Origin of the sequence: Demequina maris, from assembly GCF_000971155.1 — a bacterium.
In the GTDB taxonomy this organism is placed as follows: domain Bacteria; phylum Actinomycetota; class Actinomycetes; order Actinomycetales; family Demequinaceae; genus Demequina; species Demequina maris.
In genome coordinates, this window is the sequence record NZ_BBLX01000002.1 from 57,176 (window position 1) to 113,414 (window position 56,239).

The 56,239-nt window shown below is 72.1% G+C and carries 56 protein-coding genes and 2 tRNA genes (2 of these 58 cut by a window edge); 47 read left to right on the forward strand and 11 right to left on the reverse strand.

The features are described 5' to 3' along the window. From nadC to AOM02_RS02510, 6 genes are all read left to right on the forward strand, one after another. Window positions 1-629: the 3' portion of a carboxylating nicotinate-nucleotide diphosphorylase gene (gene nadC / locus AOM02_RS02485; protein WP_062296318.1), read on the forward strand. It extends 295 nt beyond the left edge of the window; only the last 629 of its 924 coding nucleotides appear in the window; its start codon lies off the left edge, out of view; the stop codon is at window positions 627-629. Window positions 630-825: 196 nt separating this feature from the next. Then, entirely contained in the window at window positions 826-2,289 is a 1,464-nt protein-coding gene (gene lysS / locus AOM02_RS02490; RefSeq protein ID WP_082104858.1) for a lysine--tRNA ligase, read from the forward strand. 10 nt (window positions 2,290-2,299) lie between these two features. After that, entirely contained in the window at window positions 2,300-2,548 is a 249-nt protein-coding gene (locus AOM02_RS02495; RefSeq protein ID WP_062296323.1) for a hypothetical protein, read from the forward strand. 150 nt (window positions 2,549-2,698) lie between these two features. Next, window positions 2,699-3,022 (forward strand): histone-like nucleoid-structuring protein Lsr2, encoded by a 324-nt coding sequence (locus tag AOM02_RS02500; protein WP_062296325.1) that lies wholly within the window; start codon window positions 2,699-2,701, stop codon window positions 3,020-3,022. Continuing rightward, entirely contained in the window at window positions 3,019-4,086 is a 1,068-nt protein-coding gene (locus tag AOM02_RS02505) for a lactonase family protein (RefSeq protein WP_062296326.1), read from the forward strand. Before AOM02_RS02500 ends, AOM02_RS02505 begins: the two co-directional genes overlap by 4 nt. Before the next feature lie 159 nt (window positions 4,087-4,245). After that, complete coding sequence (locus tag AOM02_RS02510) at window positions 4,246-4,992, forward strand: phosphoglyceromutase (protein ID WP_062296328.1); 747 nt, start codon at window positions 4,246-4,248, stop codon at window positions 4,990-4,992. Window positions 4,993-5,250: 258 nt separating this feature from the next. Here AOM02_RS02510 and phoU read toward each other — a convergent pair whose 3' ends face one another. After that, the gene (gene phoU / locus AOM02_RS02515; protein ID WP_062296330.1) at window positions 5,251-5,910 is read right to left on the reverse strand and encodes a phosphate signaling complex protein PhoU; all 660 of its coding nucleotides are present in this window, start codon (window positions 5,908-5,910) and stop codon (window positions 5,251-5,253) included. 139 nt (window positions 5,911-6,049) lie between these two features. On the opposite strand from phoU, the gene AOM02_RS02520 reads away from it, so the two are divergent. The 6 genes from AOM02_RS02520 (at window position 6,050) to pstB (ending at window position 12,161) form a co-directional block, all read left to right on the forward strand. Next, a complete protein-coding gene (locus AOM02_RS02520; protein ID WP_062296332.1) occupies window positions 6,050-7,162 on the forward strand; it encodes a sensor histidine kinase in 1,113 nt (370 codons plus the stop codon). Then, window positions 7,159-7,854, forward strand: a complete 696-nt coding sequence (locus AOM02_RS02525) for a winged helix-turn-helix domain-containing protein (protein WP_062296334.1) — start codon at window positions 7,159-7,161, stop codon at window positions 7,852-7,854. The genes AOM02_RS02520 and AOM02_RS02525 overlap by 4 nt, the downstream gene beginning before the upstream one ends. A 322-nt stretch (window positions 7,855-8,176) precedes the next feature. Next, entirely contained in the window at window positions 8,177-9,307 is a 1,131-nt protein-coding gene (pstS, locus tag AOM02_RS02530; protein ID WP_062296336.1) for a phosphate ABC transporter substrate-binding protein PstS, read from the forward strand. A 96-nt stretch (window positions 9,308-9,403) separates the two neighbouring features. Next, window positions 9,404-10,402, forward strand: a complete 999-nt coding sequence (gene pstC, locus AOM02_RS02535) for a phosphate ABC transporter permease subunit PstC (RefSeq protein WP_062296338.1) — start codon at window positions 9,404-9,406, stop codon at window positions 10,400-10,402. Further along, window positions 10,402-11,364, forward strand: coding sequence for a phosphate ABC transporter permease PstA (gene pstA, locus AOM02_RS02540; protein ID WP_062296343.1), 963 nt, complete (start codon window positions 10,402-10,404; stop codon window positions 11,362-11,364). The genes pstC and pstA overlap by 1 nt, the downstream gene beginning before the upstream one ends. A gap of 17 nt (window positions 11,365-11,381) precedes the next feature. After that, a complete protein-coding gene (pstB, locus tag AOM02_RS02545; RefSeq protein ID WP_062296345.1) occupies window positions 11,382-12,161 on the forward strand; it encodes a phosphate ABC transporter ATP-binding protein PstB in 780 nt (259 codons plus the stop codon). Window positions 12,162-12,302: 141 nt separating this feature from the next. Here pstB and AOM02_RS02550 read toward each other — a convergent pair whose 3' ends face one another. Then, window positions 12,303-12,764 (reverse strand): hypothetical protein, encoded by a 462-nt coding sequence (locus AOM02_RS02550; protein WP_062296347.1) that lies wholly within the window; start codon window positions 12,762-12,764, stop codon window positions 12,303-12,305. Between the two features lie 243 nt (window positions 12,765-13,007). On the opposite strand from AOM02_RS02550, the gene AOM02_RS02555 reads away from it, so the two are divergent. The 5 genes from AOM02_RS02555 to rlmB all read left to right on the forward strand — a co-directional run bounded on the left by AOM02_RS02555 (window position 13,008) and on the right by rlmB (window position 17,267). After that, window positions 13,008-13,490: a CarD family transcriptional regulator gene (locus tag AOM02_RS02555; protein WP_062296348.1), complete on the forward strand. Its 483-nt coding sequence runs from the start codon at window positions 13,008-13,010 to the stop codon at window positions 13,488-13,490. Next, window positions 13,487-14,170 (forward strand): IspD/TarI family cytidylyltransferase, encoded by a 684-nt coding sequence (locus AOM02_RS02560; RefSeq protein ID WP_062296349.1) that lies wholly within the window; start codon window positions 13,487-13,489, stop codon window positions 14,168-14,170. Before AOM02_RS02555 ends, AOM02_RS02560 begins: the two co-directional genes overlap by 4 nt. Next, window positions 14,167-14,643 carry a 2-C-methyl-D-erythritol 2,4-cyclodiphosphate synthase gene (gene ispF / locus AOM02_RS02565; protein WP_062296350.1) on the forward strand — a complete coding sequence of 159 codons (477 nt, stop codon included), beginning with the start codon at window positions 14,167-14,169 and terminating at the stop codon, window positions 14,641-14,643. The genes AOM02_RS02560 and ispF overlap by 4 nt, the downstream gene beginning before the upstream one ends. Window positions 14,644-14,719: 76 nt before the next feature. Further along, window positions 14,720-16,144, forward strand: coding sequence for a cysteine--tRNA ligase (gene cysS / locus AOM02_RS02570; protein ID WP_062296351.1), 1,425 nt, complete (start codon window positions 14,720-14,722; stop codon window positions 16,142-16,144). Between the two features lie 160 nt (window positions 16,145-16,304). After that, window positions 16,305-17,267: a 23S rRNA (guanosine(2251)-2'-O)-methyltransferase RlmB gene (rlmB, locus tag AOM02_RS02575; protein ID WP_062296352.1), complete on the forward strand. Its 963-nt coding sequence runs from the start codon at window positions 16,305-16,307 to the stop codon at window positions 17,265-17,267. Window positions 17,268-17,385: 118 nt separating this feature from the next. On the opposite strand, the gene AOM02_RS02580 is transcribed toward rlmB, so the two are convergent. Together AOM02_RS02580 and AOM02_RS02585 are read right to left on the reverse strand one after the other, a co-directional pair. After that, the gene (locus AOM02_RS02580) at window positions 17,386-18,873 is read right to left on the reverse strand and encodes a DUF4032 domain-containing protein (RefSeq protein WP_369344142.1); all 1,488 of its coding nucleotides are present in this window, start codon (window positions 18,871-18,873) and stop codon (window positions 17,386-17,388) included. A gap of 231 nt (window positions 18,874-19,104) precedes the next feature. Beyond that, window positions 19,105-20,268, reverse strand: coding sequence for an ABC transporter ATP-binding protein (locus AOM02_RS02585; RefSeq protein WP_062296353.1), 1,164 nt, complete (start codon window positions 20,266-20,268; stop codon window positions 19,105-19,107). A gap of 209 nt (window positions 20,269-20,477) precedes the next feature. Between AOM02_RS02585 and AOM02_RS02590 the strand changes: the two genes are divergently transcribed. The 4 genes from AOM02_RS02590 (at window position 20,478) to AOM02_RS02605 (ending at window position 23,735) form a co-directional block, all read left to right on the forward strand. Next, on the forward strand, window positions 20,478-22,073 hold the full coding sequence (locus AOM02_RS02590; protein ID WP_062296355.1) for a serine/threonine-protein kinase: 1,596 nt from the start codon (window positions 20,478-20,480) through the stop codon (window positions 22,071-22,073). Between the two features lie 114 nt (window positions 22,074-22,187). Continuing rightward, complete coding sequence (locus AOM02_RS02595) at window positions 22,188-22,697, forward strand: MauE/DoxX family redox-associated membrane protein (protein ID WP_062296357.1); 510 nt, start codon at window positions 22,188-22,190, stop codon at window positions 22,695-22,697. A 51-nt stretch (window positions 22,698-22,748) separates the two neighbouring features. Next, the gene (locus tag AOM02_RS02600; protein WP_062296359.1) at window positions 22,749-23,558 is read left to right on the forward strand and encodes a DsbA family protein; all 810 of its coding nucleotides are present in this window, start codon (window positions 22,749-22,751) and stop codon (window positions 23,556-23,558) included. Window positions 23,559-23,659: 101 nt separating this feature from the next. Further along, window positions 23,660-23,735: transfer RNA gene (locus tag AOM02_RS02605), tRNA-Thr, on the forward strand. 27 nt (window positions 23,736-23,762) lie between these two features. On the opposite strand, the gene AOM02_RS02610 is transcribed toward AOM02_RS02605, so the two are convergent. Then, entirely contained in the window at window positions 23,763-24,449 is a 687-nt protein-coding gene (locus AOM02_RS02610) for a uracil-DNA glycosylase (RefSeq protein WP_062296361.1), read from the reverse strand. Window positions 24,450-24,582: 133 nt separating this feature from the next. Here AOM02_RS02610 and AOM02_RS02615 point away from each other — a divergent pair, with 133 nt between their 5' ends. The 3 genes from AOM02_RS02615 (at window position 24,583) to groL (ending at window position 27,339) form a co-directional block, all read left to right on the forward strand. Then, window positions 24,583-24,861 (forward strand): DUF3263 domain-containing protein, encoded by a 279-nt coding sequence (locus tag AOM02_RS02615; RefSeq protein WP_062296363.1) that lies wholly within the window; start codon window positions 24,583-24,585, stop codon window positions 24,859-24,861. A 23-nt stretch (window positions 24,862-24,884) separates the two neighbouring features. After that, the gene (locus tag AOM02_RS02620) at window positions 24,885-25,490 is read left to right on the forward strand and encodes a LytR C-terminal domain-containing protein (RefSeq protein ID WP_156156052.1); all 606 of its coding nucleotides are present in this window, start codon (window positions 24,885-24,887) and stop codon (window positions 25,488-25,490) included. Between the two features lie 220 nt (window positions 25,491-25,710). Then, window positions 25,711-27,339, forward strand: coding sequence for a chaperonin GroEL (gene groL / locus AOM02_RS02625; RefSeq protein ID WP_062296367.1), 1,629 nt, complete (start codon window positions 25,711-25,713; stop codon window positions 27,337-27,339). A gap of 233 nt (window positions 27,340-27,572) precedes the next feature. Here groL and AOM02_RS02630 read toward each other — a convergent pair whose 3' ends face one another. From AOM02_RS02630 to AOM02_RS02640, 3 genes are all read right to left on the reverse strand, one after another. After that, window positions 27,573-27,842, reverse strand: a complete 270-nt coding sequence (locus AOM02_RS02630; RefSeq protein ID WP_062296369.1) for a DUF4031 domain-containing protein — start codon at window positions 27,840-27,842, stop codon at window positions 27,573-27,575. A gap of 16 nt (window positions 27,843-27,858) precedes the next feature. Further along, entirely contained in the window at window positions 27,859-28,146 is a 288-nt protein-coding gene (locus tag AOM02_RS02635) for a WXG100 family type VII secretion target (protein WP_062296371.1), read from the reverse strand. Between the two features lie 82 nt (window positions 28,147-28,228). Then, complete coding sequence (locus tag AOM02_RS02640) at window positions 28,229-28,939, reverse strand: HD domain-containing protein (RefSeq protein WP_082100394.1); 711 nt, start codon at window positions 28,937-28,939, stop codon at window positions 28,229-28,231. 249 nt (window positions 28,940-29,188) lie between these two features. Here AOM02_RS02640 and AOM02_RS02645 point away from each other — a divergent pair, with 249 nt between their 5' ends. From AOM02_RS02645 to AOM02_RS02655, 3 genes are read left to right on the forward strand one after another with little or no spacing between them, the layout of a single operon-like run. After that, window positions 29,189-29,569, forward strand: coding sequence for a cold-shock protein (locus AOM02_RS02645; protein ID WP_062296375.1), 381 nt, complete (start codon window positions 29,189-29,191; stop codon window positions 29,567-29,569). Further along, window positions 29,569-30,594 carry a DUF3027 domain-containing protein gene (locus AOM02_RS02650; RefSeq protein ID WP_062296377.1) on the forward strand — a complete coding sequence of 342 codons (1,026 nt, stop codon included), beginning with the start codon at window positions 29,569-29,571 and terminating at the stop codon, window positions 30,592-30,594. The genes AOM02_RS02645 and AOM02_RS02650 overlap by 1 nt, the downstream gene beginning before the upstream one ends. A gap of 28 nt (window positions 30,595-30,622) precedes the next feature. Continuing rightward, window positions 30,623-31,795 carry an MFS transporter gene (locus tag AOM02_RS02655; RefSeq protein WP_062296379.1) on the forward strand — a complete coding sequence of 391 codons (1,173 nt, stop codon included), beginning with the start codon at window positions 30,623-30,625 and terminating at the stop codon, window positions 31,793-31,795. On the opposite strand, the gene AOM02_RS02660 is transcribed toward AOM02_RS02655, so the two are convergent. Together AOM02_RS02660 and serC are read right to left on the reverse strand one after the other, a co-directional pair. Then, entirely contained in the window at window positions 31,792-32,589 is a 798-nt protein-coding gene (locus AOM02_RS02660) for a CAP domain-containing protein (protein ID WP_062296381.1), read from the reverse strand. The genes AOM02_RS02655 and AOM02_RS02660 overlap by 4 nt on opposite strands. Then, a complete protein-coding gene (gene serC, locus AOM02_RS02665; protein ID WP_062296383.1) occupies window positions 32,586-33,710 on the reverse strand; it encodes a phosphoserine transaminase in 1,125 nt (374 codons plus the stop codon). Before serC ends, AOM02_RS02660 begins: the two co-directional genes overlap by 4 nt. A gap of 40 nt (window positions 33,711-33,750) precedes the next feature. Between serC and manA the strand changes: the two genes are divergently transcribed. The 9 genes from manA to AOM02_RS02710 all read left to right on the forward strand — a co-directional run bounded on the left by manA (window position 33,751) and on the right by AOM02_RS02710 (window position 44,099). Then, complete coding sequence (gene manA, locus AOM02_RS02670) at window positions 33,751-34,956, forward strand: mannose-6-phosphate isomerase, class I (RefSeq protein WP_228373755.1); 1,206 nt, start codon at window positions 33,751-33,753, stop codon at window positions 34,954-34,956. 21 nt (window positions 34,957-34,977) lie between these two features. Further along, on the forward strand, window positions 34,978-36,312 hold the full coding sequence (locus tag AOM02_RS02675) for a UDP-glucose dehydrogenase family protein (protein ID WP_062296387.1): 1,335 nt from the start codon (window positions 34,978-34,980) through the stop codon (window positions 36,310-36,312). A 12-nt stretch (window positions 36,313-36,324) separates the two neighbouring features. Beyond that, window positions 36,325-37,005, forward strand: coding sequence for a metal-dependent transcriptional regulator (locus AOM02_RS02680; RefSeq protein WP_062296388.1), 681 nt, complete (start codon window positions 36,325-36,327; stop codon window positions 37,003-37,005). 171 nt (window positions 37,006-37,176) lie between these two features. Next, on the forward strand, window positions 37,177-37,881 hold the full coding sequence (locus AOM02_RS14710) for a C40 family peptidase (RefSeq protein WP_082099584.1): 705 nt from the start codon (window positions 37,177-37,179) through the stop codon (window positions 37,879-37,881). 124 nt (window positions 37,882-38,005) lie between these two features. Further along, window positions 38,006-38,992, forward strand: a complete 987-nt coding sequence (locus tag AOM02_RS02690) for an aldo/keto reductase (RefSeq protein ID WP_062296392.1) — start codon at window positions 38,006-38,008, stop codon at window positions 38,990-38,992. A gap of 151 nt (window positions 38,993-39,143) precedes the next feature. After that, window positions 39,144-39,219, forward strand: a tRNA-Arg gene (locus AOM02_RS02695). Window positions 39,220-39,280: 61 nt separating this feature from the next. Next, complete coding sequence (locus AOM02_RS02700) at window positions 39,281-41,584, forward strand: heavy metal translocating P-type ATPase (RefSeq protein WP_062296394.1); 2,304 nt, start codon at window positions 39,281-39,283, stop codon at window positions 41,582-41,584. A gap of 3 nt (window positions 41,585-41,587) precedes the next feature. Next, window positions 41,588-42,754 (forward strand): lycopene cyclase family protein, encoded by a 1,167-nt coding sequence (locus AOM02_RS02705; RefSeq protein WP_062296396.1) that lies wholly within the window; start codon window positions 41,588-41,590, stop codon window positions 42,752-42,754. Window positions 42,755-42,797: 43 nt separating this feature from the next. After that, a complete protein-coding gene (locus tag AOM02_RS02710; RefSeq protein ID WP_062296398.1) occupies window positions 42,798-44,099 on the forward strand; it encodes an ROK family transcriptional regulator in 1,302 nt (433 codons plus the stop codon). Between the two features lie 135 nt (window positions 44,100-44,234). Here AOM02_RS02710 and AOM02_RS02715 read toward each other — a convergent pair whose 3' ends face one another. Continuing rightward, complete coding sequence (locus tag AOM02_RS02715; protein WP_156156053.1) at window positions 44,235-44,759, reverse strand: hypothetical protein; 525 nt, start codon at window positions 44,757-44,759, stop codon at window positions 44,235-44,237. A gap of 307 nt (window positions 44,760-45,066) precedes the next feature. On the opposite strand from AOM02_RS02715, the gene AOM02_RS02720 reads away from it, so the two are divergent. The 11 genes from AOM02_RS02720 to AOM02_RS02770 all read left to right on the forward strand — a co-directional run. Then, window positions 45,067-45,693, forward strand: coding sequence for a GntR family transcriptional regulator (locus AOM02_RS02720; RefSeq protein ID WP_062296403.1), 627 nt, complete (start codon window positions 45,067-45,069; stop codon window positions 45,691-45,693). 147 nt (window positions 45,694-45,840) lie between these two features. Further along, window positions 45,841-46,857, forward strand: a complete 1,017-nt coding sequence (locus AOM02_RS02725; protein WP_062296405.1) for an ABC transporter substrate-binding protein — start codon at window positions 45,841-45,843, stop codon at window positions 46,855-46,857. A 114-nt stretch (window positions 46,858-46,971) separates the two neighbouring features. Beyond that, window positions 46,972-47,811, forward strand: coding sequence for an ABC transporter permease (locus tag AOM02_RS02730; RefSeq protein ID WP_082099585.1), 840 nt, complete (start codon window positions 46,972-46,974; stop codon window positions 47,809-47,811). Continuing rightward, the gene (locus AOM02_RS02735; RefSeq protein ID WP_062296407.1) at window positions 47,808-48,587 is read left to right on the forward strand and encodes an ABC transporter permease; all 780 of its coding nucleotides are present in this window, start codon (window positions 47,808-47,810) and stop codon (window positions 48,585-48,587) included. Before AOM02_RS02730 ends, AOM02_RS02735 begins: the two co-directional genes overlap by 4 nt. Before the next feature lie 2 nt (window positions 48,588-48,589). Beyond that, complete coding sequence (locus AOM02_RS02740) at window positions 48,590-49,483, forward strand: ABC transporter ATP-binding protein (RefSeq protein WP_062296409.1); 894 nt, start codon at window positions 48,590-48,592, stop codon at window positions 49,481-49,483. A 1-nt stretch (window position 49,484) separates the two neighbouring features. After that, window positions 49,485-50,180 carry a 4-carboxy-4-hydroxy-2-oxoadipate aldolase/oxaloacetate decarboxylase gene (locus tag AOM02_RS02745; RefSeq protein ID WP_062296411.1) on the forward strand — a complete coding sequence of 232 codons (696 nt, stop codon included), beginning with the start codon at window positions 49,485-49,487 and terminating at the stop codon, window positions 50,178-50,180. Beyond that, on the forward strand, window positions 50,177-51,259 hold the full coding sequence (locus AOM02_RS02750; protein ID WP_062296413.1) for a PrpF domain-containing protein: 1,083 nt from the start codon (window positions 50,177-50,179) through the stop codon (window positions 51,257-51,259). The genes AOM02_RS02745 and AOM02_RS02750 overlap by 4 nt, the downstream gene beginning before the upstream one ends. Continuing rightward, window positions 51,256-52,149, forward strand: coding sequence for an NAD(P)-dependent oxidoreductase (locus AOM02_RS02755; RefSeq protein ID WP_062296415.1), 894 nt, complete (start codon window positions 51,256-51,258; stop codon window positions 52,147-52,149). The genes AOM02_RS02750 and AOM02_RS02755 overlap by 4 nt, the downstream gene beginning before the upstream one ends. Further along, window positions 52,146-53,159 (forward strand): amidohydrolase family protein, encoded by a 1,014-nt coding sequence (locus AOM02_RS02760; protein ID WP_062296417.1) that lies wholly within the window; start codon window positions 52,146-52,148, stop codon window positions 53,157-53,159. The genes AOM02_RS02755 and AOM02_RS02760 overlap by 4 nt, the downstream gene beginning before the upstream one ends. Window positions 53,160-53,377: 218 nt before the next feature. After that, entirely contained in the window at window positions 53,378-55,300 is a 1,923-nt protein-coding gene (locus AOM02_RS02765) for an oxidoreductase (protein WP_228373756.1), read from the forward strand. 82 nt (window positions 55,301-55,382) lie between these two features. After that, a protein-coding gene (locus AOM02_RS02770) for an MFS transporter (RefSeq protein WP_062296422.1) crosses the window boundary here: on the forward strand, window positions 55,383-56,239 show its 5' portion. It continues 439 nt past the right edge of the window; the window shows 857 of its 1,296 coding nt (coding positions 1-857); it begins with the start codon at window positions 55,383-55,385; its stop codon lies off the right edge, out of view.

Consider the following 56,239-nt stretch of genomic DNA (forward strand, 5'->3'; position numbering starts at 1 on the left):
TCGCGCCCGGCACCGTGATCGCCCGGCTCGAGGGCCCCGGCCACGTGGTCCTCATCGCCGAGCGCACCCTGCTCAACCTCATGTCCCGCGCCTCGGGCGTCGCGACCCACACGCGCCGCTGGGCCGACGCGCTCGCGGGCACCCCCGCCAAGGTCCTCGACACCCGCAAGACCACGCCCGGCCTGCGCGAGCTGGAGAAGTACGCGGTCCGCATGGGCGGCGGCGTCAACAAGCGCATGGGCCTCTTCGACTGCGCGATGGTCAAGGACAACCACGTCGTCGCGGCCGGCTCGGTCGCCGCCGCGATCGCCCGCATCCACGAGCGCTTCCCGGACGTTCCCGTCCAGGTCGAGGTCGAGGACGCCGCCCAGGCCGCCGAGGCAATCGCCGCCGGCGCCCGCTTCCTCATGCTCGACAACATGCCCCCGGGGACGATGCGCGACCTGGTCGACAGCATCCGCGCCGGCGAGCAGGGGGAGACGGGCACGGGCAAGGTGTGGCTCGAGGCCACCGGCGGCCTCACCCTCGCGAACGTGCGCGACGTGGCGGAGACGGGCGTCGACTTCATGTCGGTCGGCGCGCTCACGCACTCGAGCCCGATCGTCGACCTGGGCCTCGACCTGTCCTAACCGGCCGCCCGTCGAGTTCGCTCCGCACGGAACTGGAACCGACACGCCGCGCGTAACCCGCGCATCGTCCCTTCTGGTCGGCGTGTCGGAACCGAAACCGTGCGGAGCGAAGCGGTAAGGCACTCCACGTAGAATCTTCCCCGTGACTGAGCAGACCGCGCCCGCCCCCGAGACCACGGACGATGTCCCCGAGCAGATGCGCGTGCGCCGCGAGAAGCGCGACCGCCTCATCGCCGAGGGCGGCGAGGCGTACCCGGCCACGGTCGACCGGACCCACGAGATCGCGGACGTGAAGTCGCAGTACGACGGCCTCGAGGACGGCGAGGAGACCCAGGACGTGGTCGGCGTCGCCGGCCGCGTGGTCTTCATCCGCAACACCGGCAAGCTCTGCTTCGCGGCGATCCAGGACGGCGCCGGCGAGCGCCTCCAGATCATGCTGTCGCTCGCCGAGGTGGGCGAGGAGTCGCTCGCCGCCTTCAAGAGCACCGTCGACCTGGGCGACCACCTGTTCGCCAAGGGCCGCGCCATCAAGTCGCGCCGCGGCGAGGTCTCGGTCTTCGCCTCCGAGTGGGCCGTCGCCGCCAAGGCGCTCCGCCCGCTGCCGGTCCTGCACAAGGACCTCGCCGAGGACACCCGCGTCCGTCAGCGCTACGTCGACCTCATCGCCCGCCCGCTCGCGCGCGAGACCGTCCGCAACCGCGCCAAGCTCAACCGCAGCCTCCGCGAGAGCCTCGACAGCCGCGGCTACATCGAGGTCGAGACCCCGATGCTCCAGACGCAGCCAGGCGGCGCCGCCGCGCGCCCGTTCGTCACGCACATGAACGCGTACGACATCGACCTCTACATGCGCATCGCGCCCGAGCTCTTCCTCAAGCGCGCGGCCGTCGGCGGCATCGAGAAGGTCTTCGAGATCAACCGCAACTTCCGCAACGAGGGCGCGGACAGCTCGCACAGCCCCGAGTTCTCGATGCTCGAGGCCTACGAGGCGTACGGCACCTACGACACCATGGCCGAGCTCACCAAGAGCCTCGTCCAGGGCGCCGCCGACGACATCTTCGGCACCCAGGTCGTGACCCTCGCGGACGGCTCGGACTACGACCTGTCCGGCGACTGGACCGAGATCACCATGTACGGCTCGCTCTCCGACGCGCTCGGTGAGGAGATCACCCCCGAGACGCCGCTCGCGCACCTCGAGGCGCTGTGCGACCGCTTCGACCTCTCGGTCGACCCCAAGCGCGTCAACCACGGCAAGCTCGTCGAGGAGCTGTGGGAGCACCACGTCGGAGACTCGCTCTACATGCCCACCTTCGTCCGCGACTTCCCGGTCGAGACGAGCCCGCTCACGCGCGACCACCGCACCAAGGCCGGCATCGTCGAGAAGTGGGACCTCTACATCCGCGGCTTCGAGCTCGCGACCGCGTACTCCGAGCTCGTCGACCCCGTGATCCAGCGCGAGCGCTTCGAGCAGCAGGCCCGCATGGCCGCGCTGGGCGACGACGAGGCCATGCAGCTCGACGAGGACTTCCTCACCGCGATGGAGTACGCGATGCCCCCGAGCGGCGGCATGGGCATGGGCATCGACCGCCTCCTGATGGCGCTCACCGGCCTCGGCATCCGCGAGACCATCCTGTTCCCGCTCGTCAAGCCCACCGAGGACTGAGGCGACCGGGATGGAGACCTGGCAGGCCGTCGCGATCGGCATCATCCCCTCGATCGGGGTGGGCCTGATCTTCTGGTTCGCGATGCGCGCGGTCATTCGCGCCGACCGAAATGAACGTGCCGCTCTCGCTAAGGAGGACGCTGAGGCGGCCGCGCGCGAGGCGGAAAAGGGCGCGGAGAATCCGCAGGCAGGCGCTACCAGCGGCGATGCGCCGGACGATGCGCCGGCCGGGTCCGAGGAGCGCCGCCAGGAGGCGTAGGCCACGGCGATTATCGGCGCTACACCAAACTCGAACGCCGATTTCCGCCGCTTTTCCGCGCACACGTATTCCAGAATTGCCGCGAGGCGAATTGACGCGCCGTTCTCTGCAATGCGAATATCGCCGTACCTCCCGGTGAAAGGAAATGCTGTGGCGCAGAAGGTTCAGGTCGTCCTCGTGGACGACATCGACGGTTCCACCGCCTCGGAGACCGTCTCGTTCTCCCTCGACGGCTCGTCCTACGAGGTCGACCTCAACGAGGAGAACGCCTCCGCGCTGCGCGACGCGCTCGCGCCGTGGATCTCCGCGGGACGCCGCACGGCGTCGCGCAAGGCGAGCGCCCGCAAGTCCGCCCGTGCCGCCGGCGGCGACGCCGCGGCCATCCGCGCCTGGGCGAAGGCCAACGGCGTCGAGGTCCCGGAGCGCGGCCGCATCCCGGCCAAGGTCCGTGAGGCCTACGACGCCGCACAGTGACGCTCCTCTGGGGCACCTACCCGGCGGCGGGGCTCGGCACCCCGGCGGGGCTGGGCGAGGGGATCTGGCGGTCGACGCGACCCGATGAGCCCACCGCGGAGCAGGTTCTCGACCTGCCCGCGCCCTCGTTCCTCCTCGCGCACCCGCGCCTCCCGCTCGTCTACGTGGCCTGCGAGCTGCCCGCGAGCGAGGTCGTCGTGCTCGACGTGGCCCGACCGGCCGCGCCGCGCATCGTCGCGCGCCTCGCGACCGGCGGCGCCGACGCGTGCCACCTCCTGCTCGCCCCCGACGCGCGCACCCTCTACGTCAGCCACTACTCGAGCGGTGACCTCGCGGTCGTCCCGCTCGGCGAGGACGGCCTCCCGGCGGACGATGCGCCGGCCCAGCTGCTCGGGCACGCGGGCTCGGGCCCGAACGCCGAGCGCCAGGAGGGCCCGCACGCGCACTCCTCGCTGATCGCGCCCGGCGGTCGGCACGTGCTCGTGGCCGACCTCGGCACCGACGAGCTCCGCCGCTACCGCATCGTCGGCGGCGGGCTGCTCGAGGCAGACGGCATCGCCGCGACCCTCCCGCCCGGCGCCGGCCCGCGCCACGTCGCCGTGCGCGGACACCTTCTCTATGTCACGTGCGAGCTTGACCACCGGCTCCGCACGCTCCGCTGGGACGACGCATCGTCCACCGCGACCGTGATCGCCGAGACGCCCTCGACCCTCGCGCCGCCCCGCAGCGCCGAGCCGCAGGACGCGCATGTCGCGCTGGTCCCCGGCCACACGGGCGACGTGCTGCTCGCCTCGGTGCGCGGCCCTGACGTGATCGCCCTCTTCGACGTCGCCCCCGAGGGCGAGCTCACGTACCGCGGCGCGTTCGACGCCGGGCTATGGCCGCGGTACTTCGCCGCGATCGGCGACCGGCTGCTCGTGGGGGAGGAGCGCGGCCACCGCGTGCGTTCCTTCGCGCTCGCGGACGTGATCGGCATGCCGCCCGAGAGCGGCCTCGGCGACATCGCGGAGCTGCCGTACGCGGCCGGCGAGGTCGTGAGCCCGGCCTGCGTCGTCCAGGTCTGAGCGTCCCGCCGCGCGCAGCAACCGGCGTATTCGCTCCACCTTGCCTCGGCGCACCAGGGCCTTTGCGATGGCGGGCCGGTTCGATACGCCGGTTGCGGCGGGGTGACCGCCGGGACCAAAGCCCAGCGCGCCCCCGCCCCTCCCCATTAGGCTGACCGCATGACCTACACACTGATCCTGCTCCGCCACGGCGAGAGCGACTGGAACGAGAAGAACCTGTTCACGGGCTGGGTCGACGTCCCGCTGAACGACAAGGGCTGGGGCGAGGCCGTGCGCGGCGGCGAGCTCCTCAAGGAGGAGGGCATCCTCCCCGATGTGGTCCACACCTCGCTGCTGCGTCGCGCGATCATGACCGCGAACCTCGCGCTCGACTCCGCGGACCGCCACTGGATCCCCGTGAAGCGTCACTGGCGCCTCAACGAGCGCCACTACGGCGACCTCCAGGGCAAGAACAAGGCCGAGACCCTCGAGCAGTTCGGCGAGGAGAGGTTCATGATCTGGCGCCGCTCGTACGACGTGCCGCCGCCGGCCATCTCGGACGACAACCCGTACACGCAGGAGGGCGACCCGCGCTACGCCGGCGAGCCGATCCCCAAGACGGAGTGCCTCAAGGACGTCCTCGAGCGCGCCCTCCCGTACTGGGAGGAGCAGGTGGTCCCCGACCTCAAGGCCGGCAAGACCACGCTGGTCGCGGCGCACGGCAACTCGCTGCGCGCGATCGTCAAGCACCTCGACGACATCGCGGACGACGAGATCGTGGGCGTGAACATCCCCACCGGCATCCCGCTCGTCTACCACCTCGACGAGGAGACCCTGAAGCCGACCAACCCGCGCGGCACCTACCTCGACCCGGAGGCCGCCGCGGCCGCCATCCAGGCCGTCGCCAACCAGGGCAAGAAGAAGTAGCGCGACCAGCGCGACGCCGGAGGCCCCCGACCGCGAGGTCGGGGGCCTCCGCGCATCCGGGCGGCGCCTGCGGCGGGACGATGCGCCGGCACCGGTGTCGGATCGATGCGGCAGCGGTCCTTCGTAGGGGTCGGATCCGGCACGCCTGACGGATCGATGCGCGTGCGATCCTTCGGACGGCCCGGCCCGCGCATCGTCCCCCGGAACGCCGAAGGCCCCGACCGCATGGTCGGGGCCTTCCGCTGTGTGAAGCCGGGTTCAGATCTTGGCGTCGCTGCCCGAGTGGTCGCCGGTGACCAGGTAGACGATGCGGCGGGAGATGCCCACGGCGTGGTCGCCGAAGCGCTCGAAGTAGCGCGCGAGCAGCGCGATGTCGAGCGTGTTCTGGGGCGAGCCCTCGAAGGTGCCGTCGATGAGGCTCTTGTAGGCCTGCTCGTGGAGCGCGTCGAGGGTGTCGTCGTCCTCGACGATCGCGGCGGCCACGTTGAGGTCGCGCGTCTCGAGCAGGCGGATGATCTCACCGGCGGCCTCGATGGAGGCGGAGCACATCTTCTCGATGATCTCGCGGTGCGAGGCGGGGATGGGCGACTCGGGGTACGAGCGGCGCACGTCCTTGGCGATGTGCGACGCGAGGTCGCCCATGCGCTCGAGCGAGGCCGAGATGCGCAGCGCGGAGATGATGGTGCGCAGGTCGAGGCCCACCGGCTGCTGCTGCGCGATGAGCAGCACGCAGCGCTCGTCGACCTGGGTCTCGAGGTCGTCGAGCTGCTCGTCCTCAGCGATCACGGACTGGGCGGCGTCGAGGTCGCCGGTGAGGATCGCCTCCGCGGCCTTCGTGATCGCGGTCTCGACGTGACGCGCCATCGCGACGAGGTCCTCGGCCAGGTCCGCCATCTCGGCGTTGAACAGGGTGCGCATGACTCTCCTTGCTTTCTCTGGGTCCCATCTTGGCATCGCACCTGGGCGGGACGTGCGATCGGCCCACGGAGCAGGGTGAACAATCGGTGGCCGTCGTGAACATTGGGTGAACTCCCAGGGGCATGGATACTGTGGCGCCATGACTCCGGAGGTGTGGATCGCCGCCGCGGTGGGGCTGGCGGTCGGAGCCGCCATCGCCGCGGCCGTGGGCTACTTCAGGCGCCGCGAGGTGCTGCAGGAGACCACCCTCGTCCCGCACCGCACGCGCCAGCTCATGAGCGTGCTCCAGGCGGGCGCGGTCGTGATCCGTCGCGACCGCCGCAGCGCCTTCAGCAACCAGACGGCCGCGGCGCTCGGCGTCGCGCGCCCGGACGGCGCGCTCAACTCCGAGCTCGCGGACCTCGCCGAGGAGGCCTGGCGGCGCGAGGCGCCCATCGAGTCGGAGATCGCGGTGCAGCGCGGCGTGCTGCACACCCCGCGCTTCGTGCACGCCCGCGTCACCCCGATCGACGAGGACCTGTGCCTCGCGCTCGTCAACGACAACACCGAGTCCCGCGCGGCCGAGCAGTCCCGCCGCGAGTTCGCGGTCAACGTCTCGCACGAGCTCAAGACCCCGATCGGCGCGCTGAGCCTCCTCGCGGAGACCATCGAGGAGGCGCACGACGACCCGGAGGTCGTGAAGAAGTTCGCCAAGAAGATGCGCAAGGAGGCGCGTCGCCTCACCAAGCTCATCCAGGAGATCATCGAGATCACCCGCCTGCAGTCCGGCGGCTCGGTGGTCGATCAGGAGCTCCTCCACCTCGACGGCGTGGTGCACGAGGCGATCGAGGCGGCCAAGGTCGCGGCGGACGCCAAGGGCATCCGCCTGGTCCCGGACATCAAGACCAGGCCCGACGTCTACGGCGACCGCGACCTGCTCGTGATGGCGCTGCGCAACCTCGTCGACAACGCCGTCCAGTACTCGGACCCCGACACGCCCGTCACCGTCTCCCTCGACTCGCGCGACGGCGTCGCGTCAGTGTCGGTGATCGACCGCGGCATCGGCATCGGGGACAAGGACCAGGAGCGCATCTTCGAGCGCTTCTACCGGGCCGACCCGGCCCGCGCCCGCGACACCGGCGGCACCGGCCTGGGCCTCAGCATCGTCAAGCACATCGCCCTGCAGCACTCCGGATCGGTCGGCGTGTGGTCCGAGCCGGGCGTGGGCTCCACCTTCACCTTCAAGCTCGCCGTACACCAGGAGGCATCATGACCGAGGCGCGGATCCTCGTCGTCGAGGACGAGGAGTCGTATCGCGACTCCCTGCAGTTCCTGCTCGAGAGGGAGGGCTTCTCCGTCGAGCTCGCCGCGACCGGCACCGCAGGCGTCGACGCGTTCGTGCGCGACGGCGCGGACCTCATCCTGCTCGACCTCATGCTGCCCGGCATGTCGGGCCCCGAGGTCTTCAAGGCGGTGCGCGAGCGCTCCGACGTGCCGATCATCATGGTCACCGCGAAGGACGACCAGGTCGACAAGATCATCGGCCTCGAGCTCGGCGCCGACGACTACGTCACCAAGCCCTACTCGGGCCGCGAGCTGGTCGCGCGCATCCGCTCGGTGCTGCGCCGCTACGCGGGAGGCCAGCGCGACATCGTCGACGAGCCCGAGCGCCTGACCGTCGCCGGCATCACGCTCGACCCCGAGCGCCTCCAGCTCACCAAGGACGGCGAGACCCAGTCGCTCCCGCCCAAGGAGTTCGCGCTGCTCCACCTGCTCGCGCAGAACGCCGGCCGCGTCCTCCCGCGCCAGGTCATCATCGACCGCGTGTGGGGCTCCGACTACTTCGGCGACACCAAGACCCTCGACGTGCACATCAAGCGCATCCGCACCCGCGTGGAGCCCGACCCCTCGGAGCCCTCGCTCATCCAGACGGTGCGCGGCGTGGGCTACAGCTTCGAGGCCTGACCTCCGCGAGCGCCTCTCCACACACGTGAGGCACTCCTCCACACGAGCGCCCGATTGTGAGCGGGCACACGGCCTTCGGAGGGACGATGCGCGGGATCCTGTGTGGAGAGGTGCACGGAGCGGGTGGGACGAGGACCTCGCAAACCGGACGATGCGGTCCCCGGGCCGCCCGCGCATCGTCACGTTTCGATAACGAGGCCGCCCGGTTCACCGGATGTTCACCCTGAGTTCAGAATCCCTCGTGCGGCCCGTTACCTCGCGTGCCTAGCGTGTGGGTCATCCGGCAAGACGCCGGGCCCTGATCAAACGTGAGGAATTCGAAGTGAAGGCTTTCACCCGTAGCGGCGTCGTCCTGACCGCGGCCGCTCTCTCGCTGTCGCTCGCCGCCTGCACGGCGTCCAACGAGGCGCCCGCCAGCGACTCCTCGACCGAGTCCGAGTCCACGGCCGCCGCGATGACCGAGCTCTCGGGCAACCTCCAGGGCGCCGGTGCCTCGTCGCAGGAGTCGGCCATGGACGCGTGGCGCGCCGGCTTCCAGTCGCTCAACCCCGACGTGACCGTGGGCTACGACCCGGTCGGCTCGGGCGGCGGCATCGAGCAGTTCCTCGCGGGCGCCGTGCCCTTCGCCGGCTCCGACGGCCTGCTCGAGGAGGCGGAGTACGCCACCGCCGTCGAGCGCTGCGACGGTGACGGTGGCGCGTACCACCTCCCGATGTACATCTCGCCGGTCGCCGTGATCTTCAACCTCGAGGGCGTCGACTCGCTCAACCTCGACTCGGAGACCATCGCCAAGATCTTCAACGGCGACATCACGAAGTGGGACGACGACGCGATCGCGTCGCAGAACGAGGGCGTCGAGCTCCCGTCGTCGAACATCACCGTCGTGTACCGCTCGGACTCGTCCGGCACCTCGGAGAACTTCACCGACTACCTCGAGCAGACCTCGGACGGCGCGTGGCCGTACGAGGCCACCAAGGAGTTCTCGACCGCCGCCGACCAGTCGGTGGGCGCGGACGGCACCTCCGCCGTGGTCGACACGGTGACCAGCACCTCGGGCGCCATCGGCTACGCCGACGCCTCGCGTGCCGGTGACCTCGGCACCGTCGCCCTCAAGGTCGGCGAGGAGTACGTGCCCTTCTCCCCGGAGGCCGCCGCGAACATCATCGCCGCGTCGCCGCTGTCGGAGACCGCCAACGGTGAGAACGACCTCGCGTACGCGATCGACCGCACCACCACCGACTCCTCGGCCTACCCGCTGACGCTGGTCTCGTACCACATCGTCTGCTCGCAGTACGACGACGAGACCGAGCGTGCGCTGGTCACCGCGTTCGAGAAGTACGTCGCCTCGGAGGAGGGTCAGGCCGCTGCCGCCTCGGCCGCCGGCTCCGCGCCGCTCCCGTCGGACCTCTCCGCTCACGTCGAGTCGATCCTCGACGAGATCGCGGCGGGCTGACCGCACAGCAGGACCTAGAGGTGGTGGGCCCGCCCTCGACGGGTGGGCCCACCACCTTGCCCATTACGATGGGCGACAACCAAGGGAGACCCGCGAGTGACCACCACACAGCAGTCGCCAGAGACTGAGCCCGCGAGCGACTACGGCACCCATCCGGGCGCCGCGGCGAACCACTTCTTCAAGTGGCTGTCCACCGGCGCCGGCCTGCTGATCCTCATCACCCTCGCCGCCGTGGCGACCTTCCTCCTCGAGGAGGCGTGGCCCGCGATCTCGCTGTCGGCGGCCGAGCTCGGCGAGAAGGTCTCGTTCATCAAGCCCGAGGACGGCCAGAGCCTCCTCGAGATCGTCGGCTTCCTCGTCTACGGCACGGTGCTGATCTCGGTGATCGCGCTGCTGCTCGCGACGCCCGTGTCCATCGGCATCGCGCTGTTCATCTCGCACTTCGCCCCGCGCCGCCTCGCGCAGGGCCTGGGCTACCTCATCGACCTCCTCGCCGCCGTGCCGTCCGTGGTCTACGGCCTGTGGGGCGTCGCGGTGCTGGTGCCCTTCCTGCAGCCGTTCTACCAATGGCTCGCCGACTACTTCGGGTGGATCCCGATCTTCGCCGCGCCCGAGTCCGGCGAGGTCTTCACCGGCCGCGTGGCCCTGTCCGCGGGCATCGTGCTCGCGATCATGGTGATCCCGATCATCTCCGCGGTCTCCCGCGAGGTCTTCCTGCAGACGCCCAAGCTGCACGAGGAGGCCGCGCTCGCCATGGGCGCGACCCGCTGGGAGATGATCCGCATGGCGGTCTTCCCGTTCGGCCGCTCCGGCATGATCGGCGCCACGATGCTCGGTCTGGGCCGCGCGCTCGGCGAGACCATGGCCGTGCTGATGATCATCAGCCCCGGGCTCACGTTCTCGCCGTACATCCTGCAGCCGAACCAGCACAACACCATCGCGGCGTACATCGCCCTGCAGTTCCCCGAGGCCAACGCGCTCGGCGTGAACTCGCTCATCGCGATGGGTCTCGCGCTGTTCGTGATCACCCTGCTCGTCAACATGCTCGCCCGCTGGGTCGTGTCCCGCCGCAGCGAGTTCTCGGGAGCCAACTGATGACCACCGTCACCACCGCCGCGCCGCTCGGCCAGCTGTCGCGGTCGCGCCGCATGAAGAACATGGGCATGACCGCGGTGATCTACGGCGCGTTCGCGCTCGCGGTCATCCCGCTCATCTGGCTCGCCGTCACGGTCATCGTCAACGGCATGGACCGCTTCTTCATCTCGAACGAGCAGGGCCTCGACGCCGGCTTCAACCTCGAGTTCCTCCAGCAGAGCATGCGCGGCGTGTTCGGCTCCGAGGCGCCGTACGGCGGCATCCTGCACGCGATCTGGGGCACCGTCCTCATGACCATCGCGGCGACCGTCATCTCGGTGCCGATCGGCCTGCTCACCTCGATCTACCTGGTCGAGTACGGCAGCGGCATGCTCAAGCGGGCCATCACGTTCTTCGTCGACGTGATGACGGGCATCCCGTCCATCGTCGCGGGCCTGTTCGCCTACTCGCTGTTCGCGATCATCATGGGGCCGGGCACCAAGCTCGGCATCGTCGGCGCCGTGGCGCTGTCCGTGCTGATGATCCCGGTCGTGGTGCGCTCCTCGGAGGAGATGCTGCGCCTCGTCCCGAACGAGCTGCGCGAGGCGTCCTACGCGCTCGGCGTGCCCAAGTGGCTGACGGTCCTCAAGGTCGTCGTCCGCACGGCGATCGCCGGCATCACCACGGGTGTCACCCTCGCGATCGCCCGCGTCATCGGCGAGACCGCCCCGCTGCTCGTCGCGGTGGGCGTCACCGACTCGATGAACTTCAACCTCTTCGACGGCCGCATGATGTCGCTGCCGGTGTACATCATCTCGGAGTACGAGAAGGGCGTCCTGCCCTGCAACACCGACACCTGCATCGGCGAGATCACCCAGTACCGCGCCTGGGGCGCCGCGCTGGTCCTCATCCTGATCGTCATGGCGCTGAACCTCATCGCGCGCCTCATCGCTCGCTACTTCTCCCCCAAGACCGGCCGCTAGCCAGAACCGGAGCACCTGTGTCCAAGCGCATCGACGTCAACAACCTCAACGTCTACTACTCCAACTTCCTTGCGGTGGAGGACGTGTCGCTGTCGATCGAGCCCAAGTCCGTCACGGCGTTCATCGGCCCCTCGGGCTGCGGCAAGTCGACCTTCCTGCGCACGCTCAACCGCATGCACGAGGTCATCCCCGGCGCCCGCGTCGAGGGCGAGGTCCTCATGGACGGCGTCAACCTCTACGCCGACAGCGTCGACCCCGTGACGGTCCGCCGCCACGTCGGCATGGTCTTCCAGCGCCCCAACCCGTTCCCCACGATGTCGATCGCGGAGAACGTGCTCGCGGGCGTGAAGCTCAACAACAAGCGCATCTCGCGCTCTGACGCGGACGACCTCGTCGAGTCCTCGCTGCGCGGCGCGAACCTGTGGGAGGAGGTCAAGGACCGCCTCGACAAGCCCGGCTCCTCGCTCTCCGGCGGACAGCAGCAGCGTCTGTGCATCGCCCGCGCGATCGCGATCAAGCCCGACGTGCTCCTCATGGACGAGCCCTGCTCGGCGCTCGACCCGATCTCGACGCTCGCGATCGAGGACCTCATCCAGGAGCTCAAGAACGACTACACGATCGTCATCGTGACCCACAACATGCAGCAGGCGGCGCGCGTGTCCGACCGCACCGCGTTCTTCAACATCGCGGGCACCGGCAAGCCGGGCAAGCTCATCGAGATGAACGACACCCCGACGATGTTCTCGACGCCGTCGGAGAAGGCCACCGAGGACTACATCTCGGGCCGCTTCGGTTGATCCGCCGCTGAGGCGACCGGACAGGGGGACGATGCGCACGCATCGTCCCCCTTCCTGTTGCCCGCGCACAGACGCGAACGCCGCATCGTCCCGGTGGACGATGCGGCGTCGGGTGCGGCTCCCGCGGGGAGCGCGCGAAGGCTAGAGCGAGTCGAGCTCGACCGCGTACTCGACGAGCGTGCCGTCCAGCACGGGCACGAACTCGGAGACCTGGCCGGCCTCCTCGGTCTGGACGGTGATCTCCTGGAGCGAGCCGGGCGCCGCGGTCGAGGTGCCGGTGATGTGCGTCTCGCCCTCCTCGCCGCCGAGCTTGACGACCGCGCCGGCGGGCACGTCCACGGTGACGATGCCGGTGCCGTCGATCGAGGCCGCGACCTGCACGTCCTCGGAGCCGGAGTTGTAGAACGAGCCGATGAGCACCGCGGGGGAGTCGACCTCCTCGGTGATGACGAGCAGGTTCAGGCCCGTCACGTCACCGAACTCGATGCTGATGCCGTCCGACGCGTCGTACGCGTCCTGCGTCGTGATGGGGTTGACGGCGGAGCAGCCGGCGGCCACGAGGGCGAGCGCGGCGAGCGGGAGCAGGCGAACGGGGTGCTTCACGGCGGGGACCTTTCCGGGGTGACGTCACTGGAAGGATAGTGGCTCCCCGTGACGCGCGGCCACCGAGCGCGGGCGCCGTTCCGGCTAGGTCCTAGGACCGTCCTGCGCGGCCTTTTGTGTCACGTGGTGCCGCCAAAACGCCTCCGCGGGGACCAACGGCCCGCTGCCAGGCAAGATGCGCCTGTTATTGGGGAAATGCCAAATGGTAGAATAGAACTCCGTCGAGAAGGGGATTACTCCACCATGAACTTCGTCGTTGGCGAGACCGTCGTCTACCCCCACCATGGGGCGGCCCAGATCCAGGACATCAAGAAGCGCATCATCCGGGGTGAGGAGAAGACCTACCTCAAGCTCAAGGTAGCGCAGGGTGACCTGACCATCGAGGTGCCGGCCGAGAACGTCGACCTGGTGGGAGTCCGCGACGTCGTCGACCAGGCGGGTCTCGAGAAGGTGTTCGGCGTGCTGCGCGAGCCCTACATCGAGGAGCCCACCAACTGGTCGCGCCGCTACAAGGCCAACGTCGAGAAGCTCGCCTCGGGCGACGTCATCCGCGTGGCCGAGGTCGTCCGCGACCTGTCCCGCCGCGACACCGACAAGGGCCTCTCCGCCGGCGAGAAGCGCATGCTGCACAAGGCGCGCCAGATCCTCGTCTCGGAGCTCGCCCTCGCCGAGAAGTGCGACGAGGAGGCCGCCGAGGCCCGTCTCGACGAGGTCCTCGCCTCGTGACCGTCGCGGCCGTCGTCACGGCCGCGGGCTACGGGACCCGGCTCGGGTCCGACCTTCCCAAGGCGCTCGTCGCCGTGGCGGGCATCCCGCTCGTCGCGCACGCCGTGCGCCGCATCGCGCGCGTCGCCACCCAGGTGGTGGTGACCGCGCCCCCCACCCATCTCGACGCGTTCGCGCGCGCCCTCGACGGACTGGAGGCGCGCATCGTCCCGGGCGCCGGCACGCGCCAGGAGTCGGTGAGCGCCGGCCTGGCCGCGCTGATGCTCGCGCCCGAGGACATCGTGCTCGTGCACGATGCGGCGCGCGCCTTCCAGCCCGTGCCCACCATGCGCGCCGTCGTCGCCGCGATCGAGGCGGGCGCGGACGGCGCGATCCCCGTGGTGCCCGTGGTCGACACGCTCGTGACCGCGCCCGGCCCCGACGGAGCGCTCGGCGAACCCGTCGACCGGACCCTGTTCCGGGCGGTGCAGACCCCGCAAGCCTTCCGCGCCGCGGTGCTGCTCGACGCGCACGAGCGGGGCGGCTCGTCCGCGACCGACGACGCGACGCTCGCCCGCACGCTCGGGTACCGCGTGGTCGCGACCGAGGGGCACGAGCGCGGCGTCAAGATCACCCACGCCGGCGACCTCGCGCTCGCCGAGCACATCGCGGCACTGTCCGCGGAAGAGGAGATGGTGTGAACCTGCCCCGCACCGGGATCGGCGTCGACGTCCACGCGTTCGGCGGCTCGCGGCCGTTGATGGTCGCCGGCCTCGAGTGGCCGGGGGAGCCCGGGCTCGAGGGCCACTCCGACGCCGATGTCGCCGCGCACGCCGCGTGCGACGCGCTGCTGTCCGCCGCCGGGCTGGGCGACCTCGGGTCGAACTTCGGCACCTCGCGCCCCGAGTGGGCGGGCGCCGCGGGCGTCGCGCTGCTCGCCGAGAGCGCGCGGCTGGTGCGCGCGGCCGGGTTCGAGATCGGCAACGTCGCGGTCCAGGTGATCGGCAACCGGCCCAAGCTCGCGCCCCGTCGCGCGGAGGCCGAGGCGGCCCTGTCGGAGGCGTGCGGCGCCCCCGTGACCGTCGCCGGCACCACCACCGACGGGCTGGGCCTCACCGGCAGGGGCGAGGGCGTCGCGGCCATCGCGACCGCGCTGATCGTCGCCTCCTCCTGAGGCTCACCACGGGGCGATGCTGGAGGTCGGGACCACCGCATCGTGCCTGCACGCACCTGACCGGTAGCCTGGGCGCGTGACACTCCGCCTGTATGACACCGCCACCCGCGACGAGCGCGTCTTCGAGCCGCTCAGCCCCGGGAAGGTGGGCATCTACCTGTGCGGACCCACGGTGCAGAGCGCGCCGCACGTGGGCCACCTGCGCAGCGCCGTCGCGTTCGACGTGCTGCAGCGCTGGCTCGAGCGTTCCGGCTACCAGGTGACCCTGGTGCGCAACGTCACCGACATCGACGACAAGACCCTGGTCAAGGCCGCCGAGGCCGGCTGGGACTGGTGGGCGTGGGCGCTCCGCCACGAGCGCGAGTTCCAGGCCGCGTACGCCGCGGTGGGCGTGCGCCCGCCGGCCGCCGAGCCGCGCGCGACCGGCCACATCCCCGAGATCATCGCGCTGATCGCGCGCCTGATCGAGCGCGGGTACGCGTACGAGAACGGGGGCTCGGTGTACTTCGACGTACGCTCGTACCCGCACTACGGCGCGCTCACCCGCCAGGCCCTCGACGACCTCTCGCCCGCGCAGGACTCTCCCTCCGAGGAGAAGCGCGACGTCCACGACTTCGCGCTGTGGAAGGCCCGCAAGGACGACGAGCCCGGCACCGCCTCGTGGGACTCCCCGTGGGGCCCGGGGCGTCCGGGCTGGCACATCGAGTGCTCCGCGATGGCGCAGCGCTACCTGGGCGACGCCTTCGACATCCACGGCGGCGGTCTGGACCTGCGCTTCCCGCACCACGAGAACGAGCAGGCGCAGTCGCACGCCGCGGGCTACGGCTTCGCGCACCTGTGGATGCACTCGGCGTGGGTGACGCAGTCGGGCGCGAAGATGTCGAAGTCGCTGGGCAACGGGCTGCTCGTGTCCGAGGTGCTCGCGCAGCACGAGCCGGCCGCGCTGCGCCTCGCGCTCGCGGCCGTGCACTACCGGTCGATGCTCGAGTACTCGCCGCAGACCCTCGACGAGGCGTCCGCGCAGTGGGGCCGCTTCCAGGGCTTCGTCGCGCGCGCGTCGGAGAAGGTGGGCGCGCCGTCCGCGGCCGACGTCGCGACGGCGGAGCTGCCCGCCGCGTTCGTCGAGGCCATGGACGACGACCTGGGCGTGCCCCGCGCGCTCGCGGTGATCCACGAGACCGTCCGTGCCGGCAACGCCGCGCTGACGGCGGGGGACGACCAGGCGGTCGCCGTGGCGCTGCTCGCGGCGCGCGCGATGCTGGACGTGCTCGGCCTGGACCCGGCCGCTCCCGAGTGGGCGACCGAGAAGGCCGGCGCCTCGACCGCCGCGATGGCCGCGCTGGACTTCCTGGTGAAGGCCGACATCGAGGCGCGCGCCACCGCGCGTGCCGAGAAGGACTGGGCGACCGCGGACGCGATCCGCGACCGCCTGGCCGGCGCCGGGATCGTCATCGCGGACGCCGCCGACGGCGCGCGCTGGTCGCTCGCCAGCGAGGGCTGACCGCCTGGAGCGAGCACCCCTCCACACGAACTGAGCGCTCCTCCACACATCCAGCCCGATGTGAACGGGCACACGGCCGGATCGGGTGTTCGGCGCATCGTCCCGTGTGGAGAGGCGCACGGGGAGTCGGTCCCGTCCTGCGCCGTTTACCCTTGTAGGCATGGCTGGTAACTCGAAGCGCCGCGGCGCGACCCGGAACGCGGGATCCAAGAAGGGCGCATCCGTCGGCACCGGCGGCCACGGCCGCAAGGCGCTCGAGGGCAAGGGCCCGACCCCCAAGGCGGAGGACCGGCCGTACCACAAGGCGCACAAGGCGAAGGTGCGCGCCGAGAAGGAGGCCGCCAAGCGCCCGCAGAAGGGCGTCAAGGCGACCCCGCGCGACCGCACGTCGGCCGCGTCCGACCTCGTCGTGGGCCGCAACAGCGTGCTCGAGGCCCTCCGCGAGGGCATGAAGGCCACGCAGCTGAGCGTCTTCAACCGCATCGACGCCGACGACCGCGTCACCGAGATCGTCTCGCTCGCCGTCGAGCAGGGCCTCACCGTCCGCGAGGTCACCAAGGCGACGCTCGACGCGATCTCCGACGGCTCGCCCCACCAGGGCGTCGCGCTCGAGGTGCCGCCGTACGAGTACGCGCACCCGCAGGACCTGCTCGAGGCGCCCGCCCCGGTGCGGATCGTCGCGCTCGACGGCATCCAGGACCCGCGCAACCTCGGCGCGATCGTGCGCTCGGCCGCCGCGTTCGGCGCGTCCGGCGCGCTCATCCCCGAGCGCCGCGCGGCCGGCATGACCGTCGCCGCGTGGAAGGTGTCCGCAGGCGCCGCGTCGCGCCTGCCCGTGGCACGCGCGACCAACATGGTCCGCACGCTCGAGGACTACAAGAAGGCCGGCTGCTTCGTGCTGGGCCTCGCCGGCGACGGCGAGGTCGACCTCCACGAGTCGAGCCTGCTCGACGGGCCGCTCGTGATCGTGGTCGGCGCCGAGGGCCAGGGCCTGTCCCGCCTGGTGCGCGAGACCTGCGACCAGGTCGTGTCGATCCCGATCGCCGCGTCCACCGAGAGCCTCAACGCCTCGGTCGCGGCCTCGATCGCGCTCTACGAGGCGTCGAAGGCGCTCTCCGCGTAGCCGTCCCCGCGGTTCGCTCCGCACGGTTCCAGCTCCGACACGCCGCGCGCGGAGGCACGATGCGCCGGTCGCCCCGGCGTGTCGCGCCTCGTTCCGTGCGGAGCGAAGCGGTGCGGACCTAGAAGCCGGCCTCCTCGGCGGCGGCGACCTCGTCCTCCTCGGCCTCGGACGCATCGGCCGCGCGCCGGTTGCGCTCCTCGATCTCGCCCGACAGCGGCGAGCGCTCGGGCGCGGCGATGCGGGTGGTGGCGCGGCGCACGGTCGGCGGCGGCTCGGTGCCGGGCTCGGGCGAGGGCACCTCGCCCCACGCGTACGTGTTGTCGTTCTCGAACGGGTCGCGCTTCTCGAACTCGGTGCCCACCTCGTCGGTGAGCGCGGGCAGCTCGGCGGTCATCTCCGCGATGGAGCGGCCGAGCACGGCGCGCTCGTCGGGGCGCAGCGGCAGCACGTTCTTCACGTACGAGGCGGTCGCGACCGGCATCGGCACGTCCTTGCCCGCGGACTCGGCGAGGTACCAGCGGTGGTCGAGCACCTCGTGGAAGACCTGCGCCGGCTCGAGCTTGCCGCGCAGGTCGCGCGGCACGGCCCGGACGGTCGGCTCGAAGATCGCGGTGAGCCACTCGTGCGCGGCGAATGCCTCGTCGTCGTAGCTGCCGGCGCGCACCGCGCGGAACTCGTCGAGGTCGTTGAGCAGGCGTCGCGCCTGGTTCTCCTGCACGTCCAGGCCGGTGAGGCGCATGAGGCGGCGGGAGTGGAAGCCGGCGTCCACGACCTTCGGTCGGATGCGCAGGCCCTGCCCGTCGGGGGTGGAGAGCATGTCGAGCTCGCCCACGTCGAAGCCGAGCTCGTTGAGCTCGCGCACGCGCTCCGCGACCTTGAACGGGACGTTCTCGCCGAAGATCTCGGTCTCGGTGAGCGCGGCCCACAGCTTCGCGTACTTCGACTCGAGGCGCTCGCCGATCTTGAACGGGTCGATGCCCTCGTCGAGGTCCTCGTTGGCCTGCAGGTCGAGGATCTCGCCGATGATGTTGGTCGTCGCGATCTCGAGGTCGTAGGACCGCTGGCCGTCGGTGAGGGTGGCGTGCAGGTCGCCGGTCTCGGCATCCACGAGGTACGCGGAGAACTCGGAGGCGTCGCGACGGAACAGCGCGTTCGACAGCGACACGTCACCCCAGTAGAAGCCGTTGAGGTGCAGGCGCACCAGCAGGACGGACAGCGCGTCGATCAGGCGGTTGAGCGTGCCCTTGCGCAGCGCGGTCGAGAACAGCGCGCGGTACGGGAGGGAGAACGCCAGGTGCTCGGTCACGAGCGCCGCGGACAGCTCCTCACCCGTCGGGGTCTTGCGCTGTGTCACCACGGCGACGGCGTGCACGCACGGCGTCTCCATGCGCTCGAGCTCGCGCAGCATCTGGAACTCGCGGTAGGCGATCTCGCGGTTGGTCTCCTTGACGGCGAGGACGTTGGCCCCGTGGCGGACGAACCTCACCACGTGGCGCGAGAGGCCGCGCGGCAGCGCGGCGATGCGGTCCTCGGGCCAGGCGGAGAGGGGGATGTCCCACGGGAGCTCCATCAGCGCCGGATCGGCGGCCCCGGTGATGTGCGGCATGGGTCCAGCGTATCGAGAGGCGCCCGGGACCCGTGGCGGCAGGTGCGCCTCTCCACACAGAATCTGCATCTCTCCACCAGCCACCAGGGACGATGCGCGGAGAACGTTCGCCTGGATCGTTTCAGAGCCGCGCGTGTGTGGAGAGGCGCACGGGGCGCATCGTCCCCGGGAACGCCGAAGGGGGCGGCCCCGGCGTGAACCGGGACCGCCCCCTTCGGGAAGCGGTGAGGCTTACTTCGCGAGCGTGCGCGACGCGTCGGTGTGGACCGCGTGCGTCGAGATGCGCTGCTGCGTGGCGGCCGAGAAGACGTGCTGCTCGCCCGGGCGGATGGTGACCCAGATGGTGTCGCCCTTCGCGGGGACGTCGCGCGGGTCGACGCGGACGATGCCCTCGCCGGAGCCGCCCACCGAGACCTCGGAGGCCGTGGCCAGCGGGGTCGGGATGGTGCCGTAGACGAACGCGTCCGAGCCGAGCTCCTCGACGACGTTGACCTCGACCGGGAACGCGCCCGGCGTGTTCGGGGCGACGCGGTCGAGCGACTCCGGGCGGAAGCCCAGGATGACGTCGCCCTTGTCGGCCTCGGTCATGTTGGCGACGGTGTCGCGCTCGAGCTGCACCTTCGAGTCGCCGACGAGCGCGTAGCCGTCCTCGACGCGGAAGGTCGACAGGTTCATGGCCGGCGAGCCGATGAAGCCCGCGACGAACACGTTCTGCGGGGTGTCGTACATCTCGCGCGGCGTGCCGACCTGCTGGAGGAGGCCGTCCTTGAGGACCGCGATGCGGTCACCCATGGTGAGGGCCTCGACCTGGTCGTGGGTCACGTAGACGGTGGTGGTGCCCAGGCGACGCTGCAGCGCGGCGATCTGCGTACGCGTCTGGACGCGGAGCTTGGCGTCGAGGTTCGACAGCGGCTCGTCCATGAGGAACACCTGCGGCTGGCGGACGATCGCACGACCCATGGCGACACGCTGACGCTGACCACCCGAGAGGGCCTTCGGCTTGCGGTCGAGGTACTCGGTGAGGTCCAGGATCTTCGCGGCGGCCTCGACGCGCTCGCGGATCGTGGCCTTGTCGACCTTGGCGATCTTGAGCGCGAAGCCCATGTTGTCCGCGACGGTCATGTGCGGGTACAGCGCGTAGGACTGGAACACCATCGCGATGTCGCGGTCCTTGGGCTGGACGTGGGTGACGTCGCGGTCGCCCACGTAGATCGCACCCTTGTCGACGTCCTCGAGGCCCGCGAGCATGCGGAGCGAGGTGGACTTTCCGCAACCGGAGGGACCGACGAGGACGAGGAACTCGCCGTCGGCGATCTGGAGGTCGAGCTGGTCGACTGCCGGGCGCTCGGTGCCGGGGTAGATCCTCGACGCCTTGTCATAAGTAACGGTGGCCATGGCCAGTATTTCCCTTCACCGGCAGGTACGTGCCGGACGATCCGTTGTGAAGAGTGCCGCTGTGGTGTCCACTTTGACACTGCCGGGTTCTGTCCGGCCCGCCCATACTCTCACACCCCGACCGGGACCTGGGACCCCCTCCCGCCCCGGTGCCCGCGCATCCTCCCGAAGGGCCCTGGTGGGGACGATGCGCCCGGTAGGTTGAGGACATGGCCGGGCTTCAGCGCGAGGTGGGTGACATCGTCGGCGGCTACCGCGTGCTCGGGCGGCTGGGCTCCGGCGGCTCGGGATCGGTGTACCGGGTGGCCGACGAGGCGGGGCACGAGGCGGCCCTCAAGCTCGTCGACGCGCGCCAGGACGAGGTGGCCGCCGCGCGGCTCGCGCGCGAGGTGCGCGCCCTCCAGTCGCTGCGCCACCCCGCGGTCCCGCACATCCTCGACGCCGAGCTCGACGAGGACGAGACGTTCGTCGTCTTCGAGCTCGTCCGCGGCGAGACCCTCTTCGACCACGTGCAGCAGCACGGGCCTCTCAAGGGCGACGCGCTCGCGGCGTTCGCGGACCGCACCGCCTCCGCGCTCGAGGCGGTCCACGCGGCCGGAGTGGTGCACCGCGACGTCACGCCGTCGAACGTGATGATGAGCCCCGAGGGCCCGGTCCTCATCGACTTCGGGCTCGCGCACCGCTCGGACGACGCGCGCCTCACGCGCGAGGGCCTCGTGAGCGGCACCCCCGGCTATGTCGCGCCCGAGGTGATCGACGGCGCCGAGCCCGGCACGCAGGCCGACCGCTGGTCCTGGGCCGCGACCGTCGCATTCGCGATGGCGGGGCGCGGTCCGTTCGGCTCCGGCTCCGGGGCGATCGGGCGGACGCTCGAGGACGACGTCACCCTGCCCGACGTGCCGGGCGCGCCCGCGCTGCGCGCCGCGCTCGGCCGCGACGTCAAGGCGCGCCCGGGCATGCGCGACGTGGTCGCGGCGCTGCGCGGCGCCACCGTCGCGATGCCGGCGCTGCCGCCCACCGCGGTCGCGCCCACCGGCCTCATGGCCGAGGGCTGGGAGGACCCCGACGCCACGGCGGTCCTGCCCAGCGGCGAGCAGTCGCTCCCCACGGCCTACGGGGACGATGCGGAGCACCACTGGGTCGAGGACCTCCCGTGGGAGGAGGACGGCGAGGACGAGCACCACCTCGACGAGGAGCCCGAGGTCTGCCCGGTCGCGCCGCGGCGCAGGCTCCTGCTCGGGCTCGCGGCGCTCGTGGTGGTCGCCGCCGCTCCGCTCGCGCCCACCCTGTCGTTCCTCGTGATGGCGGGCGTCGCGATCCTCGCGCGCGGGGTGTGGCGCCGCAGCGTCGCGATCCAGGCCGCCGAGGTCAGGCGCGGCCGCCGCCGCACCTCCGACACCGTGGTGCAGACCATCGGCCTGCCGTGGCACACGCTGCGCGCCGCCGCCGAGGCGGTGCCGGCCATCCTCACCTCGGCCGCGCTCGGCATCGGCGTCGGCGCCGGGGCATGGTGGCTCGTGTCATCGGGCAACGTCGTCGGCGCATCGTCCGACGCCCAGTACTACGGTCACGCCGGCGCGCTCGCGCTCGGTGCGCTGGTCGCGGTCGTCGCGATGGCCTACGGGCCCTTCATGTCGGGCACGCGCGAGGGCGCGCACCGGATGGCCGCCGCGGTCTCGCCCACGGGCGGGCTGCGCGCCGCGTGGACGCTCGTCGCGCTCACCGCGATCCTGGTCGCCGCGATCGGGATCTACGTGCAGCTCGCGCCATGGTGGTGGCCGCTGCCGGACCTCGCGATCGGTTGATCCGGCACCTGCCAGGAGGTCCGCGGAACACGACGCCGCCTCGGGACGTTGGGCGGGCATGCTGCCCGCGGCACGGGCGGTACCGTGAGCGTGATCGAAGCGAGGAGGGTGGCGATGAGCACCGAGGCCGTCGAGACGGGCACCGAGGCGCCCACGGGGCGCTGGACGACCGTGCAGCCATGGCTGAGCCTCGTGGTTAGGGTCGCCATGGCGGTGATCCTCATCGCCGCCGCGGTCCCGAAGATGCTGGACATCCCGCAGTCGATCATCGCGGTGCGCGCGTACCGGATCCTGCCCGAGGCGGTCGTGCCGCTCGTGGGCACGATGCTGCCGTTCCTCGAGCTCCTGCTCGCCGCCTTCCTGCTGGCGGGCCTCTTCACGCGTCTCTCGGCGATCGTGTGGCTCGTGATGATGGCCGCGTTCATGACCGGCGTGATCTGGGCGTGGGCCCACGGGCTCAGCATCGACTGCGGCTGCTTCGGCGGCGGCGGCGACGTGGCCGAGGGCACCACCAACTACCCGCTGCACATGCTCGAGCGCACGGGCTTCGTCGTGCTGGGCACGTATCTGCTCATCTGGCCCCGCTCGAAGTTCTCGGCCGACGCGTGGATGCGGGCCGCGTGACGCGCATCGTCTAGATTTCTGCTGACCCCGTCGAACCAACCCTGGAGACCCATGTCCGCCAAGAACACCAAGGGCGACGCGCGCGCGGCCGCCAAGGCCAAGGCGCAGGCGCAGGTGCGCGCCCAGGAGCGCCGCACCACCATGATGATCATCGCGGGCTCCGTGGTGGGCCTCGCGCTGTTCGCGGGCCTCATCTTCTTCATCGTCAACCAGAGCAAGGTGCCCGAGCTCGGCGCTGACGGCGCGGTCGCCCCCGCGGCCGCGGACGCGACCGGCGGCATCCCGGTGGGCACCGGCGGCGTGGTCGGCGAGGACGTCCCCACCGACGCGCCCCGCGTCGACGTCTACCTCGACTTCATGTGCCCCATCTGCGGCACCTTCGAGGCGATCAACTCCGACGACCTCGACACGCTGCGCGAGTCCGGCGACATCTCGCTGTACTACCACCCGATCTCGATCCTCGACCGCTTCAGCTCCGGCACCGAGTTCTCGACCCGCTCGGCCGGCGCGGCCGGCGTGATCGCCGACCAGGCTCCGGAGTACTTCTCCGACTTCGTCGCGACCATGTTCGCGAACCAGCCTGAGGAGAACACCACCGGCCTGAGCGACGACGAGATCGCGGACCTCGCGACCCTCGTGGGCGTCCCGGACGACGTCGTCGCGAACCTCGACGACACCGACTTCAAGAAGTGGGCCACCGCCGCGACCGAGCAGGCGTCCGTCGACGGCATGCAGGGCACCCCGACGGTGCGCGTGTCGGCCTCGGGCGACTTCGCGGACGGCGAGATCCTCGACCCGAACGAGGTCTCCTACTTCACCGAGGGCGCGCTCAAGGCGTACCTCGAGGGCCTGGGCTCCTAGCCCTCCCGGCCGGACGCGCGAGCGCCGCATCGTCCCTCACGGGCGGTGCGGCGCTCGTGCGTCCGGCGCCCGGCGGCCGCCCGGTATCCTGGCCGCCGCAGGCTGGCATGGCGCAATCGGTAGCGCAGCGCTCTTGTAAAGCGAAGGTTGCGGGTTCGAGTCCCGCTGCCAGCTCCACCTCCTCCCGCGCGCCGGGCGCGGGGCTCAGAACAGCGCGTCGCGCGCGGGCGTGCCCCAGCGGATCGGCTCCGCGCCCTGCTTGGCCAGCAGGGCGTTGACGCGCGAGAACGGCCGCGACCCGAAGAAGCCGCGCGACGCGCTCAGCGGGCTCGGGTGCGCGCTCTCGACGCGCGGCACGTCCCCGAGCAGCGGCCCCAGCGCCCGCGCGTCGTTGCCCCACAGGATCGCGACCAGCGGTCCGCCGCGCGCGGCCAGCGCCTCGATCGCGAGCCGCGTCACGTCCTCCCAGCCGCGGCGGCGGTGCGAGCCCGCCTCCCCGGGCCGCACGGTGAGCACGCGGTTGAGCAGCATCACGCCCTGCTCGTGCCACGGGCTGAGGTCGCCCGAGGTCAGCTCCTCGCCGGTGTCCTCCCGCAGCTCGCGCGCGACGTTGACGAGCGAGCGCGGCATCGGGTGCCCCGGCGGCACCGAGAAGCTCAGCCCCACAGGGTCGCCCGGCGTCGGGTACGGGTCCTGACCGACGAGCAGCACGCGCACGTCCGCGAGCGGCAGGGTGAAGGCCCGCAGGACCGCGTCGGGCTCCGGCAGGTAGCCGCGCCCCGCCGCGACCTCGTCGCGCAGGAACGCGTCGAGCCCGGCGAGGGTCGGCGCCGCGGGCGCGAGGGCCTCGGCCCAGTCGGGGGCCACCCGGGTGCGCCACGCATCGTCCACGCCGCCACCCTAGCGACGGGACGATGCGCGGGCCGGGCCCCGTCCGCCGCCGGCCCCGTGCGGGCCGCCGCGCGCCTGTCCGGATAGCCCCGTACGCGCGGTTAGGGTGGTGCCCACCACGAGAGGGGGACGGATGGACGCCGGTGCCGCTGCGGCGGTCGAGCAGACCGCGCTGAGCGAGCGCGACGCCGCCATCCTGTCCTTCGAGCGCGGCTGGTGGCGCTTCGCGGGGGCCAAGGAGGACGCCATCCGCGACGGCTTCGGCCTCACCGCGACGCAGTACTACCAGGTGCTCAACTCGCTCATCGACGACCCCGCGGCGCTCGCCCACGATCCGGTGCTGGTGCAGCGCCTGCGCCGCATGCGCGCGACGCGTGGCCGCGGCCGCGCGACCGGCTCCGGGAACGCGTGACCGCTGACCGATAAGGTATGCCCGTGACCGACGAGTATCCGCGAGACGAGTTCGACGAGATCGCCGAGAGCGGCGGCCCCGTGGGCGTGCACCGAGCACCCCGCCCGTGGTGGACGATCATCGTCGTCCCGGTGGTCGTCTTCGTCGCCGCCGGGCTCCTCGCGTTCGGCCTCGCGCAGTTCCTCTGGGACACCGGCAGCGGGTCCGAGGCCTCGGCCTCGCCGTCCGCCTCCGCGTCGGCCTCCGCCGAGCCCAGCGCCTCCGCGTCCGCCTCCCCGAGCGCGTCCGCCTCGGCGAGCGCCGAGCCCAGCGAGTCGGCCACGCCCGAGCCCAGCGAGACCGCGGAGCCCGAGCCGGTCATCGACTACGACGCCCCGACCGCGGTGCTCAACGGCACCGGCGTCTCGGGCCTCGCGGGCGAGAAGGCCACGATCCTCACCGACGCCGGCTTCACCGACGTCTCCGCCGCGAACCTCACGGCCCGCCCGTCCGCGAACGTCGTGATCTACGACAGCGAGGAGCGCGCCGACACGGCCCAGGAGGTCGCGGACCTGCTCGGCATCGACACGGTCGAGTTCGGCGACACCGAGACGCTCGCCGACATCGAGGTCCAGATCGTCTCCCAGTAGGGGACGATGCGCGCCACGCCGTCGGCGAACACCGTCCACGGCGTTTGCACTCGACGGGGGAGAGTGCCAGAATCGGCGTTAGCACTCGCCCGGTGTGAGTGCTAAGAGACCTAGGGTTCTCCGCCGAGGTGCGGGGCACGGCGTGACAGGAACGCCGGGCTCCGCATCGTCCGTCGCGGGCGGTGGGGGACCGTCATCCATCGGAAGAGGTACTACCCCCATGGCAAAGATCATTGCCTTCGATGAGGAGGCCCGCCGCGGCATGGAGCGGGGCATGAACGCCCTCGCCGACGCCGTCAAGGTCACTCTTGGACCCAAGGGTCGCAACGTCGTGCTCGAGAAGAAGTGGGGCGCCCCCACCATCACGAACGACGGCGTCTCCATCGCCAAGGAGATCGAGCTCGACGAGCCGTTCGAGAAGATCGGTGCGGAGCTCGTCAAGGAGGTCGCCAAGAAGACCGACGACGTCGCGGGTGACGGCACCACCACCGCGACCGTGCTCGCCCAGGCGCTCGTGCAGCAGGGTCTGCGCAACGTCGCCGCCGGCGCGAACCCGATCGCCCTCAAGAAGGGCATCGAGAAGGCCGTCGAGGCCGTGACCGCCGAGCTGCTCAAGGCGGCCAAGGAGGTCGAGACCAAGGACGAGATCGCCGCGACCGCGGGCATCTCGGCCGGCGACCCCGCGATCGGTGAGCTCATCGCCGAGGCGATGGACAAGGTCGGCAAGGAGGGTGTCATCACCGTCGAGGAGTCCTCGGCTCTGGGCCTCGAGCTCGAGCTGACCGAGGGCATGCGCTTCGACAAGGGCTTCCTCTCGGCCTACTTCGTCACCGACCCGGAGCGCCAGGAGGCCGTCCTCGAGGACGCGTACATCCTGCTCGTCGAGTCGAAGATCGGCTCCGTCAAGGACCTCGTCCCGGTGCTCGAGAAGGTCATGCAGACCGGCAAGCCCCTCGCGATCATCGCGGAGGACGTCGAGTCCGAGGCCCTCGCGACCCTGGTCGTCAACAAGATCCGCGGCACGTTCAAGGCCGTCGCCGTCAAGGCGCCCGGCTTCGGCGACCGCCGCAAGGCGATGCTGCAGGACATGGCGATCCTCACCGGCGGTACCGTCATCTCGGAGTCGGTCGGCCTCTCGCTCGACAACGCGGGCCTCGAGCTCCTCGGTCAGGCGCGCAAGGTCGTCGTGACCAAGGACGAGACCACCATCGTCGAGGGTGCCGGTTCGGAGGAGCAGCTCCAGGGCCGCGTCCGCCAGATCCGTGCCGAGATCGACAACTCCGACTCGGACTACGACCGCGAGAAGCTCCAGGAGCGCCTCGCCAAGCTCGCCGGCGGCGTCGCCGTCATCAAGGCCGGCGCGGCCACCGAGGTCGAGCTCAAGGAGCGCAAGCACCGCATCGAGGACGCCGTCCGCAACGCGAAGGCCGCCGTCGAGGAGGGCATCGTCGCCGGTGGTGGCGTGGCCCTCATCCAGGCCGGCACCACCGCGTTCGAGGGTCTCGCGCTCGAGGGTGACGAGGCCACCGGTGCCCGCATCGTCGAGGCCGCGATCACCGCGCCGCTGCGCCAGATCGCGATCAACGCCGGCCTCGAGGGCGGCGTCGTCGTGGAGAAGGTCAAGGGCCTCCCGGTCCACTTCGGCCTCAACGCCGCGACCGGCGAGTACGTCGACCTGCTCGCCGCGGGCGTCAACGACCCGGTCAAGGTCACCCGCTCGGCGCTGCAGAACGCCGCGTCGATCGCGGCGCTGTTCCTCACCACCGAGGCCGTCGTCGCCGACAAGCCCGAGCCCGAGCCGGCCATGCCGGCCGGTGGCGCCCCCGACATGGGCGGCATGGGCTTCTAAGCCCTGCTCGAGCTTCGCAGAAGCCAGCGCGAAGGCCCCGCTCCCGGTTCGCCGGGGGCGGGGCCTTCGTCGTGCGCGGGGACGATGCGGCGGGTGGCCCAACACGCGGCTCGCGCGCAAGTCACACATCTGACGCCCGGTGATCGCGCGTCACGCGGGGATCCGCGCCCACGGGTCGTCAGATGTGTGACTTGCGGTCGGGCGGGGCGGGGGTGGGTGCTCGCAGCCCCGCGCTACCCGGCGCGCCGCTGGGCCGCCGTCACCCGCAGCCCGGAGGCGCGGAGCCGCCGCACGAGGTCGCGCGTCGACACCTCGACCGCCCCAAGCCCCACGAGCTGCGCGCGCCGCTCCTCGGGGTAGTCGTAGTGGTCGCGGTCGAAGGCCCGCGGCGGGATCCCGGCACGCGCGGCGAACGCGTGCAGCTCCTCGAGCGACTCGTCCGAGACGAGGTGCCCCCAGATGCGCCCGTGGTTGGGCCACAGCGGGGGGTCGATGAGGATCACACCCCGAGCGTAGGCCTCACCGTGCGAACAGCCGCGACGCGGTCGCCTCCGCCTCCTCGTAGGACCGCGCGGCGTGCGCGAGCGCCGTCGTGATGGCGTCGAGCGCGGACTCGACGTGGGTCTGCGCGCCGCGCCACTGCTCGCGCACGTCCGCGAAGGCCGCGGCCGCGGAGCCCTGCCACGTGGAGTCGAGCGCGATGAGCTCGGCCATGAGGGCCGCGACCTCCGCGCGGATCGCGTCGGCGGAGCGTCCCGCGCGGGCGGAGGCGGCCGAGACCTCGGCCGCGTCGACGTGATACTGCATGGTTCCTCCTCGTTGGGTGTGGACCGAGGCTAGGCAGGCGGCGTCGACGCCGGCCCGCGGCACGGAGGGACCGGGGGAGGGATCAGCTCGCGTCGGCGGTCGGGGACATCGCCGCGATCTTCTTGTCGAGGCGCGCGGCCTCGGCGGCGAGGTTCTGGCGCGCCTGCGACTCCCACGTCGCGCCGAGCGGCGTCGTGTACAGGCGATTGCGCGCGAGCAGCTTGCCGACGATCGCGCGGCGGCTGCGCAGGAACCGGTCGTCCGGCACCGACGCGTACTCCTCGCGCACGTCCGCGAGGTAGGTCTTGTAGCGCTGCGGGTCCGCAGCGAGGATCGCGAGGTCCGCGTCCGACAGCACCTGCGCGTCCGGGGTGTCCGGCGTCGCCGAGTGGCGCGACAGACCCTTCACCATCTCCGCGACGGCGTCGATCTTCACGTCGGGCACGCCCAGGTCGCGCAGCTCGAGGCGGGCGAACTCCGCGCTGGCGTCCTCGTCCTCGCCGCCGCGCTGCGCGTACGCCGCCTCGGAGTCCGAGGAGAACACGGCGCCGTGGTACCACGCGGCGAGGCGCACGCAGTGGGGGAGGCGGGTCTCCTGCTGGAGCTCGTCGACGCGCGTGAGCAGCTCGACGAGGTGGCGGACGTCGTGAAACCGGCGGTCGGGGTTCTGCCACCGGCGGAGCAGCCGTGCGCCCGCCTCGGCGATCTCATCCTCGGGTGCGGCAGCCCCCACCGCGACCGCCTCGCGGACGAAGGCGGGCAGCAACCATGCCGGCGTCGTGGCCGTGGACATCTTCACCTCGACTGGTTTCGGGGACTCCCAACCCCTCCAGTCTGCCCACAACACCCCGCCCCGCGCAAAGAACCTTCGCGCGCGTCCCACGACTCGCGCATCGTCCTCGTGTGAACGCACCTCAAACGGCGCATCGTCCCGCGGCACGATGCGCCCGCCCGGGCGTGCGCCGGGGCCCGGCGTCGCAGGGTCCGGCTAGAATCGATCGGGGCACCGAACCGCGGTGCCCGCATGACGAACGAGGTAGATGTGCCCACTGGAAAGGTGAAGTGGTTCGACTCCGACAAGGGGTTCGGATTCATCGCGAGCGAGGACGGCTCGGAGGTCTTCCTCCACGCTTCGGCCCTGCCCGCCGGCACCACCGTGAAGCCGGGCGCGAAGGTCGACTACTCGGTGGCGGACGGCCGCCGCGGTCCCTCCGCCCTCAACGTCACCGTGCTCGAGCCGGCGCCGTCCGTCGCGGCGAACCAGCGCAAGCCCGCCGAGCAGATGACCGTGATCGTCGAGGACCTCATCAAGATGCTCGACGGCGTGTCCAACACGCTCCGCAAGGGCCGCTACCCGGAGCCCGCCAAGGCCAAGCCCGTCGCCGCCGTGCTGCGCGCCGTCGCGGACCAGCTGGACGTCTGATGGCCAAGGACGCCGTGCTCGTCGAGGCCGTCGAGACCGCCCGCGACGCCGCCGTGGAGACGGCCGGCGACGAGGCGCTCGTCGGCGACCACCTCCGCGCCGTCATCGAGGAGGACCGCCTCGTCACGCACCTGTTCGCGTGCACGATGCCCGGCTACCGCGGCTGGGTCTGGTCCGTTACCGTCGCGCGCGCCCCGCGCCAGAAGGCCGCGACCGTGTGCGAGGCGCACCTCGTGCCCGCGGACGATGCGCTGCTCGCCCCGGCCTGGGTGCCGTGGGCCGACCGCGTGCGCCCCGGGGACCTCGAGCCCTCGATGGTGCTGCCGTACATCCCCGACGACGCGCGCCTGGTGCAGGGCTTCGAGTCCGCCGGCGACGAGGACGAGGACCGGCTCGCGAACTGGGAGCTCGGCCTGGGCCGGCCGCGCGTGCTCGGCCCCGACGGCCGCGCCGACGTCGCCGACCGCTGGTACCGCGGCTCGCACGGCCCCACCGCCGCGTCCGCGATCGCGTCGGCCTCGCCGTGCTCGACCTGCGCGTTCTTCATCCCGCTCGCGGGCTCGATGCGCATGCGCTTCGGCGCGTGCTCGAACGAGTGGTCGCCGGACGACGGCCGCGTCGTGAGCGTCGACCACGGCTGCGGCGCCCACTCCGAGACCGACATCGAGCGCGGCGCCACGCAGTGGCCCGAGGTCGACCCGGTGTTCGAGAACGACGTCGCCGTCGAGATGGACCTCGCGCCGGAGCCCGAGCCCGAGCCCGAGGCCGAGGTTGCGGCTGAGCCCGCGGTGGACGCCGCGGACGCGCTGCAGGACGATGCGGCGGAGACCCCCGCCGAGGACGTCGCCGAGCCGGTCGCCGAGGGGGCCCCGGTCGAGGAGGCGCCCGCGGAGGAGCCCGTCGACGAGGCTCCTGTCGAGGAGGGCCCGGCGGACGAGACCGTCGCCGAGGAGGCTCCGGTGGACGAGGCTCCTGTCGAGGGGGCGCCGGCGGAGACCGACGCGGAGGAGCGCCAGGCTGACTGAGGCCGACGCCCCGGCGTCACGGAGACGGGTGGCGCGCGCCCTGGCGGCGCGCGTCTACGTCCCCACCTTCATCGCCGAGATCGGCATCGGCGCGATGCTGCCCGTGCTCGCGCTCAGCGTCATCGACATGGGCCACACGGCGGCCTTCGGCTCGCTCGCCGTGGTCGCCTACCAGCTGGGCCGCATGCCCGGCTCGGCGCTCGGCGGCGGTCTCGCCCACCGCATCGGCTCGGCGCACGCGGCGCTCGTCACGCTGGGCATCATCGCGGTCGGCTCGACCATCGCCGCGCTCGCGCCCGACCTCGCCGTGTTCATGGCCGGAGCGGTGCTCGTGGGACTGGGACACGCGTCGTACCACGTGGCCCGCCAGGACCAGATCCTCGGCGTCATCTCGTCGGGCTTCATCGCGCGCTCGCTGACCTCGCTCGCGGGCGTGTGGCGCATCTCGAACTTCGTGGGCCCGCTCATCGGCGCGGGCCTCATCGCGATCTGGGGCGTCGACGCGATCTACTGGCTCGGCGCCGCCTGCATCCTGCTGGCGATGGCCGTCCTGGCGGCCGTCGGCATGCGCGGCGACCGCCGCATCGTCCGGCCGGACCACCGCATCTCGCTCGCCGCGATGGCGCGCGAGCAGCGCCACGTTCTCAGCACGCTCGGTCTCACCGTCGTCGCGACCGGCGCGCTCCGCCAGGCCCGCATCGCGGTCATCCCGCTGTGGGCCACGCACGTCGGGCTCAGCCCCGAGGTCGCGACGCTCGTCTTCTCGATCTCCGCGGGGATCGACATGCTCCTCTTCTACCCGGCCGGGCTCACCATGGACCGCCGCGGGCGGCTGTGGACCGCGATCCCGTCCTCGATCCTCCTCGCCGCGGGCTTCATCGCGCTGCCGTTCACGGACGGCGTCGCGCAGGTCACCGCGGCCGCGCTCATCCTCGGCATCGGGAACGGGTGGGGGTCGGGCCTCATCATGACGCTCGGTGCGGACGTCGCGCCCGAGCGCGGTCGGTCCGTCTTCACCGGTATCTGGATGATCCTCCAGGACATCGGCGGGCTCGCGGGGCCGGCGCTCGTGTCGCTCGGCGCGGTGATCGCGCTACCGGTGGGCTTCTTCGCGGTGGGCGGCATCGGGCTCGCGACCACCGGCGGCTTCCTCGCGTGGGTGCCGCGCACGCGGCCGGCCCACCAGCACGAGATCGACTAGCGGAAGTTCTCCGTCGCGTACCAGGTGGTGCCGTCGGAGGTGACGGCGGCGCCGGCGCCCATCTGCGTGTACGCGGGGTTCATGAGGTTGGCGCAGTGGCCGGGCGAGTAGACCCAGCCGCCGTGCAGCTTGCCCATCGCGCTCGACTCGGTGAGGCCCGTCGAGCGGTAGACGACGCCCACGTTCTCGGCGCCCGGACGGTTGGGGTTGTGCGCGAGCGCGTCCGCGAGGGCGGCGGTGCCGGAGTCCTGCGCGGCCATCTGCCGCGACCAGCCCGTCGCCGCGGCCGCGAGGTCCGAGGACCACGTGAGCGGGGCGATGCCCAGCTTCGCGCGCTCGGCGTTCGTCGCGGCCAGGAGCCCGCTCACGCTCGAGGCGGAGGACGGCGCCTGCGGGTTCGCGCAGTAGGAGGTGAAGCTCACGCTCGGCGCGGCGGCCGGGGCGGCCTGCGTCGAGGTCGTGGTCGAGGGGGCGCTCACGGTCGCAGGGGACGATGCGGGGGCGGCCACGGGCTCGGGCTCCGGCGGGGGCGGGGGGACCGTCACGGACACGGGCCGCAGGTCGGAGACGTCCTCGGCGGAGCCGGAGGCCTGGATCGACGCGAGAGGCGCGGCCTCGATCGGGTCGGTCACGGGGGCGAGGTCCTGGGCGTAGGAGGCGGTGGCCGGCACGAACGTGTACGCCCCGGCCAGGGCGGTGGACGCCACGAGCACGGGCAGTCCACCGAGCAGGAGGGCGGGAGCGCGTCGACGGCGTCGGCGGGTGCGCTCCAGCACCTCCTGCGTCTCGGTCATGTCAGCAATCTCTCCACGAGGTAGTCCATGCACTGCACGAGCGACCCGACGTCCTCCGGATCCACGGCGGGGTAGACGCCCACGCGGACCTGGTTGCGGCCGAGCTTCCTGTACGGATCAATATCGACAACCCCTTGAGCGCGCAGGTGGCGGCGGAGCTCGGCGCTGTCGACCCGCGGGTCGAGGTCGATGGTGGCGACCACGGGCGAGCGCAGCGCGGGGTCGGCGACGAAGGGCGTCGCCCAGGACGTGCGCGCGGCCCACTCGTAGAGGGTCTGCGACGAGCGCGCCGAACGTCCCGCGGCGAACGCGAGGCCGCCGCCGGCGAGCATCCACTCCAGCTGCGCGCGCATCATCACGAGAGTCGCGACCGCGGGCGTGTTGAGGGTCTGCTCGAGGCGCGAGTTGTCGAGCGCGACCTTGAGCGACAGCGACTCCGGGATCCAGCGCCCGCTCGCGGCGATCTCCTCGATCCGCGCGATCGCGGCCGGCGACACGATCGCGAACCACAGGCCGCCGTCCGACGCGAAGCTCTTCTGCGGCGCGAAGTAGTAGACGTCCGTCTGCGCGATGTCGACCTCGATGCCACCCGCCGCGGACGTCGCGTCCACGACGGTGAGGGCGTCGCCGATCCCCTCCGGGCGCAGCACCGGCACCGCGACGCCCGTCGAGGTCTCGTTGTGCGGCCACGCGTAGACGTCGATGCCGTCCTCGGCCTCCGGCAGCACGGCCTCGCCGCCGGGGGCGGTACGGATGGACGATGCGCCGAGGTGGGGCGCGAGGTCCGTCGCCTTCGCGAACTTCGAGCCGAACTCGCCGAACGCGCAGTGCTGCGCGCGCCCCTGTACCAGGGAGAACGCGGCGGCGTCCCAGAACATCGTCGAGCCGCCGTTGCCGAGGATCACCTCGTGGCCCTCGGGCAGCGCGTAGAGCTCGCCGAGCATCGTCCTGATGTCCCGCACGAGGCCCTTGACCGGGGCCTGGCGGTGCGAGGTGCCGAGGACTCCCGGCTGGCTCTCCACCAGGGCCTTCACCTGCGCGTCGCTCACCTTGGAGGGACCCGAGCCGAAGCGCCCGTCGCGGGGCAGGAGGGCATCCGGGAGCGTGATGATGTCCGTCATGGCATCACTGTAGTGGCGGGGTCCTGGCATCATTGCGGGCGTGTATCGCCTTCAGCCTGCCCTTCAGAACTACGCGTGGGGGATGACCGAGGTCCTCGAGGACCTGGTCGGACTCCCGCACTCCGGCGACCCCGTCGCGGAGGCCTGGTGGGGCGCGCACACCTCCGCGCCCGCGCTCGCGATCGCGGCGCACCACGACGGCGCGGACGAGGCGGGCCTCCACGCGGGCGACGCGCTGCCGCTCGACGAGCTGATCTCGCGCATCCCCGAGACGATGCTCGGCCCGGACCTCGCCGGCCGCTGGGAGCGCCTGCCGTACCTCCTCAAGGTGCTCGCGATCGCGAAGCCGCTGTCTCTGCAGGTGCACCCCACGCTCGACCAGGCCGAGGCCGGCTACAAGGACGAGGACCAGCGCGGCGTCCCCGCGGACGCGCCCACCCGAACCTTCAAGGACCGCTCGCACAAGCCCGAGATGATCGTCGCGCTCACGCCGATGACGCTGCTCGCCGGCTTCCGTCCCGCGAACGCCGTCGCGCAGGACCTCGTGTGGCTCGGCCAGCCCTGCACGCGCCGCTGGGCGGAGGAGCTCGCCAACGCCACCGAGCCCACGGTCGCGCTCGGCCAGTACATCCAGAAGGTGCTGCGCGACCCCGAGGCCCCCGCGGCGCTCGAGGCGCTCGTCGAGGTCGGCGGCCGCTCCGGCGTGCCCGAGTCGCTCGCCGTCGCCTCCGCCGCGGCCCTCGAGTTCCCCGGCGACCCGGGCGCGCTCGTCGCGATCGCCCTCAACGTCGTGCGCCTGACCCCGGGCCAGGCGTGCTTCACCACCGCGGGCGTCATCCACTCGTACCAGTCGGGCGTCGGCGTCGAGATCATGGCGAACTCCGACAACGTCGTGCGCGCGGGCCTCACGCCCAAGCCGGTCGACATCGACCTGCTCGTCGCGCTCACCGACGGCACGCCGACCCCGCCCCCGCGGGTGATCACCGAGCGCGACGGCGCGGTCACGCGCTTCCCCACGCCCGTCGACGAGTTCGCGCTGTCGATGGTCGAGCGAGGCTCCGCGGCCTTCGAGCCCGGCCCGCGCATCGTCCTCGCCGTGGACGGCACCGCGGCGGTCCACGGCGAGCGGGGCAGCGTGTCGCTGGCGCGCGGCGAGGCCGTGTTCGTGCCGCACGGCGACGGGCGTCTCATGGTCGATGCGGTGGGGTCGACCTTCGTGGTCGAAGTGCCTACGTCGGGGTCGTAGCGAGCCACTACCCTGGGGGCCATGTCTCTTCGCATCTCCGTTTTCGGTACCGGTTATCTGGGGGCCACGCACGCGGCCGGTATGGCGGAGCTCGGTCATGAGGTCATCGGTGTCGATATCGACCCGGCCAAGATCGAGCGCCTGCAGCGCGGCGAGGTCCCCTTCTACGAGCCCGGGCTGCCCGAGCTCCTTCGCAAGCACGTCGAGTCGGGCCGGTTGCGGTTCACGACGGACGCGGCCGAGGCGGCCGAGTTCGCCGACGTCCACTTCATCGGGGTGGGCACGCCGCAGAAGAAGGGCTCGTATGCGGCGGACATGACGTTCGTCGACTCCGTGATCGAGACCCTGGCGCCGCTGATCACGCGTCCCGCGGTGATCCTGGGCAAGTCGACGGTGCCGGTGGGCACCGCGGCGCGTCTGGCGGCGCGGGTGCGGGAGCTGTCTCCGGTGGGTGAGGACGCGCAGCTGGGCTGGAACCCGGAGTTCCTGCGCGAGGGCTTCGCGGTCGAGGACACGCTGCGGCCCGATCGTCTGGTGATCGGTGTGGACAAGGACCGTCCGGGCCGCATCGAGGAGGTCGCGCGCGAGTGCTACGCCGACGCGATCTCCCGCGACACGCCGTTCCTGGTGACGGACCTGGCGACCGCGGAGCTGGTCAAGGTGTCCGCGAACGCGTTCCTGGCGACGAAGATCTCGTTCATCAACGCGATCGCGGAGGTGTGCGAGGCCACCGGTGCCGATGTCGTGGAGCTGGCGGACGCGATCGGTCACGATGCGCGCATCGGCCGCAAGTTCCTGGGCGCCGGTCTGGGCTTCGGTGGCGGCTGCCTGCCCAAGGACATCCGTGCGTTCATGGCGCGTGCGGGCGAGCTGGGTGTGGATCAGGCGTTGACGTTCCTGCGTGAGGTCGACGACGTGAACCTGCGTCGTCGTCAGCATGTGATCGGCCTGGTCGAGGGCGAGCTGGACGGCCGCCTCAAGGGCGGCAAGGTCGCGGTGCTGGGTGCGGCGTTCAAGCCCGAGTCGGACGACATCCGTGACTCGCCGGCGCTGGACGTGGCGGGCCGTCTGCACCTCGAGGGTGCGGACGTGCGGGTCTTCGACCCCGAGGCGATGGCCAACGCCGCGCAGATGTGGCCGACCCTGACGTTCGCCGAGAGCGCCGCGGACGCGGTCAAGGACGCCGAGGTCGTGGTGGTCGCCACGGAGTGGAAGGAGTTCCGCTCGCTGGACCCCCACGCCGTCGCGGAGCTCGTGGCGAACAAGGTGATCGTCGACGGGCGCAACTGCCTGCCCGCCGAGCAGTGGATCGACGCCGGCTGGCGCTACATCGGACTGGGACGCCACGCGTCCTGAACGGAGCTCGTCATGACGGACCTCATCGACACGACGGAGATGTACCTCCGCACCATCTACGAGCTGATCGAGGACGGCGTCACGCCCATGCGCGCGCGCCTCGCGGAGCACCTGGGCCACGCCGGCCCGACGGTCTCGCAGACGATCGCGCGGATGGAGCGGGACGGGCTCGTCGTCGTGACGGAGGACCGCCACCTCGAGCTCACGGCCGAGGGCGAGGCGCTCGCGATGCGGGTGATGCGCAAGCACCGCCTCGCGGAGCGCCTCCTCACGGACGTCATCGGCCTGGACCTCGCGCACGTCCACGACGAGGCCTGCCGGTGGGAGCACGTGATGAGCGAGCGCGTCGAGCGGCGCCTCCTCGAGGTGCTCGACACCCCCACCGTGTCGCCCTACGGCAACCCCATCCCCGGCCTCGCGGAGCTGGGGGTCGAGGACGCCGCCCCCGCCCCCGAGGAGCGCCGTCTGACGGACCTCGCGGACGCCGGTGTGGCGCACGTCACAGTCACCCGCATCGGGGAGCACCCCCAGGCGGACCTGCAGCTGCTCGGCGAGATGGTCGAGAACGGTGTGCTGCCAGGCGCGACGGTAGGGCTCTCGGGGGGTCCCGAGACGGTCGAGATCACGGTCGGCGGCCGTAGGGGAGTGCTGGGCAAAGATCAGGCGCGCCACATCTTCGGCTTGCCTTCCTAGGGAACTTTGATAAATTTTCGATAACAACGAACGGCCACGACGGCATGGAGACCTCCTCCACGGCGCCCCGACCAAGACGAAACGCTCGAAGATGACGCGAGCGCTGAGGGTGCAGAAACATCGACGCGCACGGGGCGCGGAAGGAACGAAAACACATTGAAGTACGGATACATGCGCGCCAAGACGCGCGCGGTGGCCGCGGCCACGGGTGCAGCACTCGTGGTCGTCCCCCTCACAGGAGCCGCCGCTGCAGCCTTGGTCACCGATGAGTCCGCCGACTCCGGTGCCCGCCTCGACGCCGCGGCCTACACGGCCTACAGCAATGACATCGCGGACATCCCCGAGGTCACCACGGCCTCGAAGAAGAAGGACGCGTACACGATCGACACCCCGACGGTGAAGGTCAAGGTGCCGCCGCCGCCGGAGCCCGAGCCGGAGCCCGTCGTCGTCGAGGACACCACCTCGTACGAGTCGACGACCAGCACCGCGACCACCGTGTCGAGCGTCGAGACCACCACCACTCCCTCGGCCGACGTCCAGGCCGCGATCTCCGGCTCCGCCGTGATCGCCGAGGCCTCGAAGTACGTGGGCGTGCCCTACGTCTCGGGCGGCTCCACGCCGTCGGGCTTCGACTGCTCGGGCTTCGTGTCCTACGTCTACGGCCAGCTCGGCATCTCGCTGCCGCGCTCCTCGGGCTCGTACTACTCGGTGGGCACCCGCGTGTCGACGCCGCAGCCGGGCGACATCATCGTCACCCCGGGCCACGTGGCGATCTACGCCGGCCCGAACCTGCAGATCGACGCCGCGACGCCTGGCACCACCATCCAGTTCCGCGCGATCTGGCAGACCGGCCAGGTCTACGTCCGCGTCACCTGATCGCATCCGCGTCGCGAGGGCCGTCACCGCAAGGTGGCGGCCCTCGCTGCGTCTCCGGGCGGCTCGCGCTCCCCAGGCCGCCGCATCGTCCTTCCGCACCTCTCGGCGCCGCTACGGTGGAACCATGAGGACGACGATGGTGCCGAACCTGGGACGTGAGATCTCGCTGGTGGGTCTGGGGACCTGGCAGCTGGGTGGCGATTGGGCCACCGTGGGCGACGAGGCCGCGCAGGAGGTGCTCACCGCCTCGGCGGACGCCGGCACGCGCCTGTTCGACACGGCGGACGTGTACGGCGACGGCCGCTCGGAGAAGGCGATCGGCCGGTTCCTGGCCGGGCGCGACGACCGCGACGACTTCGTGGTCTTCACCAAGATGGGCCGCCGCGCGACCCCGCACGAGGACAGCGCGTACACGCTCGACAACTTCCGCCGGTGGACGGACCGCTCGCGCGAGAACCTCGGTGTCGAGACCCTTGACCTCGTGCAGCTGCACTGCCCGCCCTCGTCGGTGTACGAGCAGCAGCGCGTCTACGACGACCTCCGCACGCTGCAGCAGGACGGCGCGATCGCGCGCTGGGGTGTCTCGGTGGAGCTCGTGGACGAGGCCCTCGCGGCGCTCGAGCAGCCCGACCTCGCGACCATCCAGATCATCGTGAACATCTTCCGCCGCAAGCCTCTCGAGCGCGTGCTGCCGCTGGCCGCCGAGCGGGGCGTGGGCATCATCGCGCGCCTGCCGCTCGCGTCGGGGCTGCTGTCGGGCAAGTACGACGAGCACACCACGTTCGCGCCCGAGGACCACCGCACGTGGAACCGTGACGGGTCGAAGATGAACATCGGCGAGACGTTCTCCGGGATCCCGTTCGAGGTGGGCGTCCAGGCCGCGCGCGAGGTCGCCGCGCTGACCCCCGAGGGCTGGACCACGGCGCAGATGGCGCTCGGCTGGCTCGCGCAGGTGGGCGTCGCGACGATGATCCCCGGCGCGTCCAAGGTGTCGCAGGCGCAGTCCAACGCGGCCGCCGCGGACTTCCCCGAGCTCCCCGCGGAGACCATGGACCGGCTCGAGCAGATCTACGAGACGTACTGCCGGGAGCACGTGCACGAGGTGTTCTGAGCGCGAATGCACCGTCAGCGGTACGGCTGAGACCCGGGGCCCCCGAAAACGCACCGTCAGCGGTATCGCTGGCGCGGGTTGGGCTTCCGGCGGCACGATCCGCGGGTCGCCCCGCGCGCAGCCGGTACCCTGGTCCGCGTATCCCACGCTCGCGCCTGTAGCTCAGTGGATAGAGCACCGCTCTCCTAAAGCGGGTGTCGCCAGTTCGAATCTGGCCAGGCGCACCATCGGGTCGGGTTCCGACCATCGTCCCACCCGCGCCCGCCGCGCGAGGCATAACGTGGTGACATGGTCGGGACGGTCCGGCGCCATCTCGAGATGATCGTGCTGGTCGTCTCGGGCCTCCTGCTGGCCGGCGGCGCCGTCGCCTGGTGGACCTCCGCCCCCGACGCCGCGTCCGCGCTGTGGATCGCCGGCACCGTCCTCGGCCTCCTCTACATCCTCCCCGCCACGGTCGCGGCCGCGATCCACCGCCGCCCGACGGTCGACGTGATCGCCGTGCTCGCGCTCGCCGGCGCCCTGTGGGTCGACGAACCCCTCGCCGGCGCGATCATCACCCTCATGCTCGCCACGGGCCAGGTGCTCGAGGCCCGCGCCGCCGCGCGCGCCCGCCGCGAGCTCAGCCTCCTCACCGAGCGCGCGCCCCGCACCGCGCGCCGCCTCACCGCCGACGGCATCGAGGAGGTGCCGGTGGACGATGCGGCGATCGGGGACCACCTGCTGGTCCGCCCGGGCGAGGTGGTCCCGGTGGACGGGCGCCTCACGGCCGCCGCGACGTTCGACGAGTCGGCGCTCACGGGCGAGTCCGTGCTCGTCGAGCGCGCCGCGGGCGAGGACGTCCGCTCCGGCGTGGTCAACGCCGGCTCCCCGGTCGAGATCGTCACGACGACCACCGCCGCCACCTCCACCTACGCCGCGCTGGTGCGGCTGGTCGAGGAGGCGCAGGCGACCTCGGCGCCGTTCGTGCGCACCGCCGACCGCTGGGCCATCGCCTTCGTCCCGCTCACCCTCGCGCTCGCGGGCGCGGCGTGGTGGGTGTCCGGCGACCCCGTTCGCGCCGTCGCAGTGCTCGTGGTGGCGACGCCGTGCCCGTTGCTGCTCGCCGCGCCCATCGCGATCGTGTCGGGACTGTCGCGCGCGGCCCGGCTCGGCGTCGTCGTGAAGGGCGGGGGAGCGCTCGAGCGGCTCGCGGTGGGCCGGGCGATGGTGGTCGACAAGACCGGCACGCTCACCCGCGGCCGCCCCGAGGTGAGCGACCTGGTCCCCGCCGAGGGAGGCGACGCGGACGACGCGCTGCGCCTCGCCGCGTCGCTCGACCAGCTGTCGGCGCACGTGCTCGCCGGACCGATCGTCGAGGCCGCCCTCGCGCGCGGCCTCACCCTCACCATGCCGGAGGCGCCCGAGGAGGTCCACGGCCAGGGCGTCGCGGGCACCGTCGACGGCTGCCGCGTGCGCGTGGGCCGGCCGTCGTGGATCACCGGTCCCGAGCCCGACCGGTGGGCGCGCCAGGTGCGTCGCCGCGCCGACCTCGACGGCTCCATGAGCGTCCTCGTCGAGGTCGACGGGGAGCCGGCCGCCGCGATCCTGCTGCACGACCCCGTCCGCCCAGACGCGCCCCGCATGATCCGGGCGCTGCGCGCGGCGGGCGTCAGCCGCATCGTCCTCGCGACGGGCGACCGGGCGGACGTGGCCCAGATGGTCGGCCGCGTGGTCGGCGTCGACGAGGTGCTCGCCGAGTGCACGCCCGAGGACAAGCTCGCCGCGCTGGCCCTCGCGCGCGAGCACGGCACCACGGTGATGGTCGGCGACGGCATCAACGACGCGCCCGCGCTCGCGGCCGCCGACGTGGGTGTGGCACTCGCCGCCCGCGGCGCCACCGCATCGTCCGAGGCCGCCGACGTGGTGCTCACGGTCGACCGCGTCGAGGCGCTCGCGGACGCCATGCGGGTCGCCCGCCGCTCGCGCCGGATCGCGCTGCAGGCGGTGTCGGTCGGGATGGGGCTGTCGCTCGTCGCGATGATCGCCGCGGCGATGGGCTACCTCGCGCCCACGGTGGGCGCGGCGCTGCAGGAGGTCATCGACCTGCTCGCGATCCTCATCGCGCTGCGCGCGGTGCTGCCGGGGCGCGACCGTGCCCCCGCGCTGTCGGAGGTCGACCGCGCCACGCTCGCGGCCCTGCGCGAGCAGCACGACGGCCTCTCGCCGCTCGTCGAGCGGGTGGCCTCCGTCGCGGACCGGCTCACGAGCACGGCCCCCGACCTCGCGCCCGCGCGCGACCTCCTCGACGCGCTCGAGACGGAGCTCGTCCCGCACGAGCGGGCCGACGAGGAGCGGCTGGTCCCGCTCGTGGCCCGCGCGCTGGGAAGCCACGACGCGGTCGCCGCGCTCAGCCGCTCGCACGCCGAGATCGAGCACCAGGTGGTGCGGCTGCGCCGGCTGCTCGACGCCGTCGGCGAGGGCCCGGACGCCGCCGGCCCCGAGGACGTGGTCGAGCTGCGCCGGCTGCTCTACGGCCTCTACGCCGTGCTGCGCCTCCACAACGCGCAGGAGGACGAGGACGCGTTCAGCCTCATCCCTGCGCACGGCGGCTGACCCGTGCCGGGCCGCGCGACGGTCGACGCCGTCATCGTGGGCGGGGGTGCCGCGGGCCTGTCGCTCGCCGCGCACCTCGCGGCCGCCGGCTGGGGCGACGACGTCGTGCTTCTCGACGACGGAGCGCAGCCCCTCGAGGACCGCTCGTGGGCGTGGTGGAGCACCGGCGGCGGGCTGCTCGACGGCGCGGCGTCGACGGCGCTCGGCGCGGCGGACGTCGCGGGCGAGGGCTGGTCGCGACGGCTCGACCTCGGCCCGTACGCCTACCGCGTCGCCACGGGACCGGCGCTCGCGGAGGCCGCCACCCGGCTCGTCGCGTCGCGGCCCGGCTACCGGCGGCTGCGCGGCACCGCGCGCACCCTGGCGGTGGACGATGCGGGGGTCCAGGTCGCGTACGAGGACCCGGACGGCCGGGCGCGCGCGGTGCGCGCCCGCTGGGTCTTCGACTCGGTGGGGCCCGGCGCGGCGGCACCCGTCCCCGACCCGGACGCCCGGTTGGACCTCCTGGGCCTGCACGTCGAGACGGACCGCGACGCCTTCGACCCCGGCGCGGTCACGCTCATGGACTTCCGCACCGGCCAGGAGGACGGGCTCGCCTTCGTGTACGTGCTGCCGACGTCCGCGCGGACGGCGCTGGTCGAGCGGACCGTCTACGCGGCACCCGAGGCGCCCGCGATCCCGCACGACCCCCACCTCTCGGCCTACCTCCGCGACGTCCTGCGCGTGGGCGGGCACCGGATCGTCGCGCGCGAGGAGGGCACAATCCCGCTGCGCGTGCGCCCGCCGGCGGCGCCCGAGGGCCCGGTCGTCCCGATCGGCGCGCGCGCCGGGATGATCAAGGCCTCCACGGGCTACGCGTTCGGCCGGATCCAGCGCCACAGCGCCGCGATCGCGGCCGCGCTCGCGGCGGGACGCTACCCGGGCCGGGCGGCGGTGCATCGTCGCTGGCCGCGCACGCAGGACGCCGCGCTCCTGCGCGTCGCGCGCGCCGACCCCGCCGAGGCGCGCGCCTTCCTCGAGACGCTGCTCCGACGCAACCCCGCGCCGCGCATCCTGGCCTTCTTCGACGAGGACCTCCCGCCTCGCGAGCACCTGCGCCTGTACGCCACGCTGCCGCTGCTGCGCTTCGGCCTCGCGTGCGCCTCCGCATCGTCCCGACGCCCCCGGTAGCGGCGGCCCGGGACGCATCCCGGCGCGCGTAACCTTGCTCACCATGGGGACGGTGCCTGGGGCCGGCCGCGACGCCGCGGCGCGCCCCGTCGCGCGCCTGACCGGCGAGGCCGCGGCGGACCCGTCGTCGCTGCGCTCGCACAACCTGGGCATCGTGATGCGGCTGCTGCGCGACCACGGCACGCTCACCCGCAAGGACATCGAGCACGCGACCGGCATGGTGCCCGCCTCGGTCACGAACCTCGTCGCCGACCTGCACGACCGCGGCCTCGTGCGCGACGTGCGCGGCGGCGGCAGCGAGGCGCGCCGGCGCGGCCGCCCGCGCGTCATGGTCGAGGCCGTCCCGGACCGCTGCCTCGCGCTCGCGGTCCGCATCGAGCGCACGCGCGTCACCGGCGAGCTGCACTCGAGCGCGGGACTGCTGCTCGACTCGTCGTCGCGCGGCGTCACGCTCGCGTGGGGCCAGCCGGGCGACGTCGCGCACGCGATCGCGGAGCTGGTCGAGCGCGCCCAGCAGCGCGCCGCCGAGCACGGCGCGGTGCTGTTCGCGTGCGTCGTGACGATGCCGGGCCCGGTGGGCAGCGACAACCGCATCGCGGACACGGCCGAGTTCGGCTGGGGACACCTGGGCCTGGTCGACCTCATCCACGCGGCGGGTGTGCCTGCCGATGTGAGAGTCGAGGTCGTCAACGACGCCAACGCGGCCGCGCTCGCGGAGCACTCGGCGCTGCCGATGCCGCGCCCGGGGGTGATGCTCTATGTCGAGGGCTCGGTGGCGTTCGGCGTCGGCGGCGGCGTCATCGCGGACGGGCGGATCCTCACCGGCGGCCGCGGCTACGGCGGCGAGCTCGGGCACGTCACGGTCGACTGGCGCGGACGCTCGTGCGTGTGCGGTGCGAACGGCTGCCTGTCGGCGTACCTGGGCCCCGAGGCGCTGCTCACCTCCGCCCGCCTCATGGACCTCGCGCAGATGGCGGGCCGGCAGGCCGCGATGGACGAGCTGCGCGCCCGCCTGGACCGCGGCGAGAAGCGGGCCGTGGACGTGGCGCTGCGCGCGGGCGACATCCTCGGCGCCGCCGTGCGATCCGTCTACGACGTGGTCAACCCCACCGAGCTGGTCCTCGGCGGCTACCTCGCGGGCATGCGCCGCTGGCTCGAGCCGGGCATCCAGATGCAGCTCGCGCCGCGCACCGAGCGTCTCGCGCCCCTGACGATCGAGTCCGGCCGGCTGGGCCGTCGCGCGGGCCTGGTCGGCGCCGCGCGCCACGGCCTCACCCCGATGTTCGACGACCCGACCGTCGTGCCCGCCGCGCGCCGGGACGATGCGGTGGCCGAGGGGGCCTGAGCGGCCCCCATCGTCGCCGTGCATCTCTCCACACAGCGGGCTCGGAATCGTGCCCTCGTCGGGCATGTGCCCGTTCACATCCTGCGGTTCGTGTGGAGGAGTGCTCCACCTGTGTGGAGAGGCGCACGGGTGGGGTCAGGCCGCGGTGAGGCGGGCGAGGCGCATATTGACGCCGTCCCACAGGCAGGTCTGCATCCACAGGCCGCCCGCGAGCACCGACGCCGGCGTGTACTTGGGCACCGTGAGCAGCTGCGTGATCTCGTACTCGCCCGCGGCGTAGCCGGTGAGCGTGACCGCATCGCCGACCTCGAGGTCGAGCACCACGTCGCCGCCGCAGTGGTTGTGCGCGGACACGACGTCGCCCGCGACGAAGTCCTCGAATACCCAGCCGGCGCACAGGTCGAGCGCCTCCTGGTGGCCGGTGAGCCGCACGTCGAACGCATAGCCGGGGTCGGGTGCGGGCGCCTCCGTGACGTCGACGTCGGGGGTGTCGACGTCGAAGTCCGCGTCGTGGGCCGCGGAGATGGGTCCGACGCCGCTCGTCGCGGCCGGGATCGAGTCGTGGAGCGGGTTGAGGGTCTCGGCGGCCGCCGCCGGGACGATGCCGGCGGCGGCGAGGAGGGTGAGGGCGGCGAGCAGCGGCACGCGGGTTCGGGGCACGGGTCAGGCCTTCCGTCGGGGGGTGCACGACGCCTCAGCACCGTCGGCGGAGTCCAACAATTGTCACAAATCGGACACGGAACGGCATCGTTTTATTCCCTCAGGCGACGATCGCCCCGACACTCCGAACGGAGCTGGTCCCGACACGCGGGCCGGATCGGGGCGCGGCGCCTGGTATCCCCGGCGTGTCGCGGCGAACTCCGTGCGTGGTGTCCGGAAGATGCGCGTTCGCGGAGTATTGTCGACAATATTGTCGATCGCATGGGGTGGCAGCGTCGCCGCCCCACGCTCACGGGAGGAGGGTCCCATGGCTGCGGACACACGGGTGCTCGAGGACCTGAGGGCCGCCATCCTGCGCGGTGAGTTCGCGCCGCGCCAGCGCCTCGTCGAGGCCGAGCTGTGCGAGCAGTTCGACGCGAGCCGCTTCTCCGTCCGCGCCGCCCTCCAGGCGCTCGAGGCCGACGGCCTGGTCGAGCGTCAGCGCAACGTGGGCGCCCGCATCCGCGAGATCGGCATCGAGGAGGCGGTCGAGATCAGCGAGGTCCGCCAGGTGGTCGAGGGCCTCATCGCGCGCCGCGCCGCCGAGCGTGCGAACGATGCGGAGGCCGAGGGGCTCGCGGCGATCGGCCGGGAGATGCACGCGGCCGTCGCGGCCGGCGAGGTAGCGGAGTACAGCGACCTCAACGCGCGCCTCCACGCGTCGCTCCGGGAGATCGCCCGTCACGAGAAGGCGAACGACATCATCGCCCGCCTCCACGGCCAGATGGTGCGGCACCAGTTCGCGCTGTCGCGCCAGCCCGGCCGCTCCAAGGTCTCGGTATGGCAGCACCAGGCCATCATCGACGCCGTGGTCGCGCGCGACGGCGACGCCGCCGAGGCGGCGATGCGCGCCCACATCGCCTCGGTGATCGAGGCGCTGCGCGCCATCCGCTAGGGGCTCGGCCAAGGTCGCGCCGCGCGACTCGGTCGGCGTCGTGACACAAACGTTGCCAATATCGGCTACAAGATTGTCGACAATCCTGTTAGCGTGGGGGGTGCCACGTCCTCAAAGAAGAGGGCGCGGGTCTCAAGGAGGAGCCCCATGCACGTTCAGTCCCTGTCGGTCCGCATGAGGACCGCGCTCGGAGCGGTGGCCGCCATCGGCGTCCTCGCGCTCACCGCCTGCAGCTCGGATGGGGGTGGCACCGGCAGCAGCGAGTCGGCGGAGCCCATGGAGTCCGAGACCGGCGGTGCGATGATGGAGACCGTCGACGTCACGGTCGGTCTCATCCCCATCCTCGATGTGGCGCCGATCTATCTCGGCGTCGAGCAGGGCTTCTTCGAGGAGGAGGGGCTCAACCTCAAGCTCGAGCTTGCCCAGGGCGGCTCGTTCATCATCCCCTCGGTCAGCCAGGGCGACTATCAGTTCGGGTTCAGCAACGCCACCTCGCTGATCCTCGGAACTGCCAACGGTGTGGGCCTCGAGGCCGTCGGTCCCGGCGCATCGACCAACGGCACCGAGGAGGACATGGCTGCGGTGCTCACCACGGCCGACTCCGGCATCGCGACCGCGAAGGACCTGGAGGGCAAGAAGGTCGGCGTCAACGCGCTCGCCAACGTCAACACCGCCACCATCAACCAGATGGTGCGCGACGACGGCGGCGACCCCACGAAGGTCACGTTCGTCGAGCTGCCGTTCCCGGACATCGTCCCCGCGATCGTGTCGGGAGACATCGACGCAGGCCAGGTGGTCGAGCCCTTCCGCACGGCCGGCGTGAACCAGGACCTCGTGAGCATCGGCTCCAACTTCCTCGCGATGAGCCCGACGTTCATGATCGCCGAGTACTTCACCTCGTCCGACTACGCGGCCGAGAGCCCCGAGGTGGTCGCGGGCTTCGAGGCGGCGCTCGCCAAGTCGTTCGCGTACGCCACCGAGAACCCTGATGAGGTCCGCGCGATCGTGCTGACCTACACGCAGATGGATGAGGAGACTGCGAACGCCGTGCGGCTGCCGGGCTGGCCGACCGAGATCGACGCCGCATCGATCGATCTGCAGGCCGAGCTCGCGGTGAAGGACGGGATGCTCACCGACATCCCGGACCTGTCCAACCTCAAGTAGCGGGACCGGGGCCGCGGCATCCCCGGCCGCGGCCCCGGGCTCCCGCCCGCCGGCATCGTCCGGCTCCCACCCCTCATCCCACCCGACGGTCCGCCGTCGAATCGGAGGCCTTCCGTGTCCTCGACCCCAGCCACGCTGGCACCGCCCGCCCGGTCGCGGGCCGCCAACCGCTCCCGAAGGCTGCGTCGCAGCCGTGATCTCTGGCTCGGTGTCACGGGCGTCATCCTCGTCCTCGTGGGAGCCGAGACGCTGTCCCGCACCGGCATCGTCAACCCTGATTTCCTCCCGCCCGTCACCGAGATGTACGCGGCCCTGTTCGCCATGCTCGGCGAGGGCTGGTTCTGGGAGGCGCTGTGGCTCACGGTGCGCGGCTGGGCGATCGGTCTCGCCGCGGCCATGGCTCTCGGCATCGTGGTCGGCTTCGTCATCGGCTCGATCCCGTTCCTCAGGAAGTTCACCAGCTCCACCATCGAGTTCCTGCGTCCGATCCCCTCGGTGGCGCTCATCCCGCTGGTCATCCTCATCTTCGGCACCAGGCCCCAGTCCGCGTTCGTGCTCGTGCTCTACGCGGCCTTCTGGCAGGTGCTGGTCCAGGTCCTCTACGGCGTGGCAGACGTGGACCCGGTGGCCCGTGACACCGCGCGTTCCTATCAGTTCGGGCCGATCCGGATCGCACGGTCCGTCATCTACCCCACGGCGCTGCCGTACATCATGACCGCCTTCAAGCTCGGGGCTGCGGTGGCCCTCATCCTCGAGATCACCGCCGAGCTGGTGATCGGCGTGGATGGGCTGGGCCGCGAGCTCGGCATCGCGCAGAGCTCCGGGGCGGTGCCGGAGACGTACGCGCTGGTCATCGTCATCGGCCTCATCGGCGTGGCCGTCAACCTGCTCGCACGGTTCGTCGAGCGCAAGGCCCTCTGGTGGCACCCCTCGGTGAGGAGCGAGCAGTCATGACAAGGTTCCTCAAGGCGACGGGCTACGCGCTCGGCCTCCCCGCGATCCTGCTGACAGCCTGGTGGTTCGGCTCGGCGAACTCCACCAACCCGTTCTGGCCGCCGCTGCAGACCATCCTCGAGACGTTCCCCACCACGTGGACCTGGGACCGGATCGTCGGCGACGTGTTCCCGTCGCTCGCCCGCCTCGGCATCGGCTTCGGCATCGCCGTGGTTCTCGGCGTCGCGCTCGGCACCGCGATCGGCCTGTCGCCCACGCTCCGCGCCCTCTCCGAGCCGGTCCTCGAGTTCTTCCGCGCGATCCCTCCGCCGGTGCTGGTGCCGATCATCGCGCTGTTCGCCGGCTACACCGGCTGGCTCGGCAAGATCGTCACCATCGCCCTTGGCTGCCTCTGGCCCATCCTGCTCAACACGGTCGAAGGCGTACGTGGCCTCGAGCCCGTGCTCGGGGACACCGCCAAGAGCTATCACTTGAGCCCGTGGCGCCGCCTGGTCTTCGTGATCCTGCCCGGTGCGAGCCCGCGCATCTTCGCAGGCGCCCGCCAGTCCCTGTCCATCGGCGTGATCCTCATGGTGATCTCGGAGCTCTTCGGGGCCAACCGCGGCCTCGGCGCCGCGATCGTCCAGTTCCAGCGGAGCTTCGCCATCCCCCAGATGTGGACCGGCGTGATCGTGCTCGGTCTCATCGGAGTCCTGCTCGCGACCGTGTTCAAGATCGTCGAGAACCGCATGCTCGCCTGGTACGTCGGGCAGCGTCAGATCGAACGAGGAGTGTGACCATGTCCATCACCACCCTGCTCTCGGGCCGCACCGCGAAGGCCCCTGCGGCTGCGACCACGGACGTGGCGCTCGACCTTCGCAACGTGCAGAAGACCTACGACACCCCTGGGCGTCCCCAGGTCGAGGCGATCCGTCACCTCGACTTCGGCATCCGCCGCGGCGAGCTCGTCTGCGTGGTCGGCCCCTCGGGCGCCGGCAAGACCACGCTGCTGCGCTCGATCGCGGGCCTGCTCGAGCTCACCTCCGGCGAGGTGGTGCTCGACGGCGAGGTCGTCGTCGGCCCGCCGGAGGGCATGGCCGTCGTCTTCCAGGAGTACGGCCGCAGCCTGTTCCCGTGGATGACCGTGCGTCAGAACATCGAGCTGCCGCTCAAGGAGAAAGGCATCGCCAAGGCCGAGCGGCGCGCGAAGGTCGACCGGGCGCTCGAGGAGGTGGGGCTCACCGAGGCCTCCGAGCAGCACCCCTGGCAGCTCTCGGGAGGCATGCAGCAGCGCGTCGCGATCGCCCGCGCGATCGCCTTCCAGCCGTCGGTCCTGCTGATGGACGAGCCGTTCGCCGCGGTCGACGCGCAGACCCGCGCGGAGCTCGAGGACCTCGTGCGGAAGCTGTGGAAGGACCTCGGCGTCACGGTGCTGTTCGTCACCCACGACATCGACGAGGCCGTCTACCTGGGCGAGCGCGTGATCGTGCTGTCGAACCGGCCCACGGTGCTGATGGAGGACGTGCGGGTCAACCTGCCCGCCGACCGCGACCAGCTCACCACCCGCTCGGACCCGCACTTCGGCGAGCTGCGCGGGCACGTGTACGAGCTCATCCAGCGCGCCAAGCGCGGCGACCGGCCGGACGCCCCGGCCGCCCCGCCCGCCGCCGCATCGTCCCCCGAGGAGGCCTGACGTGGAGACCGTGATCCTCACCGACCCGCCGCGCCCGCCCCGCGAGACGGTCGAGGCGTTCTCGACGATCGGCGTCGCGACCGTGCACGAGGCGATGGGGCGCACGCGGTCGATCTCCGCGCTGCGTCCCATCCAGCAGGGCACGCGTGTCGCGGGCACCGCGGTCACGGTGATGAGCTGGCCCGGCGACAACCTCATGATCCACGCCGCGATCGAGCAGTGCGGTCCCGGCGACATCCTCGTCGTCACCACCCGCGAGCCGTCCTCGCACGGCATGTTCGGCGAGCTGTTCGCGACCGGACTCCAGCGCCGCGGCGTGGTGGGCGCGATCATCGACGCGGGCGTGCGCGACACCCAGGAGCTGCGCGACATGGGATTCCCGGTGTGGGCGCGCCACATCAACGTCATGGGCACCGTCAAGAGCACGCCCGGCGCGATCAACGTGCCGATCGTCGTCGGTGGCCAGGTCATCGACGCGGGCGACATCGTGGTCGCCGACGACGACGGGCTCGTCGTGGTGCCCCGCCAGGAGGCGGACGATGCGCTGGTGAAGTCCCGCGCGCGCCTGGACAAGGAGGAGGCGACGCGGCAGGCGTTCGTCGGCGGCGAGCTGGGCCTCGACCGCTACGGCATGCGGCCGGTGCTCGCGGACCTGGGCGTCACGTACCGGCGGCACCCGGAGGCGGACCCCGCATGACCGGCATCCCCTGCGCGCTCATGCGCGGCGGCACCTCCAAGGGAGGGATCTTCCTCGCGGAGGACCTGCCCGCGGATCCCGCCGCGCGCGACGACCTGCTGCTGCGGATCATGGGCAGCCCCGACCTCCGTCAGATCGACGGGCTCGGCGGCGCGCACCCGCTCACCAGCAAGGTCGGCGTGGTGAGCCGCGCGGGGGACGATGCGGCGGACATCGACTACCTGTTCCTCCAGGTCGCGGTGGACAAGCCGGTCGTGTCGACCTCGCAGACGTGCGGCAACATCCTCGCGGCCGTGGCGCCGTTCGCGATCGAGCGGGGCCTCGTGCCCGCGCGCGACGGCGCGACCGTGGTGCGGGTGCGCATGGTCAACACCGGCACCGTCGCGGCGCTGACCGTGCGGACGCCGGGCGGCGAGGTCACGTACGACGGCGACGCCGAGATCTCCGGGGTCCCCGGGACGGCCGCGCCGGTGGAGGTCGCGGTCGAGCCCGCGGCGGGTGCGCTGCTGCCCACCGGCAACCCGGTCGACCGCATCGCCGGGGTGGACGCGACGCTCATCGACAACGGCATGAAGTCCGTGCTCGTGCGTGCGGCGGACCTCGGCATCGTGGGCGACGAGGACCCGGCCGCGCTCGAGGCGGACCCCGAGGTGGTGCGACGCGTGGCCGAGATCCGCGAGGCGGCCTTCCCGCTCATGGGCATCGACGGCACGCCCGAGTCCACCACCACGCCGAAGATCGTGCTGCTCTCCGCGCCGGCGGAGGGGGGCGCGATCCGCACCCGCAGCTTCATCCCGTTCCGCGTGCACGAGGCCATCGGCGTGCTCGGCGCGGCCTCCATCGCCGCGGGCCTCCGCGTGGCGGGGACGGTCGCCGACGGCCTCGCGGTGCTCCCGCCGGACGGGGCGCCGCTGCGCGTCGAGCACCCCACCGGCTTCCTCGACCTGCACGTGGACCCCGTCCCCGGCGATCCGGGCGCGGTGGGGGAGACCCGCGTGATCCGCACCGCCCGCATGATCATGGACGGGCGCGTGCACCCGCGCAGCGCATCGGTGCCCGTCGCGAAGGAGCCGTCATGATGATGCCCAAGGTCGCCCTGATCGGGCTCGGAGAGGTGGGGCGGGTCTTCGTCGAGGACCTGCGCGGCGCGGGGCTCGCCGACATCACCGCGTGGGACTCGGCCTTCGCCGACCCGGGCAGCAAGGCCTCGCATCACGCGCGTGTGCTCGCGCTCACCCCCGCGGCGAGCGCCGCCGAGGCGGTCGCGGGCGCGGACCTCGTCGTGTCCGCGGTGACCGCGATGAACTGCGTGCCCGCCGCATCGTCCGTCGCCCCGGCGATCGCGCCCGGCGCCTGGTACCTCGACCTCAACTCGAGCTCGCCGGGCCACAAGCATGAGGCGGCCGCGCAGGTGCACACGGCCGGCGGCCGCTACGTCGAGGCGGCCCTGATGTCGCCGATCGAGCCGCGCCGGCTCGCGTCGCCGTTCATCCTCGGCGGCCCGCATGCGGAGCGCTTCGCCGAGGCGGCGGGCCGCTTCGGGATCACCGCCGCCACGGTCGGATCGGAGGAGATCGGCGTGGCCGCGGCCACCAAGCTGTGCCGTTCGGTCGTGGTGAAGGGGCTCGAGGCGCTGCTGTCGGAGTCGCTGCTCGCCGCCCGCCACTACGGCGTGGACCGCGAGGTCATCGCGTCGCTGTCCAACATCCTCCCCGAGGCCGACTGGGAGGCGATCGCCGGCTACTTCATGTCGCGCTCGCTCCAGCACGGCGGGCGCCGTGCGGAGGAGATGGAGGAGGCCGCCCAGACCGTGGCCGAGGCCGGCATCACGCCATGGATGGCGTCGGCGACGGTCGAGCGGCAGCGGTGGGCCGCGCAGTTCGGCGAGGTGCTGCCGCAGGAGACCACCCCCGCGCTCGTCGATGCCATCAGGCTCGCGGCGGGGCTGTACGAGGAGGGTGACGGATGATCATCGACTGCCACGGCCACTACACGACCGCGCCGGCCTCGCACGCCGCGTGGCGCGAGGCGCAGCTCGCCGCGTGGAAGGCGGGCGAGGCCGCCCCGGCGTACCCCGAGATCTCCGACGACGAGATCCGGGAGACCATCGAGTCGAACCAGCTGCGGCTCATCCGCGAGCGGGGCGCCGACGTCACGATCTTCTCGCCGCGCGCCTCCGTCATGGGCCACCACCAGGGTGACCTGTCGACCTCGATCGCGTGGTCCGAGGCGTGCAACACCCTCATCGCGCGCGTGGTCGACCTGTTTCCCGGCGTCTTCGCACCCGTGTGCCAGCTCCCGCAGTCGCCGGGCGAGGGCCTCGAGGCGTCGATCGCCGAGCTCGACCGCTGCGTGGGGATGGGGTTCATCGGCTGCAACGTCAACCCGGACCCGTCCGGCGGCCACTGGACCGCGCCGCCGCTGACCGACCGCTACTGGTACCCCCTGTGGGAGCGCATGGTCGAGCACGACGTGCCCGGCATGATCCACGTATCCGCGTCCGCCAACCCAGCCTTCCATGCGACCGGCGCGCACTACATGAACGCGGACACCACGGCGTTCATGCAGCTGCTCCAGGGCGACCTGTTCGCCGACTTCCCGACCCTGCGGCTGGTCATCCCGCATGGCGGGGGAGCGGTGCCGTACCACTGGGGCCGCTACCGCGGGCTCGCCGACATGCTGAAGCAGCCGCCGGTCTCCGAGCACCTCATGGGCAACGTCTTCTTCGACACGTGCGTCTACCACCAGCCAGGCATCGACCTGCTGACGAAGGTGATCCCGACGGAGAACATCCTGTTCGGGTCCGAGATGGTGGGCGCGGTGCGCGGCATCGACCCGGAGACGGGTCAGTACTTCGACGACACCAAGCGCTACATCGACGCCGCCGCGCTCACCGATGCGCAGCGCGAGGCGATCTACGCGGGCAACGCGATGCGGGTGTACCCGCGCCTCGCGGCGGCCCTGGAGGTCACCCCGTAGCGCCTCTCCACACAGCGCGGCTCGGAATCCTCCGTTCCGATGCAACCTCCGGCAGGGAACGGGGGTCGCTGGTGGACAGATGCACTTCTTGTGTGGAGAGGCGCACGGCGGGGCGCGGAGGGACGATGCGGCGGTGACCTTGGTCCCTCGCTGACGTGAACTATTGATCATATGTTCATTAGCGTCATCGACGACCACCCATCCCCCAGGAGTCACCCGTGCCCGCCACCGCCTTCAGCCACGTCCTCGAGCCCGTCTCGCTCGGCAGCCTGCAGCTGCGCAACCGCGTCATCATGGTCCCGATGGGGACCGAGATGGGCGACCACGAGGGCCACCTCACCGACCGCGAGGTCGCGTACTACGCCGAGCGCGCCAAGGGCGCGGGCCTCGTGTGCACCGGCATCAACGCGGTCACCGACGACTACGAGGTCATCAACGAGGGGCTCGGTCGCGTCGACACCGACGCCGCGATCCCCGGCCTGACCAAGCTCGCCGAGGCGTTCCACGCCCGCGGCGGCGCCGTGTCCGTCCAGCTCACCGCCGGCCTGGGCCGCAACATCAACAACATCGACCCCGAGCGGCTGCCGATCTCGGCGTCCGACAACCCGCACTGGCTCGACCCGAGCGTCCGGTGCCGCCCGCTCGAGACCCACGAGATCAAGGTCATCGTGCAGCGCTTCAAGGAGGCGGCGGCGCGCTGCGCCGTCGCCGGGATCGACGCGATCGACATCCACGGCCACACGGGCTACGTCATCGACCAGTTCCTGTCGCCGGTGTGGAACCGCCGCACCGACGAGTACGGCGGCTCGGTCGAGAACCGCTGCCGCTTCGCCGCGGAGATCATCGCGGCCGTCAAGGAGGGCGCCCCGGGCCTGCCCGTGAGCTTCCGCCTGTCCGTCGACCACCACTTCGAGGGCGGGCGCACCCCGGCCGAGTCGGTCGAGATCGCGCGGCAGCTCGAGGCCGCGGGCCTCGACCTGCTGATGATCGACGAGGGCTCGTACGAGGCCATGGACTACGTCTTCCCGCCGTACTACCTGGGCGACAACTGCATGATGGGCTCCGTCAAGATGTTCAAGGACGCGCTCACCATCCCCGTCCTCGGCTGCGGCAACCTCACGCCCGAGCGCGCCGAGTCCGCGATCGCGAACGGCGAGATGGACTTCGCCGGCATCGGCCGCGCCCTCATCGCGGACCCGGAGTGGGCCGCCAAGCTCGCCGAGGGCCGTCGCGAGGACATCCGCCCCTGCATCCGCTGCAACCAGCTGTGCGTGGGCAACGCGTTCGTCGGCAAGCCGCTCGGCTGCGCGGTCAACCCGACCGTCGGCCTCGAGCGCGAGCGCGTCCTCACGCCCGCCGCGGCCCCCAAGCGCGTCGCGATCGTGGGCGCCGGACCGGCCGGCCTCGAGGCGGCGCGCGTCGCCGCCCTGCGCGGCCACACGGTGGACGTGTACGAGAAGGGCGAGCAGCTGGGCGGCGTGCTGTGGCCCGCCGCGACCCCCGACTTCAAGAAGGAGCTGCGCTCCATGATCTTCTGGTGGGAGCGCCAGCTGAAGGACCTGCCGGTGACCGTCCACCTCGGCACCGAGATCACCGCCGACTCGCCCGAGCTCGACTCCGCCGACGCCATCATCGTGGCCGTCGGCACCGAGCCTGTCGCGCCCCCGATCCCGGGCCTCGACGGCGACAACGTGGTCGAGGTCATCGACGCCCACCTGGGCGCCTCCCTCGGCCACCGCATGGTGGTCTGCGGCGGCGGCCTCTCGGGCGCCGACTTCGCGCTCGAGATGCAGGAGAAGGGCCACGACGTCACCGTCGTCGAGATGGCCGACGGCATCGCCCCCGACCTGCTGATGATCAACCGCATCACGCTGCTCCGCGACCTCGCCGAGGCCGGCGTCACGCTGCTCACCGGCCACCGCGTGGTCGAGGTCAACGCCGCCGGCGTCAAGGTCGACGGCCCCGACGGCCCCGTCCAGATAGCGGCGGACACGGTGGTGAGCGCGTTCGGCGTGCGCCCCGCGACCGCGCTCGTCGAGGCGCTCCAGGCGCGCGGCGCCGTCGCCGTCGGCGACTGCGTCAAGCCCGCTAAGGTGGGCGACGCGATCAACGCCGGCTTCGAGGCGGCCTTCGCGCTGTAGGGACGATGCGCGGTCACGGGGGCCGCCCGGGCAGGGGGATACTGGCCGGGCGGGCCCGTCCGCCCGCGTCCCCGGAGGCACCATGAGCGAGAGCGTGCGCGCGCCCCGCATGGCGTGGGCCGTGTACGGCGCGGCGGTCGTCGCGTACTTCGTCGCGATCGTCAACCGCACGGCGCTCGGCGTCGCGGGCGTCGAGGCGAGCGAGCGGTTCGGGCTCGAGGCGACCGGTCTCGCGATGCTGTCGGTCACGCAGGTCGCCGCGTACGCCCTGCTGCAGATCCCCGCCGGGCGGCTCATGGACCGCTACGGCGCGCGCATCGTCATGACGGCCGGCCTGCTCGTGATGGCGGCCGGCCAGACGATGCTCGCGTTCACCCACGACGTGCCCCTCGCCCTCGTCGCGCGCGTGCTCATCGGCGCGGGCGACGCGCCCATCTTCATCGGCGCCAACCGGCTCATCGCGCTGTGGTTCCCGCCGCGTCGTGTGCCGATGCTGGTGCAGACCACCGGCCTCATCGGCCAGGCGGGCCAGCTGGCGAGCGCGATCCCCGTCGCCGCGCTGCTGCACGCCGCGGGCTGGTCGGTCACGTTCTCGGTGATCGCGGCCGCGAGCGTCGCGGTCGGCATCGCGGCGGGGCTCGGCCTGCGCACCCCGCCCGGCGACGGCGGCATCGCGATCGGCGAGCGCATGTGGACCGCCGTGCGCGGCACGGCCGGCACCGCGGGCACGCGCCTGGGCTTCTGGGCGCACTTCGTGACGCTGTTTCCCGTCAACACGCTGGCGCTGCTGTGGGGCGTGCCCTACTTCGTGACCGCGCAGGAGAAGACGCCCGCGCAGGCCAGCCTGCTGCTCACGTGCCTCACCTTCTCCGCCATGGCCGGCGGCCCGCTGATCGGCTGGTTCACCGGCCGCCATCCGCTGCGGCGCAGCTGGCTCGT

Excerpts from the sequence above, each read along its gene's own strand:
- lysS (WP_082104858.1), top strand. The coding sequence starts at position 826 with ATGCGCGTGCGCCGCGAGAAGCGCGACCGCCTCATCGCCGAGGGCGGC.
- AOM02_RS02495 (WP_062296323.1), top strand. The coding sequence starts at position 2,300 with ATGGAGACCTGGCAGGCCGTCGCGATCGGCATCATCCCCTCGATCGGG.
- AOM02_RS02510 (WP_062296328.1), top strand. The coding sequence starts at position 4,246 with ATGACCTACACACTGATCCTGCTCCGCCACGGCGAGAGCGACTGGAAC.
- phoU (WP_062296330.1), bottom strand. The coding sequence starts at position 5,910 with ATGCGCACCCTGTTCAACGCCGAGATGGCGGACCTGGCCGAGGACCTC.
- AOM02_RS02520 (WP_062296332.1), top strand. The coding sequence starts at position 6,050 with ATGACTCCGGAGGTGTGGATCGCCGCCGCGGTGGGGCTGGCGGTCGGA.
- AOM02_RS02525 (WP_062296334.1), top strand. The coding sequence starts at position 7,159 with ATGACCGAGGCGCGGATCCTCGTCGTCGAGGACGAGGAGTCGTATCGC.
- pstA (WP_062296343.1), top strand. The coding sequence starts at position 10,402 with ATGACCACCGTCACCACCGCCGCGCCGCTCGGCCAGCTGTCGCGGTCG.
- AOM02_RS02555 (WP_062296348.1), top strand. The coding sequence starts at position 13,008 with ATGAACTTCGTCGTTGGCGAGACCGTCGTCTACCCCCACCATGGGGCG.
- rlmB (WP_062296352.1), top strand. The coding sequence starts at position 16,305 with ATGGCTGGTAACTCGAAGCGCCGCGGCGCGACCCGGAACGCGGGATCC.
- AOM02_RS02580 (WP_369344142.1), bottom strand. The coding sequence starts at position 18,873 with ATGCCGCACATCACCGGGGCCGCCGATCCGGCGCTGATGGAGCTCCCG.
- AOM02_RS02585 (WP_062296353.1), bottom strand. The coding sequence starts at position 20,268 with ATGGCCACCGTTACTTATGACAAGGCGTCGAGGATCTACCCCGGCACC.
- AOM02_RS02590 (WP_062296355.1), top strand. The coding sequence starts at position 20,478 with ATGGCCGGGCTTCAGCGCGAGGTGGGTGACATCGTCGGCGGCTACCGC.
- AOM02_RS02595 (WP_062296357.1), top strand. The coding sequence starts at position 22,188 with ATGAGCACCGAGGCCGTCGAGACGGGCACCGAGGCGCCCACGGGGCGC.
- AOM02_RS02600 (WP_062296359.1), top strand. The coding sequence starts at position 22,749 with ATGTCCGCCAAGAACACCAAGGGCGACGCGCGCGCGGCCGCCAAGGCC.
- AOM02_RS02615 (WP_062296363.1), top strand. The coding sequence starts at position 24,583 with ATGGACGCCGGTGCCGCTGCGGCGGTCGAGCAGACCGCGCTGAGCGAG.
- groL (WP_062296367.1), top strand. The coding sequence starts at position 25,711 with ATGGCAAAGATCATTGCCTTCGATGAGGAGGCCCGCCGCGGCATGGAG.
- AOM02_RS02635 (WP_062296371.1), bottom strand. The coding sequence starts at position 28,146 with ATGCAGTATCACGTCGACGCGGCCGAGGTCTCGGCCGCCTCCGCCCGC.
- AOM02_RS02640 (WP_082100394.1), bottom strand. The coding sequence starts at position 28,939 with ATGTCCACGGCCACGACGCCGGCATGGTTGCTGCCCGCCTTCGTCCGC.
- AOM02_RS02650 (WP_062296377.1), top strand. The coding sequence starts at position 29,569 with ATGGCCAAGGACGCCGTGCTCGTCGAGGCCGTCGAGACCGCCCGCGAC.
- AOM02_RS02660 (WP_062296381.1), bottom strand. The coding sequence starts at position 32,589 with ATGACCGAGACGCAGGAGGTGCTGGAGCGCACCCGCCGACGCCGTCGA.
- serC (WP_062296383.1), bottom strand. The coding sequence starts at position 33,710 with ATGACGGACATCATCACGCTCCCGGATGCCCTCCTGCCCCGCGACGGG.
- AOM02_RS02675 (WP_062296387.1), top strand. The coding sequence starts at position 34,978 with ATGTCTCTTCGCATCTCCGTTTTCGGTACCGGTTATCTGGGGGCCACG.
- AOM02_RS02680 (WP_062296388.1), top strand. The coding sequence starts at position 36,325 with ATGACGGACCTCATCGACACGACGGAGATGTACCTCCGCACCATCTAC.
- AOM02_RS14710 (WP_082099584.1), top strand. The coding sequence starts at position 37,177 with ATGCGCGCCAAGACGCGCGCGGTGGCCGCGGCCACGGGTGCAGCACTC.
- AOM02_RS02690 (WP_062296392.1), top strand. The coding sequence starts at position 38,006 with ATGAGGACGACGATGGTGCCGAACCTGGGACGTGAGATCTCGCTGGTG.
- AOM02_RS02700 (WP_062296394.1), top strand. The coding sequence starts at position 39,281 with ATGGTCGGGACGGTCCGGCGCCATCTCGAGATGATCGTGCTGGTCGTC.
- AOM02_RS02710 (WP_062296398.1), top strand. The coding sequence starts at position 42,798 with ATGGGGACGGTGCCTGGGGCCGGCCGCGACGCCGCGGCGCGCCCCGTC.
- AOM02_RS02720 (WP_062296403.1), top strand. The coding sequence starts at position 45,067 with ATGGCTGCGGACACACGGGTGCTCGAGGACCTGAGGGCCGCCATCCTG.
- AOM02_RS02725 (WP_062296405.1), top strand. The coding sequence starts at position 45,841 with ATGCACGTTCAGTCCCTGTCGGTCCGCATGAGGACCGCGCTCGGAGCG.
- AOM02_RS02735 (WP_062296407.1), top strand. The coding sequence starts at position 47,808 with ATGACAAGGTTCCTCAAGGCGACGGGCTACGCGCTCGGCCTCCCCGCG.
- AOM02_RS02740 (WP_062296409.1), top strand. The coding sequence starts at position 48,590 with ATGTCCATCACCACCCTGCTCTCGGGCCGCACCGCGAAGGCCCCTGCG.
- AOM02_RS02750 (WP_062296413.1), top strand. The coding sequence starts at position 50,177 with ATGACCGGCATCCCCTGCGCGCTCATGCGCGGCGGCACCTCCAAGGGA.
- AOM02_RS02755 (WP_062296415.1), top strand. The coding sequence starts at position 51,256 with ATGATGATGCCCAAGGTCGCCCTGATCGGGCTCGGAGAGGTGGGGCGG.
- AOM02_RS02760 (WP_062296417.1), top strand. The coding sequence starts at position 52,146 with ATGATCATCGACTGCCACGGCCACTACACGACCGCGCCGGCCTCGCAC.